59 protein-coding genes and 1 tRNA gene (2 of these 60 running past the window's edge) are annotated in these 57,671 nt (G+C 31.6%); 25 read left to right on the top strand and 35 right to left on the bottom strand.

Features of this window, described 5'->3' with window-relative positions; all coding sequences use genetic code 11:
• The 8 genes from KQS_RS09110 to KQS_RS09075 form a co-directional block, all read right to left on the bottom strand.
• Nucleotides 1-205, bottom strand: partial view of an alpha/beta hydrolase gene (locus KQS_RS09110; RefSeq protein WP_014388895.1) — the 5' portion only. Its footprint begins 629 nt before the window's first position; 205 of the gene's 834 nt are visible here — the first part of the coding sequence; its start codon is at nt 203-205; its stop codon lies beyond the left edge, outside the window.
• Between the two features lie 15 nt (nt 206-220).
• Nucleotides 221-3,052, bottom strand: coding sequence for an excinuclease ABC subunit UvrA (gene uvrA / locus KQS_RS09105; RefSeq protein ID WP_014388894.1), 2,832 nt, complete (start codon nt 3,050-3,052; stop codon nt 221-223).
• Nucleotides 3,053-3,129: 77 nt separating this feature from the next.
• Nucleotides 3,130-3,441 (bottom strand): DUF6787 family protein, encoded by a 312-nt coding sequence (locus KQS_RS09100; RefSeq protein WP_014388893.1) that lies wholly within the window; start codon nt 3,439-3,441, stop codon nt 3,130-3,132.
• A gap of 1 nt (nt 3,442) precedes the next feature.
• Nucleotides 3,443-3,865 (bottom strand): DUF6146 family protein, encoded by a 423-nt coding sequence (locus KQS_RS09095; protein ID WP_014388892.1) that lies wholly within the window; start codon nt 3,863-3,865, stop codon nt 3,443-3,445.
• Between the two features lie 72 nt (nt 3,866-3,937).
• Nucleotides 3,938-4,495 carry a hypothetical protein gene (locus KQS_RS09090; RefSeq protein WP_014388891.1) on the bottom strand — a complete coding sequence of 186 codons (558 nt, stop codon included), beginning with the start codon at nt 4,493-4,495 and terminating at the stop codon, nt 3,938-3,940.
• A 45-nt stretch (nt 4,496-4,540) separates the two neighbouring features.
• Nucleotides 4,541-5,494, bottom strand: coding sequence for a D-2-hydroxyacid dehydrogenase (locus KQS_RS09085; protein ID WP_014388890.1), 954 nt, complete (start codon nt 5,492-5,494; stop codon nt 4,541-4,543).
• Nucleotides 5,495-5,515: 21 nt separating this feature from the next.
• A complete protein-coding gene (serC, locus tag KQS_RS09080) occupies nt 5,516-6,592 on the bottom strand; it encodes a 3-phosphoserine/phosphohydroxythreonine transaminase (RefSeq protein WP_014388889.1) in 1,077 nt (358 codons plus the stop codon).
• A gap of 121 nt (nt 6,593-6,713) precedes the next feature.
• Nucleotides 6,714-7,775, bottom strand: coding sequence for an acyl-CoA reductase (locus tag KQS_RS09075; RefSeq protein ID WP_014388888.1), 1,062 nt, complete (start codon nt 7,773-7,775; stop codon nt 6,714-6,716).
• Between the two features lie 119 nt (nt 7,776-7,894).
• Between KQS_RS09075 and KQS_RS09070 the strand changes: the two genes are divergently transcribed.
• Nucleotides 7,895-8,245, top strand: a complete 351-nt coding sequence (locus tag KQS_RS09070) for a 4Fe-4S dicluster domain-containing protein (RefSeq protein ID WP_014388887.1) — start codon at nt 7,895-7,897, stop codon at nt 8,243-8,245.
• Between the two features lie 44 nt (nt 8,246-8,289).
• Here the strand turns inward: KQS_RS09070 and KQS_RS09065 are convergent, their stop codons facing one another.
• Complete coding sequence (locus tag KQS_RS09065; RefSeq protein ID WP_014388886.1) at nt 8,290-8,826, bottom strand: hypothetical protein; 537 nt, start codon at nt 8,824-8,826, stop codon at nt 8,290-8,292.
• A 209-nt stretch (nt 8,827-9,035) separates the two neighbouring features.
• On the opposite strand from KQS_RS09065, the gene ychF reads away from it, so the two are divergent.
• The 5 genes from ychF (at nt 9,036) to KQS_RS09040 (ending at nt 16,391) form a co-directional block, all read left to right on the top strand.
• Entirely contained in the window at nt 9,036-10,130 is a 1,095-nt protein-coding gene (ychF, locus tag KQS_RS09060; RefSeq protein WP_014388885.1) for a redox-regulated ATPase YchF, read from the top strand.
• Nucleotides 10,131-10,242: 112 nt separating this feature from the next.
• Nucleotides 10,243-10,902, top strand: coding sequence for a hypothetical protein (locus KQS_RS09055; RefSeq protein ID WP_014388884.1), 660 nt, complete (start codon nt 10,243-10,245; stop codon nt 10,900-10,902).
• Entirely contained in the window at nt 10,902-11,588 is a 687-nt protein-coding gene (locus KQS_RS09050) for a TIGR02117 family protein (RefSeq protein WP_014388883.1), read from the top strand. Before KQS_RS09055 ends, KQS_RS09050 begins: the two co-directional genes overlap by 1 nt.
• A gap of 206 nt (nt 11,589-11,794) precedes the next feature.
• Nucleotides 11,795-13,669, top strand: coding sequence for a DNA topoisomerase IV subunit B (locus tag KQS_RS09045; RefSeq protein ID WP_014388882.1), 1,875 nt, complete (start codon nt 11,795-11,797; stop codon nt 13,667-13,669).
• A gap of 70 nt (nt 13,670-13,739) precedes the next feature.
• Nucleotides 13,740-16,391: a DNA gyrase/topoisomerase IV subunit A gene (locus tag KQS_RS09040; RefSeq protein WP_014388881.1), complete on the top strand. Its 2,652-nt coding sequence runs from the start codon at nt 13,740-13,742 to the stop codon at nt 16,389-16,391.
• Nucleotides 16,392-16,635: 244 nt separating this feature from the next.
• On the opposite strand, the gene KQS_RS09035 is transcribed toward KQS_RS09040, so the two are convergent.
• The 5 genes from KQS_RS09035 to murQ are packed head-to-tail and all read right to left on the bottom strand — an operon-like array spanning nt 16,636 to nt 19,490.
• A complete protein-coding gene (locus KQS_RS09035) occupies nt 16,636-17,493 on the bottom strand; it encodes a TerC family protein (protein WP_014388880.1) in 858 nt (285 codons plus the stop codon).
• Nucleotides 17,494-17,542: 49 nt separating this feature from the next.
• Nucleotides 17,543-17,920: a DNA topoisomerase IV gene (locus KQS_RS09030; RefSeq protein WP_316929931.1), complete on the bottom strand. Its 378-nt coding sequence runs from the start codon at nt 17,918-17,920 to the stop codon at nt 17,543-17,545.
• Nucleotides 17,921-17,934: 14 nt separating this feature from the next.
• A complete protein-coding gene (locus tag KQS_RS09025; RefSeq protein ID WP_014388878.1) occupies nt 17,935-18,153 on the bottom strand; it encodes a DUF6095 family protein in 219 nt (72 codons plus the stop codon).
• A 1-nt stretch (nt 18,154) separates the two neighbouring features.
• Entirely contained in the window at nt 18,155-18,661 is a 507-nt protein-coding gene (locus KQS_RS09020; RefSeq protein ID WP_014388877.1) for a hypothetical protein, read from the bottom strand.
• Nucleotides 18,662-18,677: 16 nt separating this feature from the next.
• On the bottom strand, nt 18,678-19,490 hold the full coding sequence (gene murQ / locus KQS_RS09015) for an N-acetylmuramic acid 6-phosphate etherase (RefSeq protein WP_014388876.1): 813 nt from the start codon (nt 19,488-19,490) through the stop codon (nt 18,678-18,680).
• Between the two features lie 100 nt (nt 19,491-19,590).
• Between murQ and KQS_RS09010 the strand changes: the two genes are divergently transcribed.
• Nucleotides 19,591-20,700: a glycosyltransferase gene (locus KQS_RS09010; protein WP_014388875.1), complete on the top strand. Its 1,110-nt coding sequence runs from the start codon at nt 19,591-19,593 to the stop codon at nt 20,698-20,700.
• Nucleotides 20,690-21,091 carry a sugar 3,4-ketoisomerase gene (locus KQS_RS09005; protein WP_014388874.1) on the top strand — a complete coding sequence of 134 codons (402 nt, stop codon included), beginning with the start codon at nt 20,690-20,692 and terminating at the stop codon, nt 21,089-21,091. The genes KQS_RS09010 and KQS_RS09005 overlap by 11 nt, the downstream gene beginning before the upstream one ends.
• Here the strand turns inward: KQS_RS09005 and KQS_RS09000 are convergent.
• Genes KQS_RS09000 through KQS_RS08985 form a run of 4 tightly spaced genes read right to left on the bottom strand, consistent with a single transcriptional unit; the run spans nt 21,054 to nt 25,471 of the window.
• Nucleotides 21,054-22,283 carry a glycosyltransferase family protein gene (locus tag KQS_RS09000; protein WP_041252069.1) on the bottom strand — a complete coding sequence of 410 codons (1,230 nt, stop codon included), beginning with the start codon at nt 22,281-22,283 and terminating at the stop codon, nt 21,054-21,056. The genes KQS_RS09005 and KQS_RS09000 overlap by 38 nt on opposite strands.
• On the bottom strand, nt 22,276-23,418 hold the full coding sequence (locus KQS_RS08995) for a glycosyltransferase (protein ID WP_014388872.1): 1,143 nt from the start codon (nt 23,416-23,418) through the stop codon (nt 22,276-22,278). Before KQS_RS08995 ends, KQS_RS09000 begins: the two co-directional genes overlap by 8 nt.
• Nucleotides 23,418-24,353 (bottom strand): glycosyltransferase family 2 protein, encoded by a 936-nt coding sequence (locus KQS_RS08990; protein ID WP_014388871.1) that lies wholly within the window; start codon nt 24,351-24,353, stop codon nt 23,418-23,420. Before KQS_RS08990 ends, KQS_RS08995 begins: the two co-directional genes overlap by 1 nt.
• A gap of 17 nt (nt 24,354-24,370) precedes the next feature.
• Nucleotides 24,371-25,471, bottom strand: coding sequence for a glycosyltransferase (locus tag KQS_RS08985; protein WP_041252068.1), 1,101 nt, complete (start codon nt 25,469-25,471; stop codon nt 24,371-24,373).
• Between the two features lie 171 nt (nt 25,472-25,642).
• On the opposite strand from KQS_RS08985, the gene KQS_RS08980 reads away from it, so the two are divergent.
• Nucleotides 25,643-26,338, top strand: coding sequence for a TlpA family protein disulfide reductase (locus tag KQS_RS08980; RefSeq protein ID WP_014388869.1), 696 nt, complete (start codon nt 25,643-25,645; stop codon nt 26,336-26,338).
• 66 nt (nt 26,339-26,404) lie between these two features.
• Here the strand turns inward: KQS_RS08980 and KQS_RS08975 are convergent, their stop codons facing one another.
• The 3 genes from KQS_RS08975 to KQS_RS08965 are packed head-to-tail and all read right to left on the bottom strand — an operon-like array spanning nt 26,405 to nt 28,402.
• Nucleotides 26,405-26,785, bottom strand: a complete 381-nt coding sequence (locus KQS_RS08975; RefSeq protein ID WP_014388868.1) for a sulfite exporter TauE/SafE family protein — start codon at nt 26,783-26,785, stop codon at nt 26,405-26,407.
• 6 nt (nt 26,786-26,791) lie between these two features.
• The gene (locus KQS_RS08970) at nt 26,792-27,682 is read right to left on the bottom strand and encodes a lytic transglycosylase domain-containing protein (RefSeq protein WP_014388867.1); all 891 of its coding nucleotides are present in this window, start codon (nt 27,680-27,682) and stop codon (nt 26,792-26,794) included.
• Nucleotides 27,683-27,742: 60 nt separating this feature from the next.
• A complete protein-coding gene (locus KQS_RS08965; RefSeq protein ID WP_014388866.1) occupies nt 27,743-28,402 on the bottom strand; it encodes an alpha/beta hydrolase family protein in 660 nt (219 codons plus the stop codon).
• Between the two features lie 221 nt (nt 28,403-28,623).
• Here KQS_RS08965 and KQS_RS08960 point away from each other — a divergent pair, with 221 nt between their 5' ends.
• Nucleotides 28,624-28,908, top strand: coding sequence for a GNAT family N-acetyltransferase (locus KQS_RS08960; RefSeq protein WP_014388865.1), 285 nt, complete (start codon nt 28,624-28,626; stop codon nt 28,906-28,908).
• Between the two features lie 33 nt (nt 28,909-28,941).
• Here KQS_RS08960 and mtaB read toward each other — a convergent pair whose 3' ends face one another.
• Complete coding sequence (gene mtaB, locus KQS_RS08955) at nt 28,942-30,270, bottom strand: tRNA (N(6)-L-threonylcarbamoyladenosine(37)-C(2))-methylthiotransferase MtaB (RefSeq protein WP_014388864.1); 1,329 nt, start codon at nt 30,268-30,270, stop codon at nt 28,942-28,944.
• Between the two features lie 305 nt (nt 30,271-30,575).
• Between mtaB and KQS_RS08950 the strand changes: the two genes are divergently transcribed.
• Nucleotides 30,576-30,827 carry a type B 50S ribosomal protein L31 gene (locus KQS_RS08950; protein WP_014388863.1) on the top strand — a complete coding sequence of 84 codons (252 nt, stop codon included), beginning with the start codon at nt 30,576-30,578 and terminating at the stop codon, nt 30,825-30,827.
• A gap of 105 nt (nt 30,828-30,932) precedes the next feature.
• Complete coding sequence (locus tag KQS_RS08945) at nt 30,933-32,105, top strand: GlmU family protein (protein ID WP_014388862.1); 1,173 nt, start codon at nt 30,933-30,935, stop codon at nt 32,103-32,105.
• Between the two features lie 78 nt (nt 32,106-32,183).
• On the opposite strand, the gene KQS_RS08940 is transcribed toward KQS_RS08945, so the two are convergent.
• The 3 genes from KQS_RS08940 to KQS_RS08930 are packed head-to-tail and all read right to left on the bottom strand — an operon-like array spanning nt 32,184 to nt 34,541.
• A complete protein-coding gene (locus KQS_RS08940) occupies nt 32,184-32,630 on the bottom strand; it encodes an SRPBCC family protein (RefSeq protein ID WP_014388861.1) in 447 nt (148 codons plus the stop codon).
• Complete coding sequence (locus tag KQS_RS08935) at nt 32,630-32,974, bottom strand: iron chaperone (protein WP_014388860.1); 345 nt, start codon at nt 32,972-32,974, stop codon at nt 32,630-32,632. The genes KQS_RS08940 and KQS_RS08935 overlap by 1 nt, the downstream gene beginning before the upstream one ends.
• Nucleotides 32,975-32,984: 10 nt before the next feature.
• Nucleotides 32,985-34,541 carry a protein adenylyltransferase SelO gene (locus KQS_RS08930; RefSeq protein WP_014388859.1) on the bottom strand — a complete coding sequence of 519 codons (1,557 nt, stop codon included), beginning with the start codon at nt 34,539-34,541 and terminating at the stop codon, nt 32,985-32,987.
• A gap of 101 nt (nt 34,542-34,642) precedes the next feature.
• Between KQS_RS08930 and KQS_RS08925 the strand changes: the two genes are divergently transcribed.
• Nucleotides 34,643-36,127 (top strand): aminotransferase class V-fold PLP-dependent enzyme, encoded by a 1,485-nt coding sequence (locus KQS_RS08925; RefSeq protein WP_014388858.1) that lies wholly within the window; start codon nt 34,643-34,645, stop codon nt 36,125-36,127.
• Nucleotides 36,128-36,151: 24 nt separating this feature from the next.
• On the opposite strand, the gene KQS_RS08920 is transcribed toward KQS_RS08925, so the two are convergent.
• A complete protein-coding gene (locus KQS_RS08920; RefSeq protein WP_014388857.1) occupies nt 36,152-37,030 on the bottom strand; it encodes a lysophospholipid acyltransferase family protein in 879 nt (292 codons plus the stop codon).
• Between the two features lie 72 nt (nt 37,031-37,102).
• Between KQS_RS08920 and KQS_RS08915 the strand changes: the two genes are divergently transcribed.
• On the top strand, nt 37,103-37,738 hold the full coding sequence (locus tag KQS_RS08915) for a rhomboid family intramembrane serine protease (protein ID WP_014388856.1): 636 nt from the start codon (nt 37,103-37,105) through the stop codon (nt 37,736-37,738).
• 45 nt (nt 37,739-37,783) lie between these two features.
• Nucleotides 37,784-38,473, top strand: coding sequence for an SIMPL domain-containing protein (locus tag KQS_RS08910; protein ID WP_014388855.1), 690 nt, complete (start codon nt 37,784-37,786; stop codon nt 38,471-38,473).
• Nucleotides 38,474-38,581: 108 nt separating this feature from the next.
• On the opposite strand, the gene KQS_RS08905 is transcribed toward KQS_RS08910, so the two are convergent.
• From KQS_RS08905 to KQS_RS08885, 5 genes are all read right to left on the bottom strand, one after another.
• Nucleotides 38,582-38,665: transfer RNA gene (locus tag KQS_RS08905), tRNA-Tyr, on the bottom strand.
• 152 nt (nt 38,666-38,817) lie between these two features.
• Complete coding sequence (locus KQS_RS08900; RefSeq protein WP_014388854.1) at nt 38,818-39,951, bottom strand: TlpA disulfide reductase family protein; 1,134 nt, start codon at nt 39,949-39,951, stop codon at nt 38,818-38,820.
• A 72-nt stretch (nt 39,952-40,023) separates the two neighbouring features.
• Nucleotides 40,024-41,430, bottom strand: coding sequence for an MBL fold metallo-hydrolase (locus tag KQS_RS08895; RefSeq protein WP_014388853.1), 1,407 nt, complete (start codon nt 41,428-41,430; stop codon nt 40,024-40,026).
• A 32-nt stretch (nt 41,431-41,462) separates the two neighbouring features.
• Complete coding sequence (locus tag KQS_RS08890; protein WP_014388852.1) at nt 41,463-42,095, bottom strand: Crp/Fnr family transcriptional regulator; 633 nt, start codon at nt 42,093-42,095, stop codon at nt 41,463-41,465.
• A 101-nt stretch (nt 42,096-42,196) separates the two neighbouring features.
• The gene (locus tag KQS_RS08885) at nt 42,197-43,192 is read right to left on the bottom strand and encodes an SIMPL domain-containing protein (RefSeq protein WP_014388851.1); all 996 of its coding nucleotides are present in this window, start codon (nt 43,190-43,192) and stop codon (nt 42,197-42,199) included.
• A gap of 161 nt (nt 43,193-43,353) precedes the next feature.
• Here KQS_RS08885 and KQS_RS08880 point away from each other — a divergent pair, with 161 nt between their 5' ends.
• The 7 genes from KQS_RS08880 (at nt 43,354) to KQS_RS08850 (ending at nt 47,961) form a co-directional block, all read left to right on the top strand.
• Complete coding sequence (locus KQS_RS08880; RefSeq protein ID WP_014388850.1) at nt 43,354-44,256, top strand: hypothetical protein; 903 nt, start codon at nt 43,354-43,356, stop codon at nt 44,254-44,256.
• 1 nt (nt 44,257) lies between these two features.
• Nucleotides 44,258-44,845 (top strand): hypothetical protein, encoded by a 588-nt coding sequence (locus KQS_RS08875; protein WP_014388849.1) that lies wholly within the window; start codon nt 44,258-44,260, stop codon nt 44,843-44,845.
• A 91-nt stretch (nt 44,846-44,936) separates the two neighbouring features.
• The gene (locus tag KQS_RS14035; RefSeq protein ID WP_014388848.1) at nt 44,937-46,523 is read left to right on the top strand and encodes a GAF domain-containing sensor histidine kinase; all 1,587 of its coding nucleotides are present in this window, start codon (nt 44,937-44,939) and stop codon (nt 46,521-46,523) included.
• Complete coding sequence (locus KQS_RS08860) at nt 46,516-46,890, top strand: response regulator (protein WP_014388847.1); 375 nt, start codon at nt 46,516-46,518, stop codon at nt 46,888-46,890. The genes KQS_RS14035 and KQS_RS08860 overlap by 8 nt, the downstream gene beginning before the upstream one ends.
• 25 nt (nt 46,891-46,915) lie before the next feature.
• A complete protein-coding gene (locus tag KQS_RS08855) occupies nt 46,916-47,455 on the top strand; it encodes a hypothetical protein (protein WP_014388846.1) in 540 nt (179 codons plus the stop codon).
• Nucleotides 47,442-47,591: a hypothetical protein gene (locus KQS_RS14420; RefSeq protein WP_157868416.1), complete on the top strand. Its 150-nt coding sequence runs from the start codon at nt 47,442-47,444 to the stop codon at nt 47,589-47,591. Before KQS_RS08855 ends, KQS_RS14420 begins: the two co-directional genes overlap by 14 nt.
• The gene (locus tag KQS_RS08850) at nt 47,584-47,961 is read left to right on the top strand and encodes a YchJ family protein (RefSeq protein WP_014388845.1); all 378 of its coding nucleotides are present in this window, start codon (nt 47,584-47,586) and stop codon (nt 47,959-47,961) included. The genes KQS_RS14420 and KQS_RS08850 overlap by 8 nt, the downstream gene beginning before the upstream one ends.
• A 14-nt stretch (nt 47,962-47,975) precedes the next feature.
• Here KQS_RS08850 and KQS_RS08845 read toward each other — a convergent pair whose 3' ends face one another.
• Nucleotides 47,976-48,602 carry a response regulator transcription factor gene (locus KQS_RS08845; RefSeq protein WP_014388844.1) on the bottom strand — a complete coding sequence of 209 codons (627 nt, stop codon included), beginning with the start codon at nt 48,600-48,602 and terminating at the stop codon, nt 47,976-47,978.
• A 3-nt stretch (nt 48,603-48,605) separates the two neighbouring features.
• Nucleotides 48,606-50,597 (bottom strand): sensor histidine kinase, encoded by a 1,992-nt coding sequence (locus tag KQS_RS08840; protein WP_014388843.1) that lies wholly within the window; start codon nt 50,595-50,597, stop codon nt 48,606-48,608.
• Between the two features lie 129 nt (nt 50,598-50,726).
• Between KQS_RS08840 and KQS_RS08835 the strand changes: the two genes are divergently transcribed.
• The 3 genes from KQS_RS08835 to KQS_RS08825 all read left to right on the top strand — a co-directional run bounded on the left by KQS_RS08835 (nt 50,727) and on the right by KQS_RS08825 (nt 56,235).
• Nucleotides 50,727-52,913 (top strand): LamG-like jellyroll fold domain-containing protein, encoded by a 2,187-nt coding sequence (locus KQS_RS08835; RefSeq protein ID WP_014388842.1) that lies wholly within the window; start codon nt 50,727-50,729, stop codon nt 52,911-52,913.
• Between the two features lie 164 nt (nt 52,914-53,077).
• A complete protein-coding gene (locus KQS_RS08830; RefSeq protein ID WP_014388841.1) occupies nt 53,078-54,721 on the top strand; it encodes an AMP-binding protein in 1,644 nt (547 codons plus the stop codon).
• A gap of 338 nt (nt 54,722-55,059) precedes the next feature.
• Nucleotides 55,060-56,235, top strand: coding sequence for a cysteine desulfurase family protein (locus KQS_RS08825; RefSeq protein ID WP_014388840.1), 1,176 nt, complete (start codon nt 55,060-55,062; stop codon nt 56,233-56,235).
• Here the strand turns inward: KQS_RS08825 and KQS_RS08820 are convergent.
• Both KQS_RS08820 and KQS_RS08815 read right to left on the bottom strand, forming a co-directional pair.
• Nucleotides 56,232-57,545, bottom strand: a complete 1,314-nt coding sequence (locus KQS_RS08820) for a hypothetical protein (RefSeq protein ID WP_014388839.1) — start codon at nt 57,543-57,545, stop codon at nt 56,232-56,234. The two genes, KQS_RS08825 and KQS_RS08820, sit on opposite strands and share 4 nt — an antisense overlap.
• Nucleotides 57,545-57,671, bottom strand: the 3' portion of a protein-coding gene (locus KQS_RS08815; protein ID WP_014388838.1) for a DNA phosphorothioation-associated DGQHR protein 1. 1,103 nt of this gene lie beyond the right edge of the window; the window shows 127 of its 1,230 coding nt (coding positions 1,104-1,230); the start codon falls outside the window, past its right edge — the gene reads right to left on this strand; the stop codon is at nt 57,545-57,547. Before KQS_RS08815 ends, KQS_RS08820 begins: the two co-directional genes overlap by 1 nt.

Here is a 57,671-nt window from a genome sequence, read left to right as displayed (position 1 = left end):
ATCCATCAGTAGCATATACTATGGGATAGCTTTCTGATGAATTAAAATTTTTTGGTAAATAAATATTATGTTTTCTATATTCAGATAAAGATTTACTGTAAATGGAATCAGTGAAATATTTTGAATGCGACTCTACTATACTTTTATTCGATTTACAAGAAATAAAAAGCATTAAAATTAGTAAAGCAAATATGTTTTTTGTCATTCTATAATTAATTATTTATGATAACTCTTTTTTCAAAAACAACGCAGTATGACTCTTTTTATTTTTTATTACTTCCTCTGGTGTGCCAGAGCAAACCACTGTTCCGCCGCCTTTACCACCTTCAGGACCAATATCAATAATGTAATCAGCTAATTTTATTACATCTAAATTATGCTCAATGATTACCACAGTATTGCCTTTTTCTACTAATTTATTGATAACATCCATTAATATACGAATGTCTTCAAAATGTAAACCTGTTGTAGGTTCGTCTAAAATATAAAATGTATTTCCAGTATCTTTTTTAGATAATTCAGTAGCTAATTTGATGCGTTGGGCTTCCCCACCAGATAAGGTAGTACTTTGTTGTCCTAGTGTAATATAACCCAATCCAACATCTTGAATAGTTTTTACTTTTCGGTAAATTTTGGGAATATTTTCAAAAAAATCAACCGCTTCATCTACAGTCATGTTTAAAACATCTGAAATTGATTTTCCTTTGTATCGTATTTCTAATGTTTCTCTATTGAATCGTTTGCCTTGACAAGTTTCACATTCTACATATACATCGGGTAAAAAACTCATTTCAATAGTTCGAACGCCACTTCCTTCACAAGTTTCACATCGGCCACCAGAAACATTAAAACTAAATCGTCCCGGTTTGTAACCACGAATCATGGCTTCTGGCGTTTGAGTAAATAAACTTCTAATTTCTGAAAATACATCCGTATAGGTTGCAGGGTTACTTCTTGGTGTTCTACCAATCGGACTTTGGTCGATATCAATTACTTTATCAATATGCTCCAATCCTTCTATTTTCTTATAAGGCTGTGGTTTTTTTACTGCATTATAGAAATGTGTATTCAATATGGGATAAAGGGTTTCATTAATTAAAGTTGATTTGCCACTTCCTGAAACACCTGTAACACAAATCATGGTGCCTAATGGAAATTCTACCGATACATTTTTTAAGTTGTTACCGGTTGCCCCCGTCAGTTTTAAAGATTTACCATTTCCGATTCTTCTCTCTGTCGGAATCTCAATTTGCATTTTACCGCTGATGTATTGCGCAGTAATAGTGTTTTCTTTCAACAACTCTTTTGGAGTTCCCTGACTGATGATTTGTCCACCAAAACGACCTGCTTTCGGACCGATATCAATTACGTGATCGGCACGTTCAATCATGTCTTTGTCGTGTTCAACTACTAAAACTGAATTTCCAATATCTCGTAAACTTTCTAATGATTTGATTAATCGTTCGTTATCTCGTTGATGTAATCCAATACTAGGCTCGTCTAAAATATACAATACACCAACTAATTGTGAACCAATTTGTGTCGCTAATCGAATACGTTGGGCTTCACCACCGGACAAGGTTTTTGAACTTCTATTTAAATTTAAGTAGTCTAATCCAACATCCAATAAAAAACTTATTCTAGCGTTGATTTCTTTCAGAATTTCAGTTGCTATAACTTGCTGTTTTTCAGAAATATGATTCGGTAAATCATGGAACCATTGGGCCAATTCAACCACATCCATTTGAACCAAATCGCCTATACTTTTATCATTTAATTTAAAATACAACGATTCTTTTCTTAATCGAGAACCTCCACAAGCCGAACATTCATTTTCATCCATGAATTCTTTTGCCCAACGTTTAATGCTTTGTGAATCGGATTGTTCGTACTGATTTTTTATAAAATTCGAAATACCTTCAAAATCAATCTTATAATCTTTGGTAATTCCCATTACTTTGGAAACTACCGAAAATTTTTCATTTCCACCATTCAAAATCATGTCCATGGCTTCAGCAGGAATACTTTCAATTGGATCGGATAATTTAAATCCGAATTTTTCTCCAATCAGTTCCAATTGTTTAAAAATCCAAGTGCTTTTTTGTTCGCCTAAGGGAGCAAAACCGCCATTTTTTATTGAAGTTTTTGGATTGGGGATGATTTTATTGAGGTTGATTTCATTCACTACACCAAGTCCGTTACAACTTGGACAAGCTCCTTTTGGTGAATTGAATGAAAAATTATTAGGTTCCGGACTCGGGTAAGAGATTCCTGAAGTCGGACACATTAAGCTTCGACTGTAAAAACGAACCTCGTTGCTTTCATGCTCTATTACCATTAAAATATCGTCACCATGATGCATGGCCACTTTGATTGCTTCGGTAATTCTTTTATCGGTGTCCTCGTCTTGTTTTACGGCTATACGATCAATTACAATCTCAATATCGTGGGTTTTGTAACGATCCACTTTCATTCCGTAATCTAAATCGCGAATTTCGCCATCAACTCGGACTTTTAGAAAACCTTGTTTGGCAATTTGCTCAAATAATTCACGGTAGTGTCCTTTTCTTGAGCGAACTACTGGCGCAAGAATGTTGATTCTTTTGCCGTCAAATTCAGTGTAAATTAACTCTTTGATTTGGTCGTCGGAATACGAAACCATTTTTTCACCCGTATTATAACTAAATGCATCTGCAGCTCTAGCGTATAATAGACGAAGAAAATCATAAATTTCGGTAATAGTTCCTACAGTAGAGCGCGGGCTCTTATTGGTCGTTTTTTGTTCAATTGCAATTACGGGTGATAAACCATCAATTTTATCAACATCCGGACGTTCTAATCCACCTAAAAACTGACGGGCATAAGCTGAAAAAGTTTCAATATACCTACGTTGACCTTCTGCATAAATAGTGTCAAATGCTAAAGATGATTTTCCTGAACCCGATAATCCTGTAATTACTACAAGCTTTTCACGAGGAATGGTAACGTCTATATTTTTTAAGTTATGGGCACGAGCGCCAATAATTTCAATGGTTTCTTCAGAATGTTGCATAGCAATAGGTGCATTTTTGCAAAAATACGATAAAAGTTAGAAGTTAAGACGCAGAAGTTAAAAGTATTTTTATCTAATTATTCGTTATTTTTAAATAAAAAACCTAATCCCATTCTATTTAACATCTTCTTGATAAAGTTTAAGAAGAAATAGTGTTGGCCTGCTAATGTTCCAATGATTAACAATAATATTTTATAAATAGGTAAAATAATTATAATGTACAAAGGATAATAGAACCACAATCCAACGCTTTCTTTAGTTATACCTAATAAAGTTAATAGTGGCTTTGCAATTAGAGCAGAAGTAGAGCCTGTAATTGCAAATACCAAAAGAATTATAAATAACTGAAAATTACTTTGAATGTTCCAGCGTTCTTTTAATTTATTCATTTTATATTCGAGCAGGGAAACCGCCTAATTGTTGTTTATTGGTCATTTGAAAATAAACTAAATAGTTGTACAACATATAATTTACTTCAAAACCATAATTAATCGTTGATTCATAATTGATGGGCATTTCATAAAGATGCATTAATTTAGGATTTCTAGAACGATTATTCCACTCTAAAACCCAAAAACGATTTCTTGTTTCCAAATATTCTTGGGTATAAAATCCTCTTGGTCTTGCATAAGAATTAAACCAAGATGTAAATCCTCCATCAATGATAATGACTTCATAATCTAATTCTTCATTGACAATACGAATGGTGTCACTAGTTAATTTTTGATTGTTATCGGACGAAAAATTTTTATTCGATTGACAAGAAAAAACTAGTGTAAACAATATGGTCCCTATGAAAAATAGTTTAGACATATCTATTTATGAGCCATAAAGGTAAAAAAAAGCACCGATAAATCGATGCTTTTTAACTTTTATTTGTTGATTTTATTTTCCGAAAAGTTTGCCAAGTAATCCACCAAGACCACCTGATTTTTTTGAAACCATTTCTGTTACATCACTCATACCAACTTTACCATCACCATCTTGGTCTAATCCAAATTGACTTCCTACAGAAGAAACCATGTCTAGTAAACCACCGCCTTGACCTCCAGAAATTGAAGCAACTAAGTCGCTCATATTAAATCCAGGTTGATTAGGATCTTTTGCTTTATTCAATAGTCCACCTAATACTTGTGGAATTAATCCACCAGCAACACTTCCTGCGGCTTCATTAGAAAGTCCAAATTTTTCCCCCAAATTTCCGGTTACCTTATTGGCTAATTCTTGAACCACCGGATTATTCATGTCTATAGCAGATTGTCCGTTTAACAAACCGGCTAAATCAGAAACATTTCCACTAGCTACCATGTCTTTTAAACCAGATAAAATAGAAGAACTCGCTTCATTCATTACCGCATCATTTTGCTCATTAGGTACAGCTGAATTATTTACGACAGCTTCTCCACCAAATTGTTTTACTAGATCAGTTAATTGGTCAAACATATGTGTTTAATTTTTATAATTGATATAAATGTACAAAAAAAGTAATTAATTTTTTAATAAACTGATAATTTGTTCTGCTAATTCTGTCCCAATTCTGTCTTGGGCTTCAAGAGTAGCTGCGCCAATATGAGGCGTTAAAGAAATTTTCGGATTCATTAATAAATGCATTTCTGGGGTAGGTTCTTTTTCAAAAACATCTAATCCAGCAAAAGCAATTTTATCCTCATCTAAGGCTTCAATTAAAGCTACTTCGTCTATAACACCCCCTCGAGCACAATTAATTATAGCTGCACCCTCTTTCATGAGTTTAAGTTCTTCTCTTCCGATGACATAACCTTTTTGAGCAGGAACATGTAACGTTATGAAGTCGGCATGTTTCAATACATCCTCCATGGGTTCGGTTACAATATCCACATTGATGAATTGGCCATTGTAAAAATCTACTCGTATTACCGCTTCACTTACAAAACTATCGGCCGCAATTACTTTCATTCCTAATCCTAAAGCCATTTTAGCTACAGCTTGACCAATTCGGCCAAAACCAATGATTCCTAAAGTTTTACCTCTTAATTCAATTCCATTAGCATACGATTTTTTTAAGGCATCAAAATGTGTATCACCTTCCAAAGGCATTACACGGTTGGAATCGTATAAAAATCGGACACCAGAAAATAAATGCGCAAATACTAATTCAGCTACACTTTCAGAAGAAGAGGCAGGCGTATTAATTACATGAATATTTTTACTACGAGCATAATCCACATCAATATTGTCCATTCCAACACCACCTCGACCAATGATTTTTAAACCCGGACAAGCATCTATGATATCTTTTCTTACTTTTGTAGCACTTCGTACTAGTAGTACTTTTACATCATGTGCATTAATAAAATTAGCAACTTGCTCTTGTGCTACTTTAGTTGTGATTACTTCAAAACCTCCTTTTTCTAAAGCCTTTATACCGCTTTTAGAAATACCATCATTTGCTAATACTTTCATTTTTATGTTTTTTTATCAATTTTAAGAATTCATTTTTTGTTCGAATGCCTGCATCACGTCTACTAAAACTTGTACACTTTCTAGAGGTAAGGCATTATACATTGAAGCTCTATAGCCTCCAACAGAACGATGTCCGTTTAATCCTGAAATACCTGCTTCTTTCCACATCGCATCAAAAACATCTTTATGTGTTTCATCAACTAATAAAAAAGTAGCATTCATGTTACTTCTGTCTTCAACAGCTGCTGTTCCTTTAAAATAAGGGTTTCGGTCAATTTCAGAATAGAGCAAAGTTGCTTTCTGATTGTTAATTTTCTCAATAGCTGCTATTCCACCTAAATTTTTTAACCATTGTAAAGTTAATAATGAAACATAAATAGGGAATACAGGTGGTGTATTGTACATGCTTTCTTTATCAATGTGTTGTTGATAGTTCAACATGTTGGGAATGTCACGACCGGTTTTACCTAAAATATCTTCTTTAACAACAACTAAAGTAGCGCCAGCGGGACCCATATTTTTCTGAGCTCCAGCATAGATTAAATCAAACTGAGTAAAATCTAATACTCTCGAAAAAATATCAGAACTCATGTCGCATATCATTGGGATTTTTGTTGTTGGAAAGCTTTTCATTTGAGTTCCAAAAATGGTATTATTACTGGTGCAATGGAAGTAATCGGCATCAGAAGGAATAGTATATTCTTTTGGAATATGATTGTAATTTTCACTTTTGGAAGAAGCAACAACTAAAGTTTCACCAAAGTGTTTGGCTTCTTTTATTGCACCACTTGCCCAAGTACCCGTATCTAAATAGGCCGCTTTTCCGTTAACTTTCATTAAATTATAGGGCACCATTAAGAATTCTAAACTTGCACCGCCATGTAGAAATAAGGCTTGGTATCCTTTTCCTTCTAATCCTAGTAGCTCAAGTACTAAAGCTCGGGCTTCTTCCATGACTGCAACAAAATCTTTACTGCGGTGAGAAATTTCTAAAATAGATAATCCAGATTGATTAAAATCTAAAATAGCTTGTGCCGATTTTTCAAAAACTTCTTGCGGTAAAATACATGGACCAGCACTGTAATTGTGTTTTTTCATTTTTTAATTGTTAAGTTGTGTTTTAATGATTGCAAATTTCGCAATAACTTAACAATACAACCGATCAATAGAGGCTAAAAATGCGGTAGTTTATTAACGAAATCGTTTTCGTTTTAGAAAATTACTGCAAATTATTTAAAAAATGTAAAGTGTCAATATTGTCAGCATAATCCCAAAGTTTAGGATGCTGCGCTTGACCAAAAGGGAATGAATGTTCAATAACACCATTACTAACTACACATTGAATTAGTTCTTTATCTGCTTCTAATTTTGATTTCACATCTTCTATAGAATCATAATATTCATAAAATACAGAAGAAATTGGCGAAGCATAACTTGTATCTTCTTTAATAGTCATAAAACCATTATCTAAAATTTGAAAGAGACTCATTAAATATACGGCTTTGTTATAGTCGTAATTATTGGCGTATTTTTCATATTCAATGATGTCTTTATGAACAAACATGCCTTTGAAAAAAGCCTCGAAATTGTAGTTTTTTGGAACAAATAGTTTGGAAACATTTCTACAACCTAAACCAAAGTATCTAAAAATGTCATCACCTAATGCTTCTAGTTCTTTTTGCGATTCATTTCCGGTTAAAACGGCAACCGAATTTCTGTTTTTTCTAATTATATTTGGTTTAGAACCAAAATAATACTCAAAATAACGAGCTGTATTATTACTTCCGGTTGCTATTACTGCATCAAAACCTTCTAATTTTCCTTCAACAAAAGTAATTCTGTCCTCTAATCTATTATCTAAAGCAATTAAGTATTTCGCTAAAAATTTAATAAGATGTTGGTCGTTTGATGAAGTTTTTATCAAAGCATGATTACCAGTAATTACTACACTTAAGAAATCATGAAACCCTACTAAAGGGATATTACCAGCTAAAACAAGTCCGATTTTTTTGGGAGCTGTATTTTCGAAAGTATAGTTACTTAACCAAGTTGATAAATTTTCATCAGTAAGTGCTTCAGTCCAAGATTGAATAGCAAAAAATACATTTTCTGGTGTAAACCAATTGTTGTGTGATTGTGATAATTGAATTAAATCATTAAATTTTTCGAAAAAAGAATCATTGTTTTTGATTGCCTCTTTTTTAATGGTCTTATTCTCATTAAATTGACTTAAAAAATGACCTAATTCAACAAAACAATTTTTTATTTCGATTTGTAACATTTGTAACTTGTTTTTAATGGGTTTACGTTGTATTTTTGTGCCGCAAAATTAATTATATTATTTGGAATATACAGAAAATAGGTTTTGTTTTCCAAATTCAAAATTTTAAGTTAATCAATATGGCAATAAAGATAACAGACGAATGCATCAATTGTGGTGCATGTGAACCAGAGTGTCCGAATACAGCAATTTATGAAGGAGCTGATGATTGGAGATGGAAAGATGGAACAAAATTATCAGGAAAAGTGATACTACCAGATGGTACTGAAGTTGATTCTGATGCAGCACAGACTCCTTATTCTGATGATGTATATTATATTGTTCCAGGAAAATGTACTGAATGTAAAGGCTTCCATGAAGAGCCACAATGTGCAGCGGTTTGTCCAGTGGATTGTTGTGTGCCTGATGAGGACCATGTGGAAAGTGAAGAGACTCTTTTAAACCGACAGTCGTTTTTACATAATGAATAAAAAAAGTCCGAGAATTTTCTCGGACTTTTTTTTTTACATATCATTTAGTTTTTGACTAATTCCAATTTTTCAGTTTTAATGCGATCTGTTTTTTCATCGTAGGTTTCTAAAATTAAATTTCCTTCGGCATCAAAATGTGCAACCGCAATTTTATTTTTATTCGAATAAATATAATTATCATTAGAGGTTCTTCTTAATAAAGCTCTTTTTTTGTTATTAGGAATAATCACCGAATACCCTAAGTCGTCACTTTCCAATTCATATTTCACTCCATTGGAGGTGTAATGCGTTGCGTGTTTAACATCAACAGTTCTAACAGTACCATTAATGGCCACTTGAGTGGTTTTGGTTACATCTATTGGTGCTTCAACTTGCGGAATATTTTTTGTACCCGGTTTTTCTTCTCCAATAGCTACTTTTTGAATTTCCTTAATTTTTTCGGTTTTTACAATTTTTTGTTCCCCTTTAGAATCTTTAATAGTAGTTGTTGTAACTAAGGTTTCCTTTTGAACATTTTGATTCTGCGCTAATCCTATTGTTGTCGTTAATAAGATACAAGCTATGCTACTAAATCTTTTCATAATTTTTTATTTTTAATTTGATACTACAAAGTTATAGCGCAAGAATAGGAGGGATGTTACATGATTATTTGAAAGATTACTAGAATTTACATACTTTAATAAGAAAGGATGTTTTTTTACTATTAATTAATAGATTATATTTGCACACTTAAAATTTTAAAAAATAGCAACTGTTAACTTTAAACTGTTAACTGTAAACTTATTATAACATGAAAGCAGGAATTGTAGGATTACCAAATGTTGGGAAATCAACTTTATTTAATTGTTTATCAAATGCCAAAGCACAAAGTGCTAACTTTCCTTTTTGTACAATTGAACCAAACATTGGTGTAGTAAATGTACCCGATCCAAGAATTGTTAAGTTAGAAGAATTAGTTAAACCAGAAAGAGTTCAAATGGCAACAGTTGATATTGTTGATATTGCAGGTTTAGTTAAAGGAGCTAGTAAAGGAGAAGGATTAGGTAATCAATTCTTAGGAAATATTAGAGAATGTAATGCCATTATTCATGTTTTACGTTGTTTTGATAATGATAATATTGTTCACGTAGACGGTAATGTAAATCCGATTCGCGATAAAGAAACTATTGATATCGAATTACAATTAAAAGACTTAGAAACGGTTGAAAAACGTTTAGAAAAAGTTAATAAAGCAGCTAAAACAGGTAACAAAGAAGCGCAAATTGAAAAAGCGTTATTAGATAGAATTAAGGATGCTTTAATGCAAGCTAAATCGGCTCGTACAGTAGTGCCTCAGTCTAATGAGGAAGAAGAATTGTTTGCAGGTTTCCAATTAATTACTGCTAAACCAGTATTATATGTTTGTAATGTAGACGAAGCTTCTGCAGTAAATGGAAACAAATATGTAGACCAAGTACGTGAGTTAGTAAAAGATGAACAAGCGGAAGTAATTGTACTTTCAGTTGGTGCTGAAGCAGATATTAATGAATTAGAAAGTTATGAAGAACGTCAAGTGTTCTTAGAAGACTTAGGACTAACAGAACCAGGTTCGGCGGTTTTAATTCGTGCGGCTTATAAATTATTGAATTTACAAACCTATTTTACAGCTGGTGTTAAAGAAGTTCGTGCGTGGACTATTAAAGTGGGCGATACAGCTCCAAAAGCAGCCGGTGTAATTCATACAGATTTTGAAAAAGGTTTTATTCGTGCTGAAGTAATTGCTTATGAAGATTATGTTGCCTTCGGTTCAGAAGCAAAAGTTAAAGAAGCCGGGAAACTAAGAGTAGAAGGAAAAGAATATATTGTTAAAGATGGCGATGTAATGCACTTCCGTTTTAATGTATAATAAAATATTTTAATAAAAATTTATTTTAAGACCGTTGAAATTTTCAACGGTTTTTTTGTGGCATACGTTTTGTTAGTACTTTCTTAAACCAATCAACTTAATTTTTAAACGTATGAAAAAAATAGTGTTATTTCTCGTTGCAACATCTCTACTTTCTTGTGAATCTCATCAATTGAATGATAGTTTTATTTTGTTTTCAGAAGCCCAACCCGCTGATGTAGATGAGATTACTCATTTTCCACAAAAATATATTGGTGAATACAGTTTTGATGCTACACATAAAATAATGATTCAATCAAAATACATCATTTTAAAAGATATTGATTCATTAGAAATGACCAAAAAAGAATTGGATTCTATTAAAACAGCTGAGTTGAAAGGAAATAAAGTATTGGATAAAGAAACAGGCAAATTGTATGACGTCCGATTTAAAGGTGATACAATTTGTTGGGAAATGGCCAATTTAGATACAATTTTTTCCTTTGATGAAGGCGAAGTCGCAAAATTATTTAAGCAAAGTATAATTCTGAATAAAGAACAAGAAAATGGGGTGCAAGTTTCTTGTATTAATTTTAAAGGTTTAAAAGGGAAATACATTCAATTAGGAACTAAAAAAGATTATAATTATTTAAAGTCAAAATTAAAGACTAATCCAACTATTATTAAAGAAAATGGCGATACCACCAATGTAGTATTAACGTTTTCAAGAGGTGATTTTAGAAGGTTATTAAGACAAGAAGGTTGGGAATTTGAAACTAGTTTTTTTAAATAATGAAAAAGATTGTTATTAAAACAGTAAAATATGTTGGTTTATTCCTTCTCGCTTTATTGATGTATGGAATAGTAGTCACATTGCTTTCTTTTATCCCTGTAAATTCATATGATTCTAGAACGTTAATTCCGGCCCAAAAAATTGAAATTTACTTACTAACCAATGGTGTTCATACCGATATTGTTTTACCTGTAAAAAATGAGTATTTCAATTGGTCAAAACAAGTCAAGTTTACCGATACTAAAGCAAAAGATTCCACAGCTCAATTTATGGCAATTGGTTGGGGCGATAGAGGATTTTATTTAGAAACTCCCACTTGGTCCGACTTAAAAGTAAGCACTGCCTTAAATGCTGCAACAGGTTTGAGTTCAAGTGCCTTGCATATAACATTTTATAAAAGTTTGAAAGAAGGCATCGATTGTAAAAAAATAACTATTGATTCAATTGAATATAAAAAGCTGATTGTATTTATTAATAATTCTTTTCAATTAAACAACGGAAATGTAACGAAAATTGATACTAAAGCGGTCTATGGAAATAATGATGCGTTTTATGAAGCAAAAGGAAGTTATTCCTTGTTTTATACGTGTAATACATGGGCGAATCAGGCGTTAAAAGCGGCGAATCAAAAGGCTGCACTTTGGACCATTTCAGATACAGGAATTTTTAGGCATTATAAAAATTAGTCGAAAGTCAAAAGTCGAAAGTCAAAAGTCAAAAGTCAAAAGTCAAAAGTCGAAAGTCGAAAGTCGAAAGTCGAAAGTCAAAATAAAAGCTAATCACTAAATACTATTCACTTTTCACTAGTAGAAAATGTTCAAAACTTCTTTGTAAACCGCTTTTAAAATTTGGGCAATTCACTTATATTAGCACATTATCCATATTTGTGTCTATGTTAGAAGAATTGAATCCAAATCAATACACCGAAGATAATATTCGATCGCTTGATTGGCAAGAACACATCCGAATTCGTCCGGGTATGTACATTGGAAAATTAGGTGACGGTTCCACTCCTGATGATGGTATTTATATCTTAGTCAAAGAAGTTATCGATAACTGTATCGATGAGTTTGCTATGGGGGCAGGTAAAACCATTGAAGTGACTATCAAAGACCGATTAGTGACTGTACGCGATTATGGTCGTGGTATTCCATTAGGAAAAGTGGTTGATGTTGTTTCTAAAATGAATACCGGTGGTAAATACGACTCCAAAGCTTTTAAAAAATCAATCGGATTAAATGGTGTAGGTACCAAGGCAGTTAATGCACTTTCTAATTATTTCCGAGTAGAATCGGTTCGAGATAACCAACAAAAAGCAGCTGAATTTTCGGCAGGGGTTTTAACACTTGAAGAAGATTTAGTAGAAACAACTAAACGAAGAGGTACAAAAGTTTCTTTTATTGCCGACGAAACCATTTTTAAAAACTACAAATACCGAAATGAGTATGTAGAGAAAATGCTTCGTAATTATACCTATTTGAATAGAGGACTAACCTTGTATTACAATGGCGATAAGTTTTATTCTGAGTTTGGATTAAAAGATTTGTTGGAAGACAATATCACTGCTGAAGATATGGTGTATCCAGTAATTCATTTGGAAGGCGATGATATTGAAATTGCTTTAACACACAGTAAATCACAATATTCAGAAGAATACTATTCTTTTGTAAACGGACAAAACACGACGCAAGGGGGTACGCATTTAGGTGCTTTTCGTGAAGGGGTGGTACGTACTTTAAAAGAATTTTATAATAAAAATTTTGAAGCGTCAGATATACGAAAATCAATTGTAGCGGCAATTGCTGTTAAAGTTGAAGAACCCGTTTTTGAATCGCAAACTAAAACAAAACTAGGTTCAACGGATATGGGGCCTAAGGGACCATCTGTTCGTACGTTTGTAAATGATTTTATCAAAACGAAGTTGGACAATTTCTTGCATAAAAATCCGGAAATTGCTGACCAATTGCTTCGTAAAATTTTACAAGCTGAACGTGAGCGTAAGGAATTGTCGGGTATTCGAAAATTAGCGAAAGAGCGTGCTAAAAAAGCCAGTTTACATAATAAAAAATTACGCGATTGTAGGGTACATTTAACAGATGTGAAGAATCCAAGGTATTTAGAAAGTACACTATTTATTACCGAAGGAGATTCGGCATCTGGTTCTATTACGAAATCACGTGATGTCAATACGCAAGCGGTTTTCTCTCTACGTGGTAAACCCTTGAATTCATACGGTATGACTAAGAAAATTGTGTATGAAAACGAAGAATTCAACTTATTACAAGCGGCTTTAGATATTGAAGAAGATTACGAAAACTTAAGATACAACAACATTGTAATTGCTACCGATGCCGATGTCGACGGGATGCACATTCGTTTGTTGTTGATTACGTTTTTCTTGCAGTTTTTCCCAGAATTAATCAAAGAAGGACATTTGTATATATTACAAACGCCTTTATTCCGTGTACGTAATAAGAAAGAGACCATTTATTGTTATTCAGATGAAGAACGTATAAATGCGATTGAAAAGTTAAAGCCAAAACCAGAAATTACACGATTCAAAGGATTGGGAGAAATTTCACCCGATGAGTTCAAGCATTTTATTGGTCAAGATATTCGTTTAGATCCTGTGATGTTAGATAAAGCGATGTCGATTGAAAAATTATTAGAATTCTATATGGGTAAAAATACCCCAGACCGACAAGATTTTATTATCAATAACTTGAAAGTAGAGTTGGATACGGCTGAGGAGTTGTTGGGGAGTTAGTTTTTGTAAGTAAACTTTAAACTATCAACTAATAACTGTCAACTTAAAACTGACAACTGTTAACAAAAATATGAGTGAAGAAAATCAAAATATAAACCCAGACGAAAGTCAAGATTTTATACCTGAAAGTCAAGACCATTCTGATCATTCGGATTCCATTACGAAAGTAACAGGAATGTATAAAGATTGGTTCTTGGATTATGCGTCGTATGTAATTTTAGAGCGTGCGGTTCCGGCTATTGAAGACGGATTTAAACCGGTTCAGCGCCGTATCATGCATTCCATGAAAGAGTTAGATGATGGGCGTTACAACAAAGTAGCGAATATCATTGGACACACAATGCAGTATCACCCACACGGTGATGCGAGTATAGGCGATGCTATGGTAAACATTGGACAAAAAGATTTATTAATCGATTGTCAAGGGAACTGGGGTAATATTTTAACAGGTGATGGAGCTGCTGCCCCTCGATATATTGAAGCAAGATTAAGTAAGTTTGCGCAAGATGTGTTGTTCTCTCCAAAAGTAACGGAATGGCAATTGAGTTATGACGGTCGTAAAAATGAACCCATTCATTTACCGGTAAAATTCCCCTTATTGTTGGCTCAAGGCGGAGAAGGGATTGCGGTTGGATTGTCAACGAAGTTGTTACCACACAATTTCAATGAGTTAATAGATGCTTCTATTAAAATTTTGAAAGGAAAACCATTTACCATATTTCCTGATTTTCCAACGGCTGGTATTGCTGATGTTTCGGGGTATAATGACGGTATGCGTGGTGGAAGGGTTCGTGTACGCGCTAAAATTGCACCACTAGATAAAAACACCTTGGTTATTACACAAATTCCTTTTTCTACTGATACCACTAAATTGATTGACAGTATTTTAAAGGCGAATGAAAAAGGTAAAATTAAGATTAAAAAGATAGAAGACAATACGGCTGCTGAGGTAGAAATCTTAATTCATTTGCAACCAGGAACTTCTCCGGATAAAATGATTGATGCCTTGTATGCGTTTACCGATTGTGAATTGTCTGTTGCTCCGTTGGGATGTGTAATCGAAAATTGCAATCGACCTTTGTTTATTGGGGTTTCAGACATGTTGAAAATTTCGACTAATAGAACGGTAAATATCTTAAAGCGCGAATTAGAAATACAATTAGACGAACTCGAAACAAAATGGCATTTTTCTAATTTAGAGAAGATTTTCATTCGAGAAGAAATGTACATCGACTTTAAATTGTACAGTGATAGAGAGTCGTTATACGAGTATTTATACAACCGTTTTGAACCTTTTAAAAAGATTTTAATTCGTGATATAGTTGATGAAGATTTGCAAAAATTGACGCAAATTCCAATGATTCGTATTACACGTTTCGATTCAGACAAAGCCGATGAAAATATCGCTAAATTAGAAGATGAAATCGAACAAGTGAAACATCATTTAGCCAATATTATTGATTTTGCTATTGATCATTTTACACGATTAAAAGAGAAATACGGTAAAGGACGCGAACGCCTAACGGAGTTGCGCAACTTTGATAACATTCAAGCCACAAAAGTAGTTTTACGTAACCAAAAATTCTATGTAAATAGGGAAGAAGGTTTCGTTGGTATGGGCTTGAAGAAAGATGAATATGTGGGCGAATGTTCAGATATTGATGATGTTATTGTTTTTTTACGCGATGGAAAAATGATGATTTCAAAAATAGACGACAAAAAATTCTTTGGAAAAGACATTATTCATGTGGCGGTTTTTGATAAAAACGACAAGCGAACCATTTATAACATGATTTATCGTGATGGTAAGTCGGGTCCTTCCTTTATTAAGCGATTCAATGTTTCAGGGGTAACACGTGATAAAGAATATGATTTAACGCAAGAAAAAGCGGGAAGTCAAGTGCTTTATTTTTCTGCCAATCCAAATGGAGAAGCTGAGGTTGTAACCATATTATTGCGTCAGGTAGGCAGTGTGAAAAAACTGAAATGGGATGTGGATTTTGCTGAAATAATGATTAAAGGTCGTGCCAGTAAAGGAAACACGGTTTCAAAATATCCAATAAAGAAAATTGAATTAAAAGAGAAAGGGATTTCTACGCTACGTCCTAGAAAAGTGTGGTTTGATGATACGGTGCAACGATTAAATGTAGACGGAAGGGGAGAGTTGTTAGGTGAATTTAAGCCGAATGATCGTTTATTGGTTATTACACAGTCAGGTAAAGTAAAAACGATTATACCAGAATTATCGACCCATTTTGAAGAAGACATGATTGTTTTAGAAAAATGGAATAAAAATAAACCTATTTCTGCGATTTATTTTGATGGAGAAAAAGACCGTTATTATGTTAAACGATTTTTAGTAGAAAACGAAAATAAGGAAGAGATTTTTATTTCGGAACATGAAAAATCGCAGTTAGAAATTGTTTCTACCGATTGGCGTCCTATGGCAGAAGTTGTTTTTGCCAAAGTAAAAGGTGTTCAAAAGGAAAATCAGATTGTCAATTTCGAGGAATTCATTGCTGTAAAAGGAATAAAAGCGCAAGGGAATCAATTGAGTACGGATAAATTGAAACAAGTAAATTTATTGGACCCTTTGCCTTATGAAGAAATTTTAGATGAACCTGAAGCTGAACTAAAAGAAGAATTGGAAGAAGGTAATGATATCCAAGATTTCAATATTCAATTGGATGATGACGGACAAATTACGTTGAGTTTGGATTAAAATAATAGTTGAAGAATTTAACCACCCTTCAAGGGTTTGACCCTTGAAGGGTGGTAAATAATCAATCCAAACAAGTTTTTCTAATTCCTGTTAGTTTTTTGTCTTTTGAAAATTACAACGTCTTTACTAGCCCCGATAGAGCCAAGTGCCATGCACAGGCGAAAGCGGGACAATATATGTACTAAAAAGAAAAATGCCTGCTCCAAAAAAGAACAGGCATTTTTTATATTTAATGTTAAGCTTTTTAATTCATTAAATCATCATCAGTTAATTTAGAATCAGCAATTTTACTATTGTGTAATTGTACTGGTTTTCTAGCATTTTTCTTCATTCTTAAATTTAAAAATTCTACAAATAAAGAGAAGAAAATAGCAAAATATAGATACCCTTTTGGAATACTATGTACTTCCGTTTCTCCGAAGAATTTAATAGAAGCCAAGTGAGAACCTTCTGCTAATAACATTACACCAATTAAGATTAAGAATGATAATCCTAAAATTTGAATAGTTGGGTGTTCGTTTACAAATTTAGAAACCGGACCAGCAAAAATTAACATAATTACAATTGAAATTACAATTGCTGCAATCATAATTTCTAAAGCACCAGCAGGACCAAAACCAGCAGGAGCAGGCGCGGCACTAACTAAACCAACAGCAGTTAAAATACTGTCAAACGAGAAAACGATATTTAAAAGAGCAATCTGAATTACGGCTGAAGCTAATGAATTACTTGCTTTTCCAGCAGTAGCTTCTTCTTCACCTTCTAATTTATGGTGAATTTCTGAAACGGATTTATACAATAAAAACAATCCACCTCCAAAAACAATTAAACTTTGCCCGGAAATTCCACCTGAAACAAAACTCCAATCAAAATCAAAGAAGGAATCTTTTAAACTCATTACCCAAGTAATACCAAATAATAAAATAATACGAAAAGCCATGGCTAATAATAAACCAATTCTTCGTGCTTTTGGTTGGTCTTCTTCTTTTAATTTACCAGAAACAATAGACAAGAAAACAATGTTGTCAATACCTAAAATAATTTCTAAAAAAGTTAGGGTTAATAAAGCTACCCAAGCATTTGGATTTGATAAAATTTCCATTTTTATTAGTTAAATAATTTAATTGTTAGTTCTTATTAAACGTAAGAAATTACATTTTTGTTACAGAACCTTTTTGTTTTTTTGTTTCACCAACAAATGAATATTCGAAATTATAAGTTAAGTCTTTGGTGTTCAGTATTTTTACATGTACCGCTTTTTTTTCTTCTCTATTTTTAGGTTTTATGTTTTCAAGGATGTATTCACAATCATTAATCCATCGAATAGAAAAAGTATCAATTTTATTGTTGAAATTTTCAATTTGCATGGAATCATTTCGTTCAAAAGTAGTTGAATACTTTTTTCCTTCAACGGTGGTTTCTGAACTAAATTTACCTGTTTTAAAAGCACTACAATTGCGTTCTTGTTCGTAACAAGAAAATAATGTCATTGATAAAACTAAATAGATACTAATTTTAATATTTTTCACTTTTTATTTCAAAATTATTTGTCAAACATACTACTTACAATAGTTTTTACTCCTTTAAAACCAAGATAAACGGCATAAATACATACTAAAATTGCAAGTACAAGAAGATAGGGATACAAAGGATGCCCTTGATTTTTAAAGCAACTGTTTAAAAAAACAGGACCTAAAAATAAAAGAGGTAATGCAAAAGCCAAGTAGCGAATACCTTTGTATAAAACTAATTTATTAGTCATGTTAAAAAGTTAATTTTAAACCAACACCATTGGAGTTTGATACAATATTCAGGCTATAATCTCTTGAATTGTCTAAGTTTCCAGTAGCTTTTAATCCTTCATTATACAGTTTTATTCCATTTTCTACTTTAGCTTTTCTTCCACTTAAAATTGGAATTGAAATGGCAACAAATGCAGCACCTGAATAGGTGAAAAATGACGGATAAGTGACATCAGAAGAAATACCTCTTGCAACATCAGCAATAATTAAAGCACCTCCTAATCCTAGAAAAAATCCACCTAAAGCGCCTTTACTTTTACCTTTTTTAAAGCTTGAATAGGCTTGATAATTCGAATCTTGTAAGTATTTTTTAATTTCAAATGTTCCATATTGTTCCCCATTAATGAAATATTTGTTTCCACGTAATTCAATTTCTTGTCCTGCAGGTATTTCTCTCATAGCAGGTCTTTTTTGAGAAAATCCAAAAAGTGAAATAAAAAATAAACAAATTACTAATGTTTTTTTCATAGCATTATTCTTTTAATTAGTTAGTATAGTTTTCAACAGCTTTTCTTACGCTGCCGTATTTTTTCAATAATTCAGCTGCAATTTCATAATCTACAGGTATTTCACTCATGATCATACGCACGCCACGATCAATAAGTTTTACATTGCTCAATTGCATATCTACCATTTTGTTACCCTTAACTCTTCCTAACTGTATCATAGTGGCAGTTGAAATCATGTTTAACACCAGTTTTTGTGCTGTTCCTGCTTTCATTCTACTACTGCCAGTTACAAATTCTGGACCAACCACAACTTCAATAGGATAATCGGGTACCAAGGCTAATGGACTTCCAGCATTACAAGTAATTCCTCCTGTTGTGATGTTATTTTGTTTACATTGTTCTAATCCACCAATAACATAGGGTGTAGTTCCTGAAGCAGCAATTCCAATTACGACATCTTTTTCATTGATGTTCCATTCTTGTAAATCTTTCCAAGCCTGCATTTTGTCGTCTTCTGCAAATTCAACTGCTTTTCTTATGGCAGTATCACCTCCGGCAATTATCCCAATTACTAAATCAAATGGAACGCCAAAGGTTGGTGGACATTCAGAGGCATCTACTATTCCTAATCTACCCGAAGTGCCCGCACCAATATAAAACAATCGTCCGCCATTTTTCATCTTTTCTACCACAATTGAAATTAATTTTTCAATTTGAGGTAATGCTTTTTCTACGGCTAACGGAACTAATTTATCTTCATTATTAATGTTGGTTAATAACTCATTAACAGACATTTGTTCTAAATGTTCATACTTTGATGCTTGTTCCGTTGTTTTAGTAAACGACATAATCGATTTCATTTCTTGATGCAATCAAATATACAAACTAAATTCAAAATTTTATAGTTAAATGAATATTTCTATATTTGATTTAATTATGAATAAATGAATGAATACAAAACCACTAAAAATTGCCCTTGCAACTGTAACATTATCTGATGGTGGTGCCGAACGTTGTGCGGCTCTTTTATCGAACTTTTTTGTGGCAAAAGGTATAGAAGTGCACCATCTTGTTTTTGCTGGTAAAGTGGATTATGAATACAGTGGAACTCTTGTTCATTTTGAAAAATTAAAAGACGAATCTAATAGTATTTGGAGTCGATGGAAACGTTTTTGGGCAATTCGGAACTATTGTAAGCAAGAACAATTTGATTTTATACTCGATTTTAGAACCAAAGAACGTTTTTGGCAAGAAGTGTTATTGCATCATTTGGTGTATGATCATTTAATTCAAACCATACATAGTATCAAAATTGATTCCTATATTCCCAAATCCAGTTGGAAAGCATGGTTGCTTTATCATAAAGCCAAAGCCATGATTACTGTTTCCGATAGTATTCTTGCCAAAGTAGAAAATCAATATTACAACAAACATTTGTTTACGATTTATAATCCCATTGATTTAGATTATTTTGAAACAAAAGCGAAGGAATCAGTTCCTTTTCAGCATCAATTTATAGTTGCTGCAGGTAGTATGAACCAAAATATAAAGCAATTTGATAAATTAATTGAAATCTATTCTAAATCTAATTTACCAAAACAAAATATCCATTTGATAATATTAGGAGAAGGCGATTTGAAAGCAAGTTATATTCAATTGGCTCACAACTTATATTTGAATGATAAAATTCATTTTTTAGGTCATGTTAATAATCCGTTTTCATATTTTAAGAATGCTTTATTTGGAGTTTCCACCAGTAAATATGAAGGTTTGCCAATGGTTTTGTTAGAAACATTAGCCTGTGGTACACCTGTTGTTTCATGGAATTATGAATCGGGTCCCAGCGAAATTATTCAGGATCGACATAATGGATTATTGGTTTTAAATCAGGATACCAATGCAATGGTAGAGGCTTTTCATGCAATGATTGAAGATAAAGAACTATATTTACGTTGTAAAAGCAATTCAAAAACTAGTATTCGAGATTTTTCAATTGATAAAATTGGAGCAACTTGGATGAAATTATTTGAAAAATTACAAAAACAGCATGAAAATTAAACTAATTGATATTCCGAAAATAACCAATACTAAAGGAAATATTGGTGTTATAGAAAACGATACCATTCCATTTGATGTAAAACGGGTCTATTATTTATTTGATGTGCCAAGTGGAGCCAAAAGAGGCGGACATGCGCATAAAAAATTAAAACAAATTTTAATAGCCATTTCAGGTAGTTTTGATGTGGTGTTGAAAGATGGAAAAAAGAAAGAAGTAGTTACTTTAAATAGACCTGATAAAGGATTATTGATTGAAAATAACATTTGGCGCGAATTAGAAAATTTTTCTTCGGGTGCTGTTTGTTTAGTTTTAGCCTCTGAAGTATATGATGAAGAGGATTATATTCGTAGTTTTAAGGAATATAAAACTTTTGTTTCCAACGAATTATAATATTAGTAGTTTGTAATATTATAAGCGGGTATAAAATGATATGAAAACGATCGCCTTGGTCTGTTGAAATTGCAGATACTCCAATGCAATATAAAATAGTGAAAGCAACAAATAGTATTGATTTGGTATTAGTTTTATAGTTGTAAAGAATTATAAATGAGGTAAGTATTCCTAATAACGTTAGAAAAATATTCTGAATTTTACTAATAACTTTGAATGTAAATTGAAAAGCATCAAAATATGAAGTTTTGTTTATGTTTTTGCAACCATGAACCGAAGCACTTCCTTTGGTGCTATTGATAAAAAGATTTGAAAAATAAGCTTTTATTAAATTTAATTTGTTGTTTTCTAATTGATTATAGAAATCTTTTTTAGCCAATTTTTTCATTTCCTGATGTGATAGATTTTTTGTTTCTAGCACACGCTTGTTTTTACCTTGAATGAAAACTTCCTTATTTTTATAGCAATCAGCTTTTGTTCCCAAATAATTGTAATACGTAGAATTATCAATATAACTCAAAGTGAAAGTACCATAGGTAACTTTCATTCCAATTAGTTGAATCAAAAAAAGTAAAATACTGAAGTATAAAACAATTGAGTATCGACTTTTAGTAATTTTTAAAATGTCATTATAGTAAAAAATAATACAAATCAGAACGATACCTAAGCTTAATGGCTTAATTAAACATGCCAAAATAAGCACTGATAAAGCATAAATTAAAGGTTTAATTTCTTTATCTTTTGAATAGTTAATTAATTGATATACAATTAGTATTGTAATAAAAGTAAAAATCGTTTCAGTAAGTAAATGAAAGATGATAAATATATTTCCAATGCTAATTGAAAATAGGAGTGAGGCAATAAAAGCTATTTTAGGAGATGTAAATGAAAGTAATGATTTGTACAATAAGTTAATTGTTGCAAACCAAAAAAGGATATTTAAAATTAGACTCCACAAGAAAAGGGATTCAATATTTTTAGTAAATAGCAATGGAATTCCATAAATTAAACTAAATAAAAAAGGTCTGTGATCGTTTAATTTAAAATTAAAATACAATTCCTTACAAGCAAGAAGATAAGAATAACTATCTGGAAATTTGTAGTTTTGATTTAAAAGTTGACATGAAATAACTATGATTACTAAAATCAAAAAAGCAACACTATTTAGAACTATTTGCCTTTTATTAATCATTTGAATAGATTTCTAAATATTTTTGAGCAACTATTTTTGCATCATGATGTTTTTTAACAAATGCTTTTGCATTTTGCCCAATTTCATCAATTTTTGACGTGTTTTCAATTAAAAAAGAAAGTTTTTCTACTAAATAAGATACATTTGGTAAAGCATTTATGCAAATTTCATCTTCTTGTAAATGATAATATTCTAAGAATTGAGTTTCAGCACCAGTGAAAACAACTTTACCATGTAACATCCCTTCTAAAGCATTATAACCTTGATCAAATGAATAGACTTGGTCCAATACTATATCCGCTTTTTTAAAATACGTTTGATATACAGTATAAGGTAAATCTTGTGCTATTAAAACTTCAACTTGATTTGGGTATTGTTCTTCAATAATTTGTAAAGCTTCTTGAAAATACGAAATGCCTTTTTTTATTGCATTACCTGTATTTATACCTAAGAGTATTGCTACTTTTTTATTTGAATTTGATAGTGAATTTGATAGTGAATTTGATAGTGGATACGGAATATAACCTACATATTTTTTATTGTCTTTTAAAGCATCGATATAATCAAAATCAGTAGCTATAATTCCCGAACAATTCGAATAAATTAAATCTGTTATTTTATTGAATCTTGGATTAATAAAATCAAAATAATAAGCATATGTCTTAGTATGAACTTTCGGATTTTCTAAATAGGGAGTCATCACCGAGTATTTCGGTTTTTTACTCAACATATAATTAACTTGATAGGAATCTACTCCACAACTTAACAAGAAAACTTTATTGTTTTGTTTGAATAACTTTTTAAGGAGTAAATATTCTAAAGTATTCGTTGTTTGTATTGGAGCTTCATTAATCAATTGAACGACATCGTAATTCTTGAATTTTGATAAATGCCACCAAAATCGGATACCATGTTCAACTAAAGCTAAATCATAATTAAATAAACGAAACCAAATTTGTCTGGGAATATTACCTAATTTGGATTTAAAAAACTTGGCTTTGATAGAAATATCAGTTGGAAAATCTTTAAAAGCATCACCATTATTTACTAAAGTAACCTCATGGCCAATAGCCATTAATCCTTTTTTTAAATGATTGTGTAAACCACTAAATTCGCCAACTAAAAGTATTTTCATTAATTGTAAGTTGAAATCTTGATATTAAATTTAAGTAATAAAATTTTAATAGAATCAATTGTTAAAAGTATAAATCTAGGTAGTCTTAATAATAACGCTTGTTTCCAATTTAAATTTTCTTTATGAATGGGTGAAATTACTTTTTTCCATCGCGAATCATAGTCTTTTTTTAACCTTTTCCCTAGTACATAGCGTTCAAAATCCAAATACCTCTTCAAGTTGGGACGATTTTTAGCCCAAACTTCATACTCATCAAAATTAGGAATAGTTTTGTTTTTAATACTACTATTCGTTATTTGATTACTGGTTTGCATGAAATAAATCATTTGCGGAGAATTTGAATAAGCCAATTTAAAATGATAATTGGCTCTGATATTAAAATCTAAATCTTCAGAAAATTGAATTTCTTCGTTATACAGACCAATTTTTTCAAAAACCGATTTATGAAAACAAACACTACCATGACAATAAATACCTTGTTTTAAATTAAGAGCAAAAAAATCAATATATCCCTTAAAATTGGAATCTAAATTTTCAGACCCATTTACAGGTATTTTGAGCGTTGTTCCCCAAATTTCTTCATAATTTGTGGCAAAAATTTTAGCTTCTGAAAATTCTTGAGTTAAGGAAAAAATATGTTCTAAAAAAGTAGGTTTCCAAACATCATCAGCATCTAAATAAGTAATAAAGTTTGAAGTAGCGTTTTGAATTCCTGTATTTCGTGCGGCTGCCAATCCTTTATTTTTATCATGTTGAATGATGCGAATTTTTTCAGAGAGAAATGTCTCAGCAACAATAGCGCTATCATCTGTTGAAGCGTCGTTAACAATAATGACTTCGTAATCCGTATAGGTTTGTTTAAGAATACTGTTTAAAGCATCTCGAACAAAAGACTCTTTATTATACAAAGGAACAATTATTGAAAAATAAGGCATTCTTACGTAATTATAATTTATTGATGAATCATGTAATCAAAAATAGCTTGCCAATTGTGTATTTCATCTTTGGTATCAAATGTAGTTTTATTTCCACTAAATACAATAGATTTATCAACAAATTGTGTGAGTAAATGCGCTAACTCTTCTGGGTTTTTCGAGTCAAAAAAAGAAACTTCTTCATACACTCCACACGTTTCTTTAGCATAAGGTAAATCGGCAAGTAACATCGGTTTTTTATACGCTTTTGCTTCAGAAATAGGTAAACCCCACGTTTCTACTTTTGATGGAAAAAGTAGGCAGTCCATGCTGTTATACATAGCTAATAGTTGACTTCTTTTAACCTTAGGGTGGAAAATAACTTCTTTTAAATGACCATATTTGTTTTGTAAATAGTTTGCATAACAAGCAGGATTATTTTTTATGGTTGTAAAATGAAATTGAACTTTTTCCCGAACAAAATCGGGAAGTAAAGGGATTGCTTCTAAAATTAATTCATGATTTTTAAAACTTCTTGGGAAACTTGGATAGAAAAAATGAATTTTGTTTTTCTCAAATGGAAATTCTTCTGATGAATGCGACTCAACATAAGGTGGAGGTGTCACTTTTATAGTTTCAATGCCAAATCGTTCTTGAAATACCTCCTTAATCCAGTGTTGTTGTACAAATACGGTATGATTACTTTTTATGTTTAACTTAAATAAAGTATCATATAATAAATGAAAAACACCAATTTTAAAATCAAATTTCCAGTCTTTCCATGTGGGTTTAAAAAAAGTCGTGGGATGATGACAGTACACAAATTGTTTTTTTGCTAAAACTCTTGGAGTTGTATCGTGTAGTGAAAGCCAAATATCTGGTTTTAATTTTTTAGATAACTTTTTGAAGTAAAAATATTCATAATACAATCTTTTGAACCAAGATTTTTTTGAATCGGGAAACTCTAAATACTGAATAGCAGGAAATTCAATTCCCTTTTTAGAGTGTACTAAAGCAATTACTTCTATTGGATGTTGGTCAGCATAAATAGAAATTTCTTGTAACACATTGTGAAGGATAGTAAAAATACCACCTTCGACCATATTAATTCCAGATATGACAATCTTTTGTTTTTTCAAAATACCCCACTTTATTACAAAAATACAGGTTTAATTTTATATTCTTTAAATTATTTGTAAGTGTATAAAAATCAGTCAGATAGTGTTTTTTGTCGAGTTTTCAATTTCACTTATCGATTTATTTTGTTTGACTGAATTTAAGAATGTAATTTCATGTTAAATAAATTGATAATGAATAAGTTAGCTTTAATAGTATTGTTTATTTTAATTAGAAGTACAGCCAATGCTTCTGATACTACAGCTGTGTTTTCAGCTTCTGTTAAAGCTAACTTTAAAAAATATATCAGTCTCAGTAACAATGCTTACAATAAAAAAGATTTTGAAAAAGCACAACAACTTTTTGATTCTTTGGTTCAAAATTCATTAGTCGGAACACAATTTGATGATTTTAGTTTTAAACAAGTGGGTAAAAAACGCCTTCAATTATCAAAAATTAACAAGCCTACTTTAATTATTACTTATGCTTCTTGGTGTATTATGGGTAAAGGAGAACTACCTGCATTAAATAAATTAGCAGCTCAATACAAGGATAAAATACAAATAGTAGTGCTATTTTGGAATAAGAAAAATGAAATGAAAAAAATAGCGCGTAAATTTAATTCAGATATAAAGGTTTGTTATGCCCATGAAACCGAAAGAAAAGATTATAAAGCTATTACATTATTGAAAAAAACGTTGGGATTTCCAACAATGTATTTTTTAGACCATAATTTGGAAGTTGTTGATATTCAACGATCATTTGTTAAACCCGAAAGTAAAATTGATATAAAAACTTCAATTGCATTTTACTATCAAAAGTTTAATAATGGTATCTCTAATTTAGTTATTTCGGATACATCAAGAGATATGGGTTTAGCAAAAAATTGATTATTGAAAAACCATTTGGATGAAGATTATGAAGACATAAAAGAACTACTCTTTTCCAAATGGTTTTTATTTGTCTAGTAGCATTTTGCCTGCAATTACAATTAAAATGATGGCAAATATTTTCTTTAATGTTTTTTGATCTAAGCTAATTGCGAATTTACTTCCAATAATACTTCCTAAAACAAAGAATACGGCAATTATAAGCGCAAATTTGACATTTATATGTCCTTCTTGATAATAGTTATAAACTGCAACAGCAGTAACAGGTACGGCTAAAACTGCTAAACTTGTACCTTGTGCTTGGTGTTGAGTCATACCAAAAAACAATACCATTAAAGGAACCATGATTACGCCGCCACCCACGCCAACTAATCCACTTAATACTCCTGCTAAAATTCCAATAATTATTAGCGATATAATTGTTTGTGCTGTCATAGGTGCTTTCATGTTTAGTTAATTTTTGTTGTATCCTTCAATTGGTATAGCTAATTCATATACTTTTTTTGATGGATTTTCTAATTTTTTATCTCTCAACCAAGGATTGTGCGTTTTTAGTATTTTGTAATTCACTCCTTGCTTAAGTGCAAAGTCAGACAAATCATTTATAGTTGAGTCAATACTTACTTTTTTAATTGTTACGTTTTTATATAATGCTTCCTCTGGAATTAAATACCCATATTTTTCAGGGTTTTTCATAATTTCTTTCAAAGCTAAAATTCTAAAAACATAACGTGCAGTTTCCTCGGTAAGCCATAAATCATAGTAATCATTCGACTTCTGAAAATCAATTTGTTTTTGAAGTCCGGTCATACCTCCATTGTACGAGGCTGCAGCCATGGTCCAAGTGCCAAATTTTTCTTTAGCTTTTTTTAAATAATCACAAGCGGCTTGTGTTGATTTTTCTAAATGATAGCGTTCATCTACTTGTTCTCTTACTTCTAAGCCTTTTTCCTTAGCTGTTTCAGGCATAAATTGCCAAACACCTTTTGCTCCTGAAGGCGAAACAGCGTTCACCAAGCCACTTTCAATAACAGCTAAATATTTAAAATCGTCAGGCACACCATTTTTTGCCAAAATAGGTTCAATTATTGGAAAAACACGGTTAGCTCTTTTTATCAATAATGAAGTAGTCGAATTCATATTAATGTTAATCGACATCTCTCTATCTAATCGTTCTTTAACATCCACTAATGATGTTGGTACTTTTTCACCTGCAAAATCCATATCTAAAGGATAAGCTTTGTGGTATTTTGAATACGCCACATTTTTAGTAGTTGAAAAAATTAAAATTCCACTGGCAAGAACCAATAAGATAATAATACTAATTCTACTTGTCATTTTCATAATCATGTTCAAATTTAAGCTTTACTAATTCAAAGTTATGTAATTAATGTTACACAATTTTTATTCCAATATTATTTTTGGAAGATTTTCACTCAACCATTTGTGCTTATTTACAATCATAATATGCGTTCCTCCTTTTACAACAATACAATTTTTTATGTGTTTAATAGGGAAGACCATATCCTCATCTCCATGAATATGAATAACTTTATCGTCTGGAACACTTCTTTTCCACAGTAAAACATTTTTAATTGCCCAATCTAAATAGTTGGTATTTTTCATTTGCAAATATTTATTGTAAAGCTGTACTCTTTTAGCTAATAATCCTCTTCCTTTTACATAACGAGCTAAATAATTTACTTTTCCCAACAAACTGGTTGGTAGTATTTTGTAAAAATGAGTTGCTTTTGCTAATCGCATATGTGTAGGTAGTTCTTGATTACTTTTTACACTTGAGATGATAATCACTTTTTTAGGATTTACAAATTGAGCCATTTCTTGAACCATAATACCACCAAACGACACTCCGATTAAAACAATGTTTTCTTCTTTTATTGTTTCGCACATTCGTTTGGCATAAGACGAAATAGTTTCATTGGGATGCGGTAAAATCCATTCTATATAATGCATTTCAAATTTATCCTTTGGAAGTTGAATGTATTCAAAAATCCCAGTACTAGCGGCTAATCCGGGAACGAAATAAACATGAATTTTGGACATTTTGGTATTCTAAATTTTCTTAAAAATATAACTTTATTTTTTTACTACGTTAAATTTTATCATCAAATTAACGTTAAATTCATAAAAATAATACTAAAACGGTGAATTTCTTTTAGTTGGATATTGACTTGATTTGTTTTTATTACTAATTTTGCAAAAAATTTCAGAGATAAACTAATAATTGAGACTGAAATTGATTAACAATTTAGCGAAAAAACACAATGAGTACAATTAAAGATAATGAATTGTTAAGACAGTTTGAAACTACAACAGATAACGGACTTTTAACAATTGAGTATGCGGTTCAAGAAAGAAAAATTTTCTTAACAAAGTTATGTGCGGTTGAGAATGAAGCACAAGAAAATGTAGATGATTTTATAAAAAATGTTTTAGAGATTGCTCAAGAAAAAAAATATAAAGTTGTTCCAACCAATACTAAAATTGTCTCGTTTTTTAGAAAGAACAAGTCTTATAAAGATTTATTACCTCCAGGTATTAAAATATAAAGGAATAAAAAAAGAAGCTCAAGGCTTCTTTTTTTATGCTTCAACTTCAACAAAAGCGATACGTACACTTCCGTCTTCGTCAATATGAGTTAAATTTACTTCGTGTAAGGTGTTAACCAACTCAGGATTCCAAGGGGTTTTTACTTTTACATAGTTTTCTGTAAATCCATGAATGTAACCTTCTTTGTTTTCTCCTTCAAATAATACAGTTCTTTGAGTACCTAATTGACTTTCGTAAAAGGCTCTTCTTTTTTTAACAGATAATCCTCGAAGCATTTTGCTTCTCTTTGCACGAACATTATTAGGTACTACGCCTTCCATTAAGATAGCTTCTGTATTATCACGTTCAGAATAAGTGAAAACATGGAGGTAAGAAATATCTAAATCATGTAAAAAATGATAGGTTTCTAAAAAATGTTCGTCGGTTTCGCCAGGAAATCCAACAATTACATCTACCCCAATACAAGCATGAGGCATTACTTCACGAATTTTGGCTACACGTTCTGTATACAATTCACGCATGTAGCGACGTTTCATTTTCTTTAAAATATCGTTACTTCCAGATTGTAATGGAATGTGAAAATGCGGTACAAAAGTTCTACTTTGCGAAACAAATTCAATGGTTTCATTTTTTAATAAATTAGGTTCAATAGAAGAAATACGTAAACGTTCAATTCCTTCTACTTTATCTAAGGCTTGAACCAGCTCTAAAAAAGTATGTTCGTGTTTTTTGTTGCCAAATTCACCTTTACCGTAGTCACCAATATTTACACCCGTTAAAACAATTTCTTTGATGTTTTGTTCTGAGATTTCTTTAGCGTTTTTTAAAACATTTTCCATGGTATCGCTTCTAGAAATACCTCGAGCAAGCGGAATGGTGCAATAGGTACATTTGTAATCGCATCCATCTTGTACTTTTAAAAAGGCTCGTGTACGATCGCCAATGGAATAACTTCCAACATAAAAATCGGCTTCGTCAATTTCACAAGAATGCACTTCACCTTGTTCATTTTTTGACAAATCATTTATATAATCTGTGATTTTGAATTTTTCTGTAGCGCCTAACACCAAATCTACGCCATCCACAGCGGCTAATTCTTCTGGTTTTAATTGTGCGTAACATCCAACAGCAGCAACAAATGCTTTTTCATTTAATTTCATGGCTTTTTTAACCACTTGTTTAAATTGTTTGTCTGCGTTTTCTGTAACGGAACAGGTGTTTATAACATAAATGTCGGCTACATCTTCGAAATCCACACGTTCGAAGCCTTCATTTTGAAAATCTCTGGCAATGGTAGAAGTCTCAGAGAAATTTAATTTGCATCCTAAAGTGTAAAATGCTACTTTCTTTTTATTTTCCATAAGTAATTCTCAATTAATGAAATCGTTGTCAAAAAATTGAGCGTGCAAAAATACAGATAATGTATCAATTAGGCAATTTGAAAATGGGTTTATTTTAATTTCAATCATTTGCTCAGTAATAAAATGCCTCAATTATGTTTTAAAAAGTTTATTTTATAGAATCAAAACTTGTAGATTCACAAAAAAGTAGTATATTTGCACCTCAAATTAGAAAAAAGTATAACAAAAGGTTATAAAGCGTTTACACCTTTTAAATTTTAAAAGCCGCGAAACGAGTTATAATCATAAATTTAAAAAGATTTATCATGAAAAAAGGTATTCACCCAGAAAATTACAGATTAGTAGCATTCAAAGATATGTCAAATGAAGACGTATTCATCACTAAATCAACAGTTGAAACTAAAGAAACAATCACAGTTGATGGTGTAGAATACCCAGTATTTAAAATGGAGATTTCTAGAACTTCTCACCCTTTCTATACAGGTAAATCTAAATTAATCGATACAGCAGGTCGTATCGACAAATTCAAAAACAAATACGCGAAATTCCAAAAATAATAGAATTTCCTATTCATACAGAAGCCTCGATTTTTTCGAGGCTTTTTTTATGGTTTTCTTCTACAAATCCATTAACTTTGAATCTTTACTTAGAAAAACAAAACCATGAATTATATTCTTTTTGATGGTAACGTGCGTAATGCGTTGTTGCCTTTTACTTTTACTAGACCGGTAGCTGATATTCGTGTGGGAATTTTGACCATTCGTGAAAAATGGGAGAAATATTTGGGCTACACTACCACTACAATTACAGAAGAATACTTGTCTGAAAAATATCCAATGGTAGAAATGGAAGAAAATGTAATCATTAATGCTTCTTTTTTACCGAACCAAGTTTTAGCTGAAATGGTCCGTAATTTAGAGGAAAATCAAGCTATTTTTTATGATGATGAAGTTTTAGCTTTCTATACCAAGGAAGGGCAAGAAGTTGATTTTGACACGTATGAAATTATTGAATATACAGATGAATGTTTGCGAATTGAGCATACTTGGGATATTTTCCAGAAAAATGACGCCGCCATTCGTGAAGATTTTGAGTTGTTAACCGAAGATCGTTTTTCGCAACCCATACCAAAATCGGTCAATGTAATAGCCCCTGAAAATGTATTTATAGAAGAAGGAGCAAAATTGGAGTTTGTAACCCTAAATGCTTCTACTGGACCGATTTATATTGGTAGAAATGCTGAAATCATGGAAGGTTCTGTTATCCGTGGACCTTTTGCTTTGGGTGAAGAAGCACAAGTAAAACTAGCTACAAAAATTTATGGTGCCACAACAGTAGGTCCACATTGTAGGGTAGGAGGAGAAGTAAATAATTCTGTTATGTTTGCCTACTCAAACAAAGGTCACGATGGTTTCTTAGGGAATTCTGTGTTAGGAGAATGGTGTAATATAGGTGCAGATAGTAATAATTCTAATTTGAAAAATAACTATGAGGAAGTAAAGCTTTGGAGTTATGAATCGGAACGTTTTGAAAAAACAGGTCTTCAATTTTGTGGATTAATGATGGGAGATCATAGTAAATGTGGGATCAATACCATGTTTAATACGGGAACAGTAATTGGAGTTAGTGCCAATATTTTTGGTAGTGGTTTCCCAAGAAATTTTGTTCCAAGTTTTAGCTGGGGTGGTGCTTCTGGATTCATGACTTACATTACTAAAAAGGCCTTTGAAACGGCTAGAATTGTAATGAGTAGAAGACATATAGATTTCACTTCGGAAGACGCCAAAATCCTAGAACATGTTTTTGAAGAAACTAAAAAATACAGAAACGAGTAATAAAAAGTAATCAAACATATAAAAACGACCATTAAGAAATTCAACTGTTATTAAGTACATTTCTTAATGGTTTTTTATTTACAATTGTTCGGCTATTTCCTTTACTTTTTCTAAGCCTTTTGGGAAATGAGTTTTAAAGTATTCTAAATAATTTTCCATAGTATCTATGGTAACTTCAAGCGTATTAAAGTTGTCTTTTGGAATAATTCTATAATCTTCTGTTGCGCCCGTCCATTCCATAGTGTCATCGTTTAATGGCTGTTCTTCGTAGTTTTTAAGTTCGCCCAAATGACAAAAAGCAATATATTCATTTTCAATTTTTTCTTCAATATCGGCATACATTCCATCTCCATTAGGAGCTATAAAATGAATACGGTCTCCTTCATTAAAATCCGATTCGTAGTAAGTGCCTTCGCAAAACGCATTACACCATGTGGTATAATTTTCTTTATCCCATAAGGCCTTCCATATTTTTTTTGGTTCAGCTTGAATATCTATTTGAAAAATTAATTTAACTAATGCCATTATTCTAGTTCGATTTGTTTACTTCTAAATTCGATTATTTTTTTTATCAAATCAAAAGGAATTGGATTTTCATTTGGAAATTGAATGGTTCCTTTTGAGGTTTTATAATTTTGAATATGCTCTTTAAAAACGTTAATTGCTTCTGCACCCGGGTAAAACCCTATATGATTTTTAAATCCGGCATAATGAATCAGATTTTTATTGCTTATTTTCAAAGTTGGAATTCCGTATCTGATGACTTCATTAGCATTAGGTTCCATTTCTAAAATGAAATTCCTTATAGAAATTAATTTAGCTTTTATTTCCTCAGGTTGGTTGATGTAATAGCGTTCTAATTCATTCATAATATGTAGTTTACGAACTGCAACTCAACATGGAACAGCCTACTTTTGTTCTTGCCCAATCCGGTCTTTTGGCAAACCATTTTTCCATTTCAGGTTGTTCAGCGTATGGCTTTTTTAAGAGTTCAAAAAATTCATCAATCATTTCATATTTTCCTGTATTGGCTTCATCTATAGCTAATTGTGCCATATAGTTTCTTAGCACATATTTAGGATTGATTGCATTCATTTTTACTTTACGCACTTCATCCAATACACCTTGAGAATTAATTTGTTTTAGATAGTCTTCCATCCAATTTAACCAGCGTTCTTTAATAGATCCGTCGATTTCATTTGGTAAATAAAATGCAGGACTTATTTTTGATAAGGCACTGTCCGGATAGTCTTGTAAATTGACGGTGCTTAATAATCTAAAAAAAATAGTCATATCGGTTTCTGAAAGTTGCAAACATTCCAATAATTGATAAACCAATTTATGTGTTGAATCGTTATGATTTTCACATCCAATTTTACTGCACATCATTCCTAAAAAACGATTTTCATAATTTGAAGCAAAAGAAGTAAGGATACTTTCTAAAGGTGCTGTTTCTTCAATGAGTGGGTACAGTGAATTAGCGAATTGATACAAGTTCCAAAGCATAATATCTGGTTGGTTTCCAAAACGATACCTTCTGTTTTCTCGATCAGTAGTATTAGGAGTCCATTCTAAGTTAAAGTCTTCTAACCATCCATACGGACCATAATCAATGGTAATTCCATGAATTGACATATTATCAGTATTCATCACTCCGTGAACAAACCCAACGCGTTGCCAATGGATAACTAAATCTAATGTTTTATCTGTAACGAGTTTTAATAAGTCAATGTATCTTTGTTTATCCTGACTTGTGATTTCAGGAAAATAAGTATCAATAGTATAATCTGCTAACTTTTTTAGGTTGTCAAGATCTCCTTGTGAAGCAAATAGTTCAAAATTACCAAAACGAATAAAACTTGGTGCCACCCTACAAACAATAGCTCCTTTTTCTAATGCCGGATTACCGTTATATAACATGTCGCGCATGACATCGTCACCTGTTAGAAATAAGGCTAGCGCACGTGTTGTGGGTATGCCTAAGTAATGCATTGCTTCACTACACAAATATTCACGGATAGACGAACGTAAAACTGCAAATCCGTCGCCTCTTCGAGAATAAGGTGTTGGGCCTGCTCCTTTGAGTTGGATGGACCAATTGTTGATTTCTCCTAAGTTGATAGCTCTTCCATCGCCTAATTGCCCTGCCCAATTACCAAATTGATGTCCGGCATAATTCATGGCAAACGGTTTAGAATTGTCTCCCAAAGATGTACCTGAAAATACCGATGTAAATTCATTCGATTGAATATAGTCAACATTTAAATTTAATATATCAGCAACCTCTTTACTGGAATGAATTAAAAAAGGTTGAGTGGGTGTAATTGGATTCACATAAGAAAAATGAGCAGCGGGTACTAATCGTACATAATTATCAGTTATGGAATCGGCAACTAAATTGGAGGTGAAATTATTTTTAAATAAGGGCATATTCATAGCATTTGTCACATATATCCAAAGTTACTAATTAAAATTGGATTAAAAATTTTAATTATACATTTTCAAAATTAGTATCTTTGAAAGCAAATTTTCAAATCATGTCAGTTACTACAACAAAAACACAACTAGAACACTATTTTGAGACGTTTAGAAACGATATCATTGGTATAAATCAAGATTTTGATTCACCATTTGGTACCAAAAAAATTATATATACAGATTGGACAGCCAGTGGAAGACTTTACAGACCCATTGAAGAAAAGTTAATGAACCAATTTGGTCCTTTTGTTGCGAATACCCATACTGAAACTTCGGTTACAGGTACAGCTATGACTATGGCTTATCATGAAGCGCGTCATATTATTAAACATCATGTCAATGCTAATGAAAATGATGTGTTGATTACCGATGGAACAGGTATGACTGGTGTGGTAAACAAATTGCAACGTATTTTAGGCTTACGTGTTTCTGAAAATTTAAAAGAGTATACTTCAATTCCGCAAGAAATAAGACCTATTGTTTTTATTTCTCATATGGAACACCATTCCAATCAGACTTCTTGGTTAGAAACAATTGCAGATGTTGTTGTTATTCCAGCTACTGAAGAGGGATTGTTTTGTGTAGAAAATTTTAAAAAATTAGTACAACAATACGAAAATAGAAGTTTTAAAATTGCCTCTATTACTTCTTGTTCCAATGTTACAGGTATTCAAACACCTTATCATGAAGTGGCAAAAATTATGCACCAACACGGAGGCGTATGTTTTGTAGATTTTGCATGTTCAGGACCTTATGTAGCCATTGATATGCATCCAAAAGATCCAGAAGCTTATTTAGATGCTATTTTCTTTTCGCCACATAAATTTTTAGGAGGTCCTGGAACTTCAGGAGTATTGATTTTTAATAAAAACTTATACAAAAATAATGTACCCGATTGTCCAGGTGGGGGAACAGTGAGTTGGACAAATCCTTGGGGAGAGCATAAATACATCGATAATATTGAAGAAAGAGAAGACGGAGGTACTCCTGGTTTCTTGCAAGTAATAAAAACAGCTTTAGCTATTCAGTTAAAGGAGAAAATGGGGGTTCAAAACATTTTAGATAGAGAACACGAAATTGTTGAATATGTTTTTGATCGTTTATCAACGGTTGCTAATATTACTATTTTAGCCGGACAACACAAAGATAGGTTAGGTGTAATTTCCTTTTATATTGATGATTTACATTATAATTTAGGGGTGAAATTATTGAATGATCGTTTTGGAATTCAAACACGTGGTGGTTGTAGTTGTGCGGGTACTTATGGTCATTATTTATTACACGTTGATCAAGAAACTTCAAATGCCATTACATGCAGTATTACGTCAGGAGATTTAGAACGTAAACCAGGTTGGATTAGAATGTCGATACATCCAACAACAACTTCAGAAGAAATTCAATTTGTTTGTGATGCTATTATTCAATTAGCTGAAAACTTTAAAAATTGGGCCACTGATTATGAATACAATCCAAAAACGAATGAATTTACATTTAAAGGAGCCATATCTTCAATAAAAGAAAAAGTCCATTCGTGGTTTAATTAATACTAAAAAGAAAGCTTGTAAATTTTACAAGCTTTCTTTTTTATGTTTCCAACGTTTATGTGTCCATAAGTAAAATTCAGGGGCTTCATATATTTGTTTTTCAACTTCTTTTATGAATTTTCTTGACACTTCAAATTCAGGCTCATTTTGTATGTTATCACTTAAAGGAATGAATGTAGCCAAATAATGTCCACGTTTCACTTTTTCAATTTTCATATACAATACATTCATATCTAATTTTCGAGCTAACATTTCACCACCAGTATGAATTGGAACCGTATATCCCATAAATTTATCCCATAATTGTGCTTTATTTGGTTTTGGATTTTGATCACTAATAAAACCGTAAACGCCTTTTATTCCTTTTTCTTCATTTTCAACTACTTCTTTAACAGTGTTTTTAGTATCAATTAAGACAGCATCAAATCGAGAACGTATTTTTTTAACTAAATTATCAAAATACTTGTTCTGAATTTTTTTATAAATGCCAAACCCTTTAATATTTATATGCGTTCCTAAAGCAATAGACCATTCATAACTAGCATAATGCGCATAGAATAATATAATGCTTTTGTTTTTTAATTCATATTCGTGGAATAATTCCAAATTTGTAAACTGAAATCGTTTTTGAATTTCTGATTTTGTTATAGTTAATGTTTTTATCATTTCCAAAAATAGATCACACATATGACTATAAAATTTTCTTTCAATTTTTCTTTGTTCTTGTGTTGTTAAATGCGGAAGTGTTAAAGCAATATTTGCTCTTACTGTTTTTTTTCTATAACCAATAACGCGATACACTAGAAAACAAATACAATCAGAAAATAAATAAAAAAGAGGAAACGGCAGTATAGAAATCAGCCATAAAATAGGGTAAACTAAAATATAGAGTAGAAATTGCATGTAACTATTTTTTACAAATATACTATTTTGTATTAGTTTAAAAATAGTACCTTTATCTTTTAACTTTATATTATGTTTCCTATTACTTATTTCATTATTGGTGCCACAATTTTAGTGAGTTTAAAAGGATTTAATGATCCTTCTTTTTTTGAAAAATTTAAGTTTAATGTATCAGCGGTAAAATATGGACAACAATACAGGTTGTTTTCTTCTGGATTTTTGCATGCTGACTTTTTTCACTTGTTTTTTAATATGTTTTCTTTTTGGAGTTTTTCTCCAATTTTACTAGCCAATTTTGAAACTAGAAATATTCTATTAATTTATTTTGGAAGTATGATGTTAGGAAGCTTGTTCATGTATTACTTTCATAAAAATGAACCTTATTATTCTGCAATTGGCGCATCTGGAGCGGTTTCTGGAATAATATATAGTGCTGTTTTATTAGAGCCTAATATTCGGTTATTGGTATTTTTTATTCCCATGCCGGGCTATGTTTTTGCGGTTTTATATTTAGCGTATTCGATATTTGGAATGAAAGGCAGATTTGATAATATTGGTCATACGGCTCATTTTGGCGGTGCTCTAGGAGGATTAGTGTTGACGTTGCTTATAAAGCCCGAATTGCTTTATCAAAACCCTTTGTTTATAGCAGTTATGTCAATCCCAATTATCGTATTATTTGTAATGGTCAAATTGAAAAAAATATAATTGGCATACTTATTGTTTTATAAGAAAAAACTAAATAGATATACGATGAAAAAAATGATTTTAATTTTAACCTTGATGACAACATTTGGAGCTATGAGTCAAGAACAAAAAAATAACATTCCACAAATTTCTGTGAATGGAGAAGGTAAAGTAAAAGTAACTCCTGATATTGCAGTAATTACGTTAGGGGTACAAAATAATGGTAAAGATGCTAAAGAAGTTAAGGCACAAAACGATATTGTGATTGATAAAGTATTGAAGTACATTAAGAAATTTAATATTCCTACTGCAGATTATCAAACTGCACAAATGAACTTGTACAAGAATTACGATTATGAGAAAAAGAAATATTCTTATGAAGCCAATCAAACAGTAACAGTTACATTAAAAGACGTGTCGAAATATGACCTTTTCATGATGGATGTAATGGAAACGGGAATAAATAGAATAGATGGAGTAGAGTTTAAATCATCAAAAATTGAGCAATACGAAACAGAAGCACGTAAAAAAGCCATGTTAAATGCTAAAAAGAAGGCAGAAGACTATCTTTCAGTGTTACCTGGACAAAAGCTTGGTAAAGCCATTTTTATTTTTGATCAGTCAAATACTTATTATCCACAACCAGTAATGTATGCAAAAGCTGCGGCTATGGAAGTAGCAGATACTAGAGAAACTTTAGCGGTAGGTGAAATAGAAGTTACAAGTACAGTGCAAGTAAGTTTTATTTTGGAATAAAGTTATAAATGATATAAAAAGTAAATATAAAAGAAGCATCAAATAATTGGTGCTTTTTTTGTATTTTATGTAAACAAAAAAAAGCACTTCTTTCGAAGTGCTTTAGTGTGGTGGGGAGAGCAGGATTCGAACCTGCGAAGGTTTCCCAGCAGATTTACAGTCTGCCCTCGTTGGCCGCTTGAGTATCTCCCCAGCCCTGATTAGCGGTTGCAAATATAGGGTAGATTTTTAAAGTTCCAAAGGTTTTTTTAGGTATTTTTTCAATTATTTTCTAAAGTTCTGATAATGAAGAATAAAAAAATCTCCAAATAAGGAGATTTTTTTATTTTTATAATAATTAGAGTTTATTTCACCCCTAAAAGTGCTTTAACTTTGGCTTTTAATTCTTCGCCTCTTAAATCTTTTGCAACAATAGTTCCTTTTTCATCTAAAATAAAAGTAGAAGGAATTTGGTCTACATTATACATTTGTGCAATAGGATCTTTCCATCCTTTTAAATTAGATACATGTGTCCATGTTAATTTATCTTTAGCTATAGCTTCTTTCCATTTTGAAGCATCTTCATCTAAAGAAACGCCAATAATGTTTAGACCTTTACTGTGTAATTCGTTATAAAGTGCTACCACATTTGGATTTTCTTTTCTACACGGTCCACACCAAGAAGCCCAAAAATCAATAATAGTAACTTTACCCATTGATTCTTTCAAAGAAATTTCTTTACCTTCAGGCGATTTTGCCGAAAATTCTAATGCTTTTTTACTGTCTTGTTTTTGGTTTTTTTCGGTTTGTTTATTTAAATTCAACATTTTTATAATGCTAAGTGCACTTTTTGTTTTCTTCAAATTATCGTCTAATTGACTAATTATTTTGTCAGTTTCCTTATCCGTTAATAAACCTTTGAAAAATAAATTTTCTGTTAGAAGTACTGAAACAAATGTATTTGGATTTGCTTTGATAAAGTTTTTAGATTTTACATTCATTTCTTCTTGCAAAGCTCTAAATTGTTCCATTACAACTTTTACTTTTGCTTTTTCTTCTTCAGTTTCAGGCTTTTTAGATAAAATAGCAATGTTCTCATCGTTAATCTTTTTAGCCTTTGCAAAAATATCTTTATTTTCTAAATTGTATTTTGCATATAAATCGTTGTTGTCTGTTCCTGATATTTTAGAATTTTGAATATTTTTATTGTCATAATCTAAAGTTATGGTTCCATTTTCTAAAATAAAAGGCAATGAACCTCCATTTTCAGTTTCAAAAGTTACAAATGCAATTTCTGGCAACTCTGCTTTTCCTTCAAAACTGAATTTTCCATCAGTTACAATACTCGTATCTAATGGTTGAGGACCTCCCATTTCATTAGAAGTTAATAAGATAGCTTTTGTTCCATTTTTTACATCTTTAGTAGTTCCTTCTACTTTATATTTATTGTTACATGAAACTAAAATAACGGCTGTTACAAATAATACTAATTTTTTCATTTTTTTAATTATTCCTTAGGGTTTTAAATGATTGCAAATGTACTTAAATTTAGTACATCTATACTATTACTGTTAAAGTGTACTTGGGCACACAAATTTGGTTAATTCTATTGAAGTGTTTTTGATTCCGCCCATACCTTTTTCAACATTTATCATATTGTGATACCCTCTAGATTTTAAAATAGAAGACATAATTACGGAACGATAACCTCCAGCACAATGTAAATAATAAGGCTCATCCTGCGGTAGTTCTTTATAGAGTTCGTTTATAAAATCCAAAGGAATATTTTTAGCGCCTACTACATGTTCTGCTTGGTACTCTCCAGGTCTTCTTGCATCTATTACAGTTTTTGTTTGGTATTCTTTTTCAAAAGTTTCTGGTGTGATAGAGTTTATTGAATCCGTTTCATAACCAGCTTTTTTCCAAGCTTCTATTCCGCCATTCAATATACCTAATGTGTTATCAAATCCAACTCGAGACAATCGGGTAATGGTTTCTTCTTCTTTTCCTTCAGGTGTAATTAATAAAATAGGTTGTTTCACATCTCTAATTAAGGCACCTACCCAAGGAGCAAATTGGCCATGTAATCCAATAAAAATAGAAGACGGAATATGTTCTTTTACAAAATCATTTTCATGGCGAACATCTAAAACAACGGCATTTGTTTGTTGTGCTAAGGCTTTAAATTCTTCTGGATTTAAACGAACAGTTCCTTTTTTAATGATTTTTTCTAAACTGTCATAACCTTGAATGTTCATCATTACGTTTTGAGGGAAATAGGCAGGAGGAGGAGTTAATCCGTCAAGAAGTTCTTTCTTAAATTCTTCTTTAGTCATGTCCGCTCTCAAAGCATAATTCACTTTTTTCTGATTGCCTAACGTATCGGTCGTTTCTTTACTCATGTTTTTTCCACAAGCACTGCCTGCACCATGATTAGGATAAACTATTAAATCATCAGACAACGGCATTATTTTGTTGCGTAACGAATCGAATAAATATCCTGCTAAAGTATCTTCAGTTAAATTTTCAACTAATTTTTGAGCTAAATCGGGTCTGCCAACATCTCCAATAAACAAAGTGTCTCCGGTTATAATACCCTGTTGATTGCCGTTTTCATCGATTAATAAATAGCAAGTACTTTCTAAGGTATGCCCTGGCGTATGAATCGCTTTAATTGTATAATTTCCAATGTTGAATTCTTGACCATCTTCTGCAATAATTGCTTCAAAATTAGGTTGAGCTGTTGGACCATAAACAATTTTGGCACCTGTTTTTTCAGCCAAATCCAAATGTCCAGAAACAAAATCAGCATGAAAATGCGTTTCAAAAATGTATTTAATTTTTGCCTTGTCATTAGTTGCTCGCTCTAGATAAGGGCCAACTTCACGTAACGGATCAAAAATAGCTGCTTCACCGTTATTTTCTATGTAATAAGCTGCGTGAGCAATACAACCAGTATATATTTGTTCAATTTTCATAATCTATCTTTTTTGCAAAATTAATGTAAAAATTAGAATACTAAAACTTCAATTTTATTGCGATGAAGTTTGATTTTTCCTTGTAATTCTAATCCTTTTAACAATCTTGATACCACCACTCTAGAAGTATGCATTTCAGAAGCAATTTCTTGATGCGTGTTAGCAATTTCAGTTGTTCCTAATACTTTTACCTTGTCCGAAAGGTATTTGAATATACGTTCATCTAAATTTTTGAAGGCCAAAGTATCTATAGCTTCTAGCATTTCATTTAAACGCACATTATAACTTTCAAAAACAAAATTTCGCCAGGTTTTGTATTTGGTCAACCATTCTTCCATTTTTTCAACAGGAATCATAAGCATTTCACCATCCGTTTCAGCGACAGCTCGTATTTTACTTTTGTGTTGTCCCATGCAACAAGTTAAAGTCATTGCGCAAGTATCACCTCGCTCTAAAAAGTACAGCAAAAATTCATCTCCATTTTCATCTTCTCTTAGTATTTTTATAGCGCCATGAATTAGTAAAGGCATGGTTTTTATATAATCTCCAATTTCAATTAAATACTCATCAGCTTTAAATTTTTTATATTGAGAAACCTTTAATATTTCATTTATTAATTCTTCCTCAAAAATATAGCCATAAGCATTTTCTAAAATTTCTCGCATAGTTTATTTTTTTGTAAAGATACTTCTTTATTCTCTTAAAAAAATGTTACTAAAGTTACAATAATAGATAAAAAAGAAAAAACCTCCGAAGAGGTTTAATGTTATAATGCTAATGGTTTTATGTCTCCTGCTGGTGTGATAATGTAATAGCGGTTGTTTCTTATGATTGTATTTTTAGGCAATTGATCTTCTTTGAGTTTTATTTTAATTGTTAAATCATAAAAAATTTGAATGGTGGGTTCGGTAATATCCGCATTTACAACAAAGGTGTGTGATTTCGCTAGGGCTGCATCATAAAATTGGGTGCTATTTTTTTTGATTGAGTTGACTTGGGAATCAGGAGCAAAATTTATAGCTGCCTGACTGTATGCCGTGTACGATTTGTAACTTTCCATAGGGTAAATAGTGTTATACCCTTCTACTAATGTTTTTTCTTTTTTAAATAAATCGGTATTCATTATTGCAGAGTAATTGGTTAACATTTGTTTGTATTCTTCTGATGCTTTTAGTTGTAAAACATCACGAATATGATCTAAATTACTGGTTACATAATCAACTTTTGCTAAATCATAAATTTCTTGTTTGGCACAAATGTTCATTATTTTGTTTAAATCATTCGTGTTTTTATATTTAATGATTAAGTTCTTTTTTAATTCAAAGCCTGCTGGTTTTTCATTGTATGTTTTTGGATTGAAAATTTTCTTTTGAATTTCATATTCATAAGTAGGGATAAAAGAAATCATGTCTGAAACCACTTCTATTTCGGGACTAAATAGTTTTACTTCTTTCATAACATTTTCTATTCTTTCATCCATTAAATTGGTTACTTCTTCAGCTGTTTTGCCGACTTGTAAAACACTAAAAACGGCTTTTTGACTGGTAGCTTTTTCATTGTATATTCCTTTTATTTGAATTACCATTTCCAAATCATTACTGTACGACGTTTGAATCGTATTAATCGTAGGGTTTTGATATTGGTTTTGATAATTGTAATTGCCACTTGCTGCTTCTTTACTGTTTACATTTCCTGAATGTTGTGCCAATGCACCAATAGAAGTTGCAAGGAATAAGCCTGATAATACATTTTTAATTTTCATAATACATTGTTTTTTAAGTTTCTGATGCAAACTTAATTTCTGATGTAAATTTTATCTTGGTAAATCTACTGTTTTAGCTTTGTAAAGTTTTTTCAGTACATTTACAGTGCTTTTACAGTAAAAGGCAAACGGACTAAAATTACTTTTACATCAAGTTAAAGATGACAGATTTAGAATTATTTTATCAATTAAAAGAGAAAGTATTGGAACGCTATAAAGAAAGCAATCCGTACTTTAATGGCAATTGGAAAAATTTTAGTTCACAAGATATTTTACAATTAATTGATGAGATTCAAATCCAAACCAAAAGTACAGTAAGTGAAAAGTGGATATATACCCATTTAAAACCTGAAACAAATGTAAAGCTACCTCGAAAAGATATGTTAGATATTTTATCGAGTTATGCGAATGAAAAAAGTTGGGATGCCTTTAAATTTAATGCCATTAATACGCTTGAAACGCTTCCGCAATCCAATAAGCAAAAAAGTAAGTGGAAGTTGAGTTATCTGTTATATTCAGTCCTTTTTTTACTATTTATAGGAATACTTTATTTTAAGATTAAAAAGCCAAATCAGACCTCAATAGTATTAAAAAATAGCTTTACAAATGACAGTGTTTCTAAACAAGAAGTCAAAGCTTACATTATTGAGGATTCTATTGAAAAACCAGTAGATTTAGAAAAAGAAGAAATTACAAATGAAAAACCAATTAAAGTTTTAATAAAAAGTCCCTTTTATCAATCTAAGAAAATTGTATTAGAGCCTAATCTTGCGGTTAATACTATTGAATTAAAACCTAACGATTATGCGATGGTTTTAAAAGCATTTTTAAAAAGTGACATTAAAGATTGGCAAATCAGAAAGCAACAGTTAAAGAAAATATTGTCTGATAACTTAGAAGTGATTGTTATGCTACCGAATAATCTGGGAGCAGAGTATTTGAATAAAGAGGAATTTGCACAAAAATTAATAATTCCATCTCCTTCGTTAAAAAAGATGTCAATTATTGAAGTAGAGAATGATGAAAATGATAGAATTAAATTTATTAGAATTATACAGGATTAAAATGAGAAATAAATTTATACTATTCTTCGCTTTTTTAATTTCCAATTTTTCAATTGGACAAAGTGCGGGTACACATCAAAAAGAAGCAACAGAAAAAGTTCAACTGGAAGCAACAACCGCAGCAAACAAAAAACAAAACAGCGCACTAATACAAAAAACATTCAGTTCAGCGGCTATCCAAGCTTATGAAAATCAAGCCATTTCAAGAATTGAAGATTTTTATGCGTACTTGAATTTATTAGCAGTAACACAAGATGTAGCAGAGCAAAATGAAATTAAATTAGCCATTGAAGCACTCTTTTCAAAAAACCAATTTCTAGTAACCAATTTCATTAAGCCCGAAACAAAAGTGACTTTAGCGCAACTTTTAAATAATAGTTGTAATCAAAAATTAACATTTGAACTCTCAAACGCGAGAATTAATGAAGTAGGACCGCACTTTTTTTTAGTTGAATATAACTTAAAAATGAAAAGTGAAATGGGGGAAAGCGAAAGCGTGATCAATCAAAAAGTCTTATTTTATCCGCAAATAAAAGAATTTGGTGAAATTAAAAAGCAGGTTTGGCAATTGGAATTATTTGAATTTTAACACCATTTATCTTTTATTTTTACATTTTAACTTTTTTTCTTGCTAAATTGTAATCTTTTTTCTAAATTTAGGGAAATCAAATAATCTTAAAATGATTTCTCCAAAAATTCCAAATAATGAATTTATTCGTTTGCAAGAATTGTATTCGTATAAGATTTTGGATTCTTTAGAAGAAGAAGATTATGATTTTATTACGTTGTTAGCTGCTCAGATTTGCAATTCAAAATATGCCTTAATTACTTTAATAGATTCTGATCGTCAATGGTTTAAATCAAAGTGCGGAATTGATATTAATGAAACACCTCGGGAACTAAGTTTTTGTGGACATGCCATATATGAAAACAAAGACATTTATATCGTTGAAGATGCACGAAAAGATATTCATTTTCATGATAACCCATTTGTAGTCCAAGAACCACATATTGTTTTTTATGCTGGAGTTCCTTTGCGATCGGATGATAATTTGCCCTTAGGAACACTTTGTGTTTTTCATGATGATACGATTCTTTTAAATCAGGACCAAATTACTGCATTAAAAGCTTTGGCAAGACAAGTTATGAATATTATGCAGTTGCGTAAGAGTACAATTAAATTGGAAGAACAAGCTCAATTATTAAAAAACAAAAATGAAAATTTAGAAGATTTTTTTAAAGCTTTTAAGGATTTAATTGTAATTACAGATCGCGCGTTTGAAATTTTAAAAGTGAATGAATCTTGGATTGAAGATTATGAACAACACAATTCCGAAGTAAAAGCTACCAATTGGTTTCACTATATTCATGAGACAGATAAAAAATTCATTGAATCCATTTTTGATAAAACACCAAATACCAACGAAGTAGAAACATTTTTATGTAGAATTAAAGACAATAAAGGGTTTTATAGAGAAGTAAAATGGCGGGTTTATTATTTAGATAATAAGTACTATTTGTACGGAAGAGATAGAACAGACCAAAACAATAAGGAAACCAACTTATTAAAATTATTAAACCTTTCAAAAGTACAAAATGAGCGCTTGCAAAATTTTGCTCATATAGTATCTCATAATTTAAGATCCCATTCTTCCAATATTAGTGCCTTGATTCATTTAATTGGTGAAAAATATCCAGTAAAAGATAATGAGTTTTTTAAAATGCTACTTTTAGCATCAGAAAACATGATAGAAACCACCAATCATTTGTCTGAAGTTGCGTTATTGTATAATGCAGGTAAAGATGAATTAAAACAAATACCTTTAAAACAAGTAATAGCCAGAGCCTTAGATATTTTTCAATTGGAATTAATTCAAAATAATTTTGAAGTTAAATTAGTGTGTAAGGAACAAATTGTAGTTTTAGGCTATGCAGAATATTTAGATTCTGTGTTTCAAAACTTAATTTCGAATGCGATTAAATACGCACGTACAAACGTGCAAAAACAGTTATTTATAGAAGCAAAAGATGAAGGGGATTATATTAATGTTTCTTTTGAAGATAATGGTTTGGGTATTGATTTAGAGCGAAATAAAGACAAAATATTTGGCATGTATAAAACTTTTCATTTTACAGAAAATGCAAGAGGTTTGGGATTGTTTATTACCAAGAACCAAATGGAAGGCATGGGAGGTTGGATTGAAGTGAAAAGTAAAGTAAATGAGGGAACTAAGTTTAATTTATTTTTTAAAAAGCCTTATGCATAAAACTATTTGTATAATTGATGATGATCCTATTTTATTATTTACTTTAAAACATCAAATAGCTAAAATTAATCAAGACATAAAGTTAGTTTGTTTTAAGAATGGTAAAGAAGCGTTTGATTATTTTAATGCTACTGTACTTGAATTTCCAGATGTGATTTTTTTAGATATTAACATGCCTGTTTGGGATGCTTGGGATTTTTTAAACGAATGGAAAAAAATTAAAAATACGATAGCAACTCAAATTTATATTTTATCAAGTAGTATAAATCCGAAAGACGTACAAATTTCAAAAAAATATCAATGTGTACAATCGTTTCTTGTAAAACCCATCTCACTTGATACACTTCGTATCATATTAAACGATTAAGTTGTATTTTTGCTCAAAAAAAAGCGTGTACAACAGATTTAATTTTCATAAACATACTTTTTGTATTTTTAAACAAGTAGACCGTTCCAATCTAATTGATAAAACGCCCAACTACAAAAGTGCCTCAGGAAGTACTTATTATTTTACGGAGGATGGCGTGTTTAGAGTTTCAAATCATTGGGGAAGAGCGGCCAATTGTCGATGGCGATTAGCGGTAAATAAAGCCTACAAAAATCAAAATGAAGTTTGTGGTTTTGCTCTGTGGACCGATTTTTATCCCAATAATGAAACTGAAAAATTATTTTATATCGACATAGATTGGATGACTAATCAGGCCCAATTTTTTCACAAAAACGACACAAATTATACCGGACAATTGGTACGAAACGCCAATGAAACGGCAAAACGGATGCAAAAAATTAATGAAGTATTGCAAGAAGACAAATGGAAGAAGTATTTAGATGTTTATGATGAAGAATTGGCCAAACAAAAGATACTAGAACTTTTAATTCAAACTAATGAACCTTTGTTTCAAATCATACAAAAAATAAATGGGACGACGTAACGAAACCAACCGATTGGCACATAAAAAGAAAGTGGACGACAAAAAGAAATCGATTCAAGAAAAAAAAGAAACCGCTGCATTAAAGAAGAAACAAATTTTAGCCCAATTTAATCAAAAGAAACAAGAAAATGAATAAGCTATGTCCTTGTGGAAGTCAACAAGTATTAGAAAATTGCTGTATGCCACATCTACTAAATCAGTCTGCACCCACGGCAGAAGCTTTAATGCGTTCCCGTTATACGGCATATACGTTGCACCAAGCAGACTATTTGTATGCCACCACACTCTTGTCGGAAAGAAGATATACTTCCAAAACCGAAATTTTGCAATGGGCACAACAAAATAAATGGATGAAATTGGAAGTGTTAGAAGCAACTGAAAAGACCGTTACTTTTAAAGCCTATTATTTTGATGCTTTAGGAACCCCTCAAATTCATCATGAAAAATCAACTTTTAAGAAGGTTCAAGACAAATGGTATTATGTTTCCGGCAAGTTTTTTAGCTAAGAACGTTCTCTTTTTCACGAGGAAGAAGCTGCGTTTTTCATAGCCCATTTTAATAAAACATTTTTTTCTTTGGGTAATCCTAATTTTTCAATGATTCGGGTACGATGACTTTCTACCGTTTTTTCTGAAATAAAAAGTAAATCCGCAATTTGTTTGCTCGTTTTTTGCAATGCAATTAATTCAATAATCTTTTTTTCACGTAACGACAATTCTGAATAAGCGCCCGCTTCATCTTTGGGTGGAGTAGCCACATCATAATGCATGGAATCTGAGTAAAATCGTTTCCCTTTTTCAATCTGTTCCAGACATTGCTGTAAATCAGGAAAGGCTTTTTCTTTTAAAACATAGCCATAAATTTGGTATTCTTTGGCTTTATTTAAAATACTTATTTCATTGTGCATGGTCAGTAAAACAATCTTGGTTGGACTTTTGATTTCAAATACTTTTTCCGCCACCTCAAGTCCATTTAATCCAGGCATATTGATGTCTAATATAGCAACATCTGGATGGTGTACTTGAATGTAATTCAAAGCAGCGTTGCCATTACTACAGTAACACACCACCTTATGACCCATTTGTTCCACATAAGCCACAGTGCCTTGTAGGGTTAATGGATGATCATCGGCAATAACAATTTTCATGAATTATTTCTTTATTTCAATGGTAATTTTTGTTCCTTGTGAAGAAGAACTGATTTGGGCTTCACCACCAATCGCTCTACTTCGTTCTATTATATTATGTAAACCAAAACAATCTTTCGTTTGTAGCGTTTCTTCAACATCAAATCCTTTGCCATTATCTTCAAGTACGATTTTTACCATTGATTCGGTTTCCTCTATTGTTAATTTTGCGGCAACAGCCTCAGCATATTTAATACAATTCGTTACTCCTTCTTGAATAATTCGGTACACTTGTAACTCTTTTTCAATGGACAATCCTTGCTTATACGAAAAAGAAGTAGTGATTAGAAACTGATGCGTGTGTTCAATTCGATCCACAAACTGCTCTACACTCGGAATAAGTCCCACTTTTTCAAACATTACGGGGTGTAAGTTTCTACTAATCGTTCGAATGTCATTGATAATTAAATCGACTTTTTCGTTCAAAACATGTTGGTTTTCCTCAAAAGATTTTTTTAAAGAAAGAAGTTCATGACTTACACTATCATGCAAATCGGAAGCAATTCGTTTTCGTTCCTCTTCCGTTTTATCTAATAAATTTTTTGTAAACATTTGCGATTGTTCTTTTTCTTTAACTAATTTTTGTTGTTTTTGTCTTAAATAATAAACTAATAATGCCAAGGAAGCGGCAATAAAAGCGATGATTAAGGTTAGTATAGTTGTGTTTTTTTGCGTAATAGTTCCTTGTTGTAGTGCAATTTGCTGCTCTTTTTCTTTGGTTTCATATTTAGCCGCCAATTCCAAGTTTTTTAATTTATTTTGAATGTTAGATAAACTATCCTTAGTTCTATACACTTCTTCAGTATAAACTACCGCTTTCTCAAAATCTTTATTTTGTATAGCCTTCTTTAGTAATACATTATAAAATAAATTTGCTCGTTCATAGTTCTCATTTTCTAATATATTTGGCAATGCTTTTTCGATATAATCGGTATTGCAATTTTTAGCATCTGTTTTTATTTCATATAATGCCAAAGCCGCATGGTAATCATTTTGCCAATTTTGAGACGTATTTTTAGCAGCAACAGGTTGAATACGATCCAAAACTTTCTTCGCCTCTTCAATTTTATTTTCTTCAAGTAAAGCCGCAATTTCATAATCCGATAAACAAAGTAACATCACATCACTATCAAATTTACTGGATAGGTATTCCGAATACGTGGAATGAATGTATTGGTTTTTTAATCTGGTTTTTCCAAAATATCCATATATTGAACATTTGTTGTATTTGGCCATAAAGTAATCATACGTATTTCCTTCTTCTTTAAAAACGCGGATGGCTTCGTTGGCACTCGCAATGGCTTTATCAAACGAACCATTGGCTTTGTATATGTTGATGTAATTCAAATGAACAGATACAATACTTTCTTTATCTCGAATGCGTTCAGAATAAATTCTCGACTTTTCATTGGCTTCAATACTCTTTTCAATATCACCTAAAATAAAATACGCATAGGATAAGTCATAATAAGCACGAGCAATTTTATAGCAACTTTTATAATCATTGGGTTCCAGTGCCGTAATCTTTAAAAAATAATCCTTTGCCTTTGACACATGGTCTCTGTCAAATTCTAAATTAGCAAAATAATTATCGATGTGAGTTGTTTTTAATGCGGGTACTAAATGGCGGTACTTTTTGTCAAATTCATGTACCGTTTTAGTCAGACGCGGGTCAAAATCATAAAAATAAACCAATTTTGTAGTTATAACATCAAGGATTTTAGAAGCATTCAAATAGTCCTTTTGCGCCAACTTAGAATGGTAATACGTAAAAAAAACACGAAGGTATTTCTCTTTATCTGCTTTGTAATTTTCATTTTGTCGTAACCAAACTTTAGTTGCATCTTCCTTGGGAGGGGTAACTTTTTCAAAATAATACGGAGTGTCCGATTCTTTGCAATTTTGTAAAAGCAAAGTCAGTAGCAGTATAGAAAATATTTTTTTAAAAGCGATCATTCGTTGATTTTTTACAAATGTATTGATTTATCCATAGAAAAAAAGACGGTGTTTCATTTCTGGGGTTTCCCCCTAATTCATTATTTAATGGTTTCATTCAACTTTGTAATCAAATAAAAAAATCGAATAATGAAAACACAATTACTTTCAAAAATTAAAAAAGCCGCTTGGTTGAGTTTCTTTTTAATTTCAAACTTTAATTTTGCCCAACAAGGGGAAGCATTGTACTTTGATGGTGCAGATGATTATGTGTTATGCGGTAATCTATTACCAGGCTCATATACTAAAGAAGCTTGGGTGTATGTTACTAATTTTGGACTTTCCAATAATATTATTTCGGGAGGTGCAACGGATGGGCGACATGCTTTTTTTATCCCGAATACTTCAGGAAATAGGCTTAGTGCGGGTCATAATGGAGTTTGGACTGCTGTTCAGGATCCCACTCCGTTAGTAACAAATACGTGGTATCATGTTGCCGTTACTTATGATGCCGCTACAACAACGATGAAATTGTACAAAAATGGAACTTTAGTGGCTTCAAATACCAATGTTGCTCCATATACCAACGGAAATATGGTTCGTTTGGGGGCGTTTGATAATGGAACCAATTTATTAAATGGTAAACTGGATGAGGTAAGGATTTGGAATAGAGTGCTTTCGGCTTGTGAATTACAATACAATAAAGATGCCGAATTAGCCTCTGGACAAACCGGATTAGTTGCGTATTATAAATGCAATCAAGGAATAGCAAATGCCGATAATAATGGCATAATTGATTTATTAGATGAAACTCCAAACGGTAATGATGGAGCGATCAACAACTTTTTAATGAATGGAACTACTTCCAATTTTGTAGCTCCAGGAAGTCCGGCCAATGCCATCGCCGGAACATTGTACAATACCTTAGTGGTGAATTCGAACCAAAGTTTTTGTACAGCCGCACTAGTTTCAGACTTACAAGCAACAGGCACAGGCACAATCAATTGGTTTACCTCAGCTACTGGTGGAACGGCTTTGGCTGCCACACAAAGTTTAACAACAGGAACTTATTATGTGTCGCAAACTACAGGAACGTGCGAATCAGATAGAGTAGCAGTTAACGTAACAATAACTACTACACCAGCACCAACGGCAACAGCTAATCAAACCTATGAAGCTAATGCCACCGTTGCTAGTTTGGTGGCTTCGGGAACCAATTTAAAATGGTACACTACTGCTACAGGTGGAACGGAATTAAGTACTTCAACGCTTTTAACATCGGGGACATATTATGTTTCACAAACTAATAACGGATGTGAAAGTACAAGAACTGCTGTGAATGTAACTATTAATGCAGGTTCCTTACATTTAGATGATTCAAACGACAGAATAACTTTAGGTACTGCCATAAATGCCGTGTTAGATCCAATCAACACTTTTACGGTAGAGGCTTGGGTGTACAATACGTCTTTTATGAACACATTTGGTTATAACTTAGGTTCGATTATTGGAAACTACAATACATCTAGTGTAGACATGCAGTTTATGTTACGAAGAGACGGAACGGCCTATCAGTTATGGGTAAATGATAGCAACGGAACTAATTTTAAAGCGGTTTCAGTTTCAAATATCGCGGTACTGAATCAATGGCAACATGTGGCAGGTGTATGGAATGGTTCTGAATTAAGATTGTACTTAAATGGTGTTTTAGTAGGAACAACCACTGGAGTTACAGGTAGCAGTTTTAAATCCAATTTGATCAATCCCATCCACATTGGAACCAATTTATCAAATGAGAAATATACCGGGAACTTGGATGAAATCAGAATTTGGTCGAGAGCATTAACCGATGCAGAACTACTAAACAACATGAACTGCGAATTAGGGGCATCACAAACAGGGTTAATAGCTTATTATAAATTCAACCAAGGCATAGGGAATGGGAACAATTCTGGATTAACCACGTTAACCGATTCTAGTGGAAACAATTATAACGGAACCCTAACTAATTTTGCATTAAACGGCACGGCTTCCAATTGGTCTAATTTTGCGGCAGTGAATACAGGTGTAACATGTTCTCCTTTCTTAGCAGCTGCTAATTTTGAAACCAGTAAAGTAGCCTATTATCCAAATCCAACAGCAAATGTATTGCATATTGAAAACGATACGGTTATTTCTAAAGTTGAGGTATTTAACCTTTTAGGTCAAAATGTACTAACGGTTTCAACTACAGGTTCAGCAATTACGGTAGATGTAGCGGCTTTACCTTCAGCAACTTATTTAGTTAAAGTACATTCAGATAACGAAACAAGTACATTTAAAATTGTAAAAAATTAAATTTTTTTCCCTTATAAAAGACATTCAATTTTGAATGTCTTTTTTTTATCTATTTCAAAATAAAGTAAAAAAGTATAGTTATTTAGCAAAGTATAGCTGTTTTTAGGAATGAGTTGGTGTTAATAAAGATAAATTTGTTACACGTTACTTTATACGGAATAACTATGTATCAAAATTTATCCTACACATTCGGTGCATCCTCAACACCTTTATTAGGTGAAACTATTGGCCAAAACTTAAAACGAACAGTCGCTATGTATCCTAAGAATGATGCCATAGTGTCTTTGTCTCAAAATTTTAAATGCGACTATGAAACCTTATGGCAACTGACCACTCAAGTAGCAAAAGGATTAATAGCAAAGGGTATACAAAAAGGGGATAGGGTAGGAATTTGGTCTCCCAATCGTTATGAGTGGACAATTTTACAATATGCAACTGCTCGAATAGGTGTTATATTAGTAAATATTAATCCGGCTTACAGAACTAATGAGTTAATTTATGTCATTAATCAGTCAGGTTTAAGAATGATGGTTTCACCATTAGAGTTTAAAACGAGTGATTACAAAAAAATGCTAAAAAAAGCAGCAAGAGAATGTTCACATTTAGAGCAAACTATTTTCTTTGAGCAAGATTGGGATCAATTACTTCAACTAGCTGAATTAGTGTCTAATGAAGCACTGGAAACTATTGAAAGTTCCGTTCAATTTGATGAACCAGTAAATTTACAATACACATCAGGAACAACAGGTTTTCCTAAAGGCGTAACACTTTCACATCATAATATCCTTAATAATGGCTATTTTATTGGTCATCGATTACACTACACAGAAAAAGATAGAGTATGCATTCCCGTACCATTTTTTCATTGTTTTGGAATGGTAATTGGTAATTTAGCTTGCACTACACATGGCGCATGCATGGTAATTCCTTCAGAAAGTTTTGAGGCAAACCAAGCATTAAAAGCCGTTCAAATTGAAAAATGCACATCACTTTATGGTGTACCAGCTATGTTTATTGCCATGTTGCAAACTCCAGAATTTGACAAATTCGATTTAAAATCATTACGAACAGGAGTTATGGCAGGTTCCCCCTGTCCGGTTGAAATCATGAAACAAGTTCAGTCAAAAATGTACATGAGAGAAGTTTCAATTTGTTATGGGATGACCGAAACATCACCTGTTTCAACACAAACCAAGATTGGTGTTCCTTTGGAAAAACAAGTGAGTACCGTAGGAACCATACAAGATCATTTAGAAATAAAAATTATCAATCCAGATACTGGAGAAATAGTACCAAAAGGAACAAGTGGAGAATTATGTACGAGAGGGTATTCGGTGATGTTGAAATATTGGAACAATCCAGAAGCAACACATCAAGTTTTGGACGATGCCGGTTGGATGCATACGGGCGATTTAGCCCAAATGGACGAAGAAGGTTACATTAATATTACAGGAAGAATTAAAGATGTTATTATAAGAGGAGGCGAAAATATTTCACCAAGAGAAATTGAGGAATTTTTATATACTCATGAATGGATTGAAGATGTACAAGTTATTGGTGTTCCCGACGAAAAATTAGGAGAAGCCATCATGGCATGGGTGAAACTTAAAAAGAATGCACCCGTTACCTCAGACGATTTGTTACAGTTTTGCCAGGATCAAATTGCTCATTACAAAATCCCAAAATATTGGAAGTTTGTGGAAAGTTTTCCTATGACAGTTTCGGGTAAAGTTAGAAAAGTAGAAATGAGAGAAATTTCCATAGAAGAATTGAACTTACAGCAGCTATTAAAAATCAAAACTTCCTAGTATGTAAAGCTTATAAACTTATCGAACTAGGTATTTTTACCTATATGAAAAATCAGGTAATTTTACTCTTTTACACCACATTATTTACCACTACATTTGTAATGGAGATTGATTAAATAGTTTTGTAGCTGTGAGGAAGTCAGGTTTTAGGACTTGAAAGAATTACAACTATAAAGAAATTAGGATAGCTGAAAGGCTATCCTTTTTTGTTTTTTTAAATTATAAAATGATTCTGAATTATGTTAATTTAGTGGAGAATTAGGTTTAGAATGTTAGAATTTTTAATTGATTTGATAAAAGTAAACTTTTAAAGTAATTTTTCTAACTAACTTTGTAAAATGAATAAAGAATTAATATACTTAGATAACAATGCAACTACCCAAATAGACCAAAGAGTTTTGGATGCAATGCTGCCTTATTTAACCACAAATTTTGCCAATGCAAATAGTACACATCAGTTTGGTGTTGGGGCATATAATGCTGTTAAAGAAGCAAGAAAACAAGTAGCAGAAATTATAGGTGCAGAAACAAATGAAATTGTTTTCACTAGCGGAGCAACAGAAGCTATTAACCTGGCAATAAAAGGTGTTGCGGAAAGTTATTCAGATAAAGGAAAGCATATTATTACGGTTGAAACGGAACACAGTGCAGTTTTAGATACTTGCAAATTTTTAGAAACTAAAGGATTCGAAGTTACCTATTTACCAGTTCAAAAAAACGGTTTAATTGATTTAGATCTTTTCAAATCACAGTTAAGAGAAGATACTATTTTAGTTTCTGTGATGATGGTTAATAATGAAACTGGAGTAATTCAACCCATCAAAGAGCTTGCTGAATTAACACATGGAGTTGAGGCAATTTTTATGACTGATGCCACTCAAGCAGTTGGTAAATTAGAACTAAATGTTGATGAATTAGGAATAGACTTATTGTGCTTCAGTGGACATAAGATATATGCTCCAAAAGGAGTTGGTGCTTTATATGTTAGACAACGTGCAAACAGAATTAAAATACCTGCGTTGCTTCATGGTGGTGGACATGAAAGAGGATTAAGAAGCGGAACACTTAATGTGCCAGGAATTGTGGCTTTAGGCAAAGCCTGTGAGTTGGCTCAAAAGGAATTAGAGGAAAATCTAAAACAAATAAAAGAGCTAAGAGATTATCTGGAAATTCAATTATTAACAATTGAAAACTCATTTGTCAATGGAGATACTAAAAACCGTCTTTACAATGTAACAAATATTTGTTTTGTAGGTGCTGACAGCGAAGCCGTTATAATGGGTTTAAGCAATCCTGAAAATAATTTACCTCTGATAGCTGTGAGTAACGGTAGTGCTTGTACTTCAACCAGTATTGACCCATCACACGTTCTAATTGCAATGGGTTTAGATGAAAATCATGCTTTCAATAGTATTCGTTTTTCATTAGGAAAATATAATACAAAAGAAGAACTTAATATAGTTATCAATCAGGTTAAAACAGTTGTTGCAGGATTAAGAGCTATGATTTTTTAATTTAAAAGGTTTTGTAAAGAGTCGATTATTGAATTAACAAAATTTGTAACTTTTTCAATATCGTCTTCTTTTTTATCTAATTCCATAAATTCACTATAAGGAATAAACACACAGACTTCATATCCAAAAGAAACTGTAAAATAGGTTCTATCCGTGTTAATTAATTTGTTTTCCCAATTGCACTTCGATCTCCAATCAAATTCTTTTTTAAATTTTGAATCTAAAAATTCTTCAAATTCATTCCATTGATTAATATTCCATTTTCCTGAGAACTCGTGAAAGTATTTGTTAGAATGAAAGACCTCTTGAACATCATTTTCTGTATATTGAAAATTAGTTAGATATTTATTAAAATGGCTAAATTTAAGATCATAAACAATCTCTAACTCATAATCTTTACCATTTATCATTAAGTTATTTTTATTCACCCAATCTAATGGTTTGTTATAAACTGAATAACCTTGTGTTTTAGTATTACCAGGCCAAATACAAAAACCTATATAATTTTTGATTTTATCGTTTTCATAATGATACAAGTGAGGTATAATTTCACTTGCCCAATGAAAAGGAACAGCCACTCCTAATCGATCAGAATAATCTAGTAAAGGATATTTACATTTTGAAAGAGCTTGCTTTAATCTTTGAGTTATACTATGAGCATTTTGACCTGTCGTCGAAAATTTAACAGTATTAAAAGGCTTTGGATTAAACCAATTAGGTCTGTGATAAGAAGCGTATTTTAAAAAATCTCTTAAAAATGGAGATTCTGAATTTGTTAATCGACCTACATTGTTAACTTTTTCAAACAAAGTAACAACTTCACTCCATGAAATACTTTTAGGAGTTATTTTGTTATTAAAAGAATCGTCTTTAATAAATGGATAGATTTGATTAAAAAGTTGCCATTTACAATCATGATTGTATTTTTTAACTTCAATAACAATAAGTATATCTTTTATGCTGATAACTATGTCTGTAAGGTTTTGTTTTTTTACATGGTTTTGCTGAAAGAAATCATCCATGTTTAGCCTATGTTCTGTCAATGCTATTGCATACACTTTATTGAAAGCATCTCGATCAATATAATCGGTATCGATTTGTAAGTCAATTTCAAATAATGCATCTTCATTGTTGAATACCGAAAATAGATAATTATAATCTTCCTCTGAAATAATAGTTTTTAAAAAGTCATTGAATAATATAGATGAGTTTAACAAGCTAATTGAAAAAGCTCTACTTAAATTATTTTCAATAAATTCTACAGAATTGTTTTCGTTAAAAAAACGAAATATGTTTAGATGATGATTCACTATTTACGTATAAAATCCTTAATTTTATTGTTGTCATTATCGGTTAGCATATCCTCATTAATTATTCCAGATGAAAGTAATAATGCATTTCGTATGTCTTTTCGTCCTATTCCAGATGCTTGAACA

The sequence above is a fragment of the Flavobacterium indicum GPTSA100-9 = DSM 17447 genome (assembly GCF_000455605.1).
Taxonomy (GTDB): Bacteria; Bacteroidota; Bacteroidia; order Flavobacteriales; family Flavobacteriaceae; genus Flavobacterium; species Flavobacterium indicum.
The sequence above is the reverse complement of the archived record's forward strand: the minus strand, read 5'-3'. Positions and strand labels throughout refer to the sequence as shown.

Excerpts from the sequence above, each read along its gene's own strand:
- uvrA (WP_014388894.1), bottom strand. The coding sequence starts at position 3,052 with ATGCAACATTCTGAAGAAACCATTGAAATTATTGGCGCTCGTGCCCAT.
- KQS_RS09100 (WP_014388893.1), bottom strand. The coding sequence starts at position 3,441 with ATGAATAAATTAAAAGAACGCTGGAACATTCAAAGTAATTTTCAGTTA.
- KQS_RS09095 (WP_014388892.1), bottom strand. The coding sequence starts at position 3,865 with ATGTCTAAACTATTTTTCATAGGGACCATATTGTTTACACTAGTTTTT.
- KQS_RS09090 (WP_014388891.1), bottom strand. The coding sequence starts at position 4,495 with ATGTTTGACCAATTAACTGATCTAGTAAAACAATTTGGTGGAGAAGCT.
- KQS_RS09085 (WP_014388890.1), bottom strand. The coding sequence starts at position 5,494 with ATGAAAGTATTAGCAAATGATGGTATTTCTAAAAGCGGTATAAAGGCT.
- serC (WP_014388889.1), bottom strand. The coding sequence starts at position 6,592 with ATGAAAAAACACAATTACAGTGCTGGTCCATGTATTTTACCGCAAGAA.
- KQS_RS09075 (WP_014388888.1), bottom strand. The coding sequence starts at position 7,775 with ATGTTACAAATCGAAATAAAAAATTGTTTTGTTGAATTAGGTCATTTT.
- KQS_RS09070 (WP_014388887.1), top strand. The coding sequence starts at position 7,895 with ATGGCAATAAAGATAACAGACGAATGCATCAATTGTGGTGCATGTGAA.
- KQS_RS09065 (WP_014388886.1), bottom strand. The coding sequence starts at position 8,826 with ATGAAAAGATTTAGTAGCATAGCTTGTATCTTATTAACGACAACAATA.
- ychF (WP_014388885.1), top strand. The coding sequence starts at position 9,036 with ATGAAAGCAGGAATTGTAGGATTACCAAATGTTGGGAAATCAACTTTA.
- KQS_RS09055 (WP_014388884.1), top strand. The coding sequence starts at position 10,243 with ATGAAAAAAATAGTGTTATTTCTCGTTGCAACATCTCTACTTTCTTGT.
- KQS_RS09050 (WP_014388883.1), top strand. The coding sequence starts at position 10,902 with ATGAAAAAGATTGTTATTAAAACAGTAAAATATGTTGGTTTATTCCTT.
- KQS_RS09045 (WP_014388882.1), top strand. The coding sequence starts at position 11,795 with ATGTTAGAAGAATTGAATCCAAATCAATACACCGAAGATAATATTCGA.
- KQS_RS09040 (WP_014388881.1), top strand. The coding sequence starts at position 13,740 with ATGAGTGAAGAAAATCAAAATATAAACCCAGACGAAAGTCAAGATTTT.
- KQS_RS09035 (WP_014388880.1), bottom strand. The coding sequence starts at position 17,493 with ATGGAAATTTTATCAAATCCAAATGCTTGGGTAGCTTTATTAACCCTA.
- KQS_RS09025 (WP_014388878.1), bottom strand. The coding sequence starts at position 18,153 with ATGACTAATAAATTAGTTTTATACAAAGGTATTCGCTACTTGGCTTTT.
- KQS_RS09020 (WP_014388877.1), bottom strand. The coding sequence starts at position 18,661 with ATGAAAAAAACATTAGTAATTTGTTTATTTTTTATTTCACTTTTTGGA.
- murQ (WP_014388876.1), bottom strand. The coding sequence starts at position 19,490 with ATGTCGTTTACTAAAACAACGGAACAAGCATCAAAGTATGAACATTTA.
- KQS_RS09010 (WP_014388875.1), top strand. The coding sequence starts at position 19,591 with ATGAATACAAAACCACTAAAAATTGCCCTTGCAACTGTAACATTATCT.
- KQS_RS09005 (WP_014388874.1), top strand. The coding sequence starts at position 20,690 with ATGAAAATTAAACTAATTGATATTCCGAAAATAACCAATACTAAAGGA.
- KQS_RS09000 (WP_041252069.1), bottom strand. The coding sequence starts at position 22,283 with ATGATTAATAAAAGGCAAATAGTTCTAAATAGTGTTGCTTTTTTGATT.
- KQS_RS08995 (WP_014388872.1), bottom strand. The coding sequence starts at position 23,418 with ATGAAAATACTTTTAGTTGGCGAATTTAGTGGTTTACACAATCATTTA.
- KQS_RS08990 (WP_014388871.1), bottom strand. The coding sequence starts at position 24,353 with ATGCCTTATTTTTCAATAATTGTTCCTTTGTATAATAAAGAGTCTTTT.
- KQS_RS08980 (WP_014388869.1), top strand. The coding sequence starts at position 25,643 with ATGAATAAGTTAGCTTTAATAGTATTGTTTATTTTAATTAGAAGTACA.
- KQS_RS08975 (WP_014388868.1), bottom strand. The coding sequence starts at position 26,785 with ATGAAAGCACCTATGACAGCACAAACAATTATATCGCTAATAATTATT.
- KQS_RS08970 (WP_014388867.1), bottom strand. The coding sequence starts at position 27,682 with ATGAAAATGACAAGTAGAATTAGTATTATTATCTTATTGGTTCTTGCC.
- KQS_RS08965 (WP_014388866.1), bottom strand. The coding sequence starts at position 28,402 with ATGTCCAAAATTCATGTTTATTTCGTTCCCGGATTAGCCGCTAGTACT.
- KQS_RS08960 (WP_014388865.1), top strand. The coding sequence starts at position 28,624 with ATGAGTACAATTAAAGATAATGAATTGTTAAGACAGTTTGAAACTACA.
- mtaB (WP_014388864.1), bottom strand. The coding sequence starts at position 30,270 with ATGGAAAATAAAAAGAAAGTAGCATTTTACACTTTAGGATGCAAATTA.
- KQS_RS08950 (WP_014388863.1), top strand. The coding sequence starts at position 30,576 with ATGAAAAAAGGTATTCACCCAGAAAATTACAGATTAGTAGCATTCAAA.
- KQS_RS08945 (WP_014388862.1), top strand. The coding sequence starts at position 30,933 with ATGAATTATATTCTTTTTGATGGTAACGTGCGTAATGCGTTGTTGCCT.
- KQS_RS08940 (WP_014388861.1), bottom strand. The coding sequence starts at position 32,630 with ATGGCATTAGTTAAATTAATTTTTCAAATAGATATTCAAGCTGAACCA.
- KQS_RS08935 (WP_014388860.1), bottom strand. The coding sequence starts at position 32,974 with ATGAATGAATTAGAACGCTATTACATCAACCAACCTGAGGAAATAAAA.
- KQS_RS08930 (WP_014388859.1), bottom strand. The coding sequence starts at position 34,541 with ATGAATATGCCCTTATTTAAAAATAATTTCACCTCCAATTTAGTTGCC.
- KQS_RS08925 (WP_014388858.1), top strand. The coding sequence starts at position 34,643 with ATGTCAGTTACTACAACAAAAACACAACTAGAACACTATTTTGAGACG.
- KQS_RS08920 (WP_014388857.1), bottom strand. The coding sequence starts at position 37,030 with ATGCAATTTCTACTCTATATTTTAGTTTACCCTATTTTATGGCTGATT.
- KQS_RS08915 (WP_014388856.1), top strand. The coding sequence starts at position 37,103 with ATGTTTCCTATTACTTATTTCATTATTGGTGCCACAATTTTAGTGAGT.
- KQS_RS08910 (WP_014388855.1), top strand. The coding sequence starts at position 37,784 with ATGAAAAAAATGATTTTAATTTTAACCTTGATGACAACATTTGGAGCT.
- KQS_RS08900 (WP_014388854.1), bottom strand. The coding sequence starts at position 39,951 with ATGAAAAAATTAGTATTATTTGTAACAGCCGTTATTTTAGTTTCATGT.
- KQS_RS08895 (WP_014388853.1), bottom strand. The coding sequence starts at position 41,430 with ATGAAAATTGAACAAATATATACTGGTTGTATTGCTCACGCAGCTTAT.
- KQS_RS08890 (WP_014388852.1), bottom strand. The coding sequence starts at position 42,095 with ATGCGAGAAATTTTAGAAAATGCTTATGGCTATATTTTTGAGGAAGAA.
- KQS_RS08885 (WP_014388851.1), bottom strand. The coding sequence starts at position 43,192 with ATGAAAATTAAAAATGTATTATCAGGCTTATTCCTTGCAACTTCTATT.
- KQS_RS08880 (WP_014388850.1), top strand. The coding sequence starts at position 43,354 with ATGACAGATTTAGAATTATTTTATCAATTAAAAGAGAAAGTATTGGAA.
- KQS_RS08875 (WP_014388849.1), top strand. The coding sequence starts at position 44,258 with ATGAGAAATAAATTTATACTATTCTTCGCTTTTTTAATTTCCAATTTT.
- KQS_RS14035 (WP_014388848.1), top strand. The coding sequence starts at position 44,937 with ATGATTTCTCCAAAAATTCCAAATAATGAATTTATTCGTTTGCAAGAA.
- KQS_RS08860 (WP_014388847.1), top strand. The coding sequence starts at position 46,516 with ATGCATAAAACTATTTGTATAATTGATGATGATCCTATTTTATTATTT.
- KQS_RS14420 (WP_157868416.1), top strand. The coding sequence starts at position 47,442 with ATGGGACGACGTAACGAAACCAACCGATTGGCACATAAAAAGAAAGTG.
- KQS_RS08850 (WP_014388845.1), top strand. The coding sequence starts at position 47,584 with ATGAATAAGCTATGTCCTTGTGGAAGTCAACAAGTATTAGAAAATTGC.
- KQS_RS08845 (WP_014388844.1), bottom strand. The coding sequence starts at position 48,602 with ATGAAAATTGTTATTGCCGATGATCATCCATTAACCCTACAAGGCACT.
- KQS_RS08840 (WP_014388843.1), bottom strand. The coding sequence starts at position 50,597 with ATGATCGCTTTTAAAAAAATATTTTCTATACTGCTACTGACTTTGCTT.
- KQS_RS08835 (WP_014388842.1), top strand. The coding sequence starts at position 50,727 with ATGAAAACACAATTACTTTCAAAAATTAAAAAAGCCGCTTGGTTGAGT.
- KQS_RS08830 (WP_014388841.1), top strand. The coding sequence starts at position 53,078 with ATGTATCAAAATTTATCCTACACATTCGGTGCATCCTCAACACCTTTA.
- KQS_RS08825 (WP_014388840.1), top strand. The coding sequence starts at position 55,060 with ATGAATAAAGAATTAATATACTTAGATAACAATGCAACTACCCAAATA.